Raw genomic sequence first — 55,527 nt, 5'->3', positions numbered from 1 at the left:
AGCGGCAGGGTCTCCCAAGTTCACACGGAGTAATGGTGTGTAGCATGCCAAGACCTTCGATCCCGGGGCGCCAGACTTAACTCGCCTTTATCGCTAAGCCCAGTATTGTCTTCTGCTCGTCCCATACATCGACCTTTCCCTTTAGGAATTTCGGGATTCTACATCTTCAGCTTTCGCTTTCGGCCTACTACCTTTCCTACCTACGCTTAGACCTGGCGTTACCGCTTCAGTCCCAAGGCTGGATACAGAGTGGCTGGCTAGACCTTCTCTGGCGGGATTTCCACCCGCTTTACTCCGTGCGCTTCTTGGCGCACGGGACGGTTCGTTTGAGCCTTCCTTTGTCGGGGGGTAATCCTCCTGATTCCACTAACTTCTTACTCCCGCCATCTTCACCTGACACATTGGCTACATTCATCGGCTTTTCCCAGAGATCGATCAGGAGAACGTCTGGCCTCTCTTTTCACAAAGGCGGGAAAAAACCAACAGTTAACAATATGATTGGCCCTTTAATAATATTCAATTATTCTAGTCTGCAGAGGTCCCTCTTTCTTTATATGACCATTGGGATATTCATATTTTAGCATACCGCGCCGCCAATTACCGTGTCGGTCAAAATCACCGTAAGTAATAATGGTACTTGTTTCACCCCAAGCGCCCCAATCAAAACTCCTTGTCTCGGTCTGGCGGTCCTCGCCGTCAAAGCTTACCTGCGTTTGGGACTTAAGAATGCACTCAGCGGGGCTAACAACCTCACTTTCATAACGTCTGGACTCAACACATCTTCCATGTTGATCATACTCACTTTCAGTCCTCCGGGAAACCGACCCGTTCTCTCGATAAGCAGTCTGTACAATACATAACCCACGCTCATCATATTCATAAAGAACCTTAAGAAAATGCCTATCTGTTTTATTGTAATAATTTGTTTCCGTAACTAACCCGGCGTCATCGTAGGTGCTGATTGTTTTCCCCTCGTAGGTCCCGTCTAATCCATATTTATAATAATCGATAATTTTTCCGTTCTTATCCAAACTTCCCCTCACTTCGCGGGGATAGCCTGCTTGTTGATAGTACGTAACATAGGTATGATTCACATCATCATAGACCGTGCTGTCTACTGTCTTCTTGCCATCCGCGCCAATTTTCTCAGTCTTAATCGACCGGCCGGAGGAATCATAATAAATAATAGATTTTGTTTCCCACTCAATCTCCATCGACGCTATTGTCTCGTCCCGTCTGTACAGTCTGGTCGTTACAACCGGAATACGATTGGGATCGGAAACGACAACAGTGCGTACCGATTGTACCGGTCCAAGTAAAAACTGCTTGTCTTTATCCAAATCATTCGCCGCCAAAACAGGAGCAGACGCAAAAAGCATTATCATATTAATATAAATTAACATTTGGACAAGGATCTTGTTTAGCACGCTAATTCCTCAATTCATCCGACTATAAGCTAACTGTCTATTTGTCTGCCCTATCAACTATACTCGTGTTGCTACCCCGTTCAGTTCGGCCAGGTAATTTCTTAGAACGCTAACCACCAGTTCATGGTCTTCCTTTTGCGGCAACCCGGATACGGCAATCGTTCCTACCGGGCCGACATCTTTAATAATCAAGGGAAACGCCCCGCCATGATCGGCATAGTCCCGCAAGGCAAATCCGTATTTATTTTCCAGTGTCTTCCCTTGTTGACGCAGCTTGGTTCCCACATGATAAGAGCTTTTGCCAAAGTGGTGAACCACGTTGCTTTTGCGCCGTACCCAGTCGGCATTATCAATCGCAGTACCTTCCATCGCCAGATGAAACAGACACTGCTGATTACGGGCAATGTGAATGACCACCGCTTTGCCCCGGCGTTTTACCTCTTCGTACAGCATCATTCCTACGGTCAATGCCATCTCGGAAGTAAAGGCGGAAAATTGAATCTCCCCTTCCTCCTGTTCCAATATGGCCAGTTCTTGTTCATACTCGTTTATAGCCATTTCATCCCCTCCTGCTATTTAATTGCGAACCATCGTCTTTTCCATTATATACCGGAGAACAGGTAAAAATAAAGCCGGCTCAGGTTTTCTCGTCTGGTTCCCGGAACATCTCGACAAAGCGGGCGGCCACCGGCGAGAGAACCCGTTTCTTATGCCAGATAACCGCCCGGGTCGTGGTAATCAGCGGGCTGGTAATCTGCCTGACACACAGCGCCGAACCGACAAAGATATGTACCGACGATTGAGGTACAATGGCAATGCCAAGCCCCAGCCTGGCCCAGATCAGGAGTGGCGTAATGTCGTCGCTGGTACAAAGGATATCCGGTTCAAACCCCATCTGATGGCAATACTCCAAAATAATATTCTCATGGCGGCGATGAATAAGCAGTGCCTCGCTCCGCAGTTCATCCAGTCGCACACTGCCACCACGGCTTTCACCAAAGACCGGCGGCTTGGCCACCGCCACCATCGGCTCCTCGGGCAGTGCGATAAAATCATAAAGGGTAAAATCAAAGGGAAACCGCACAATCCCCAACTCAATAATACCTGCCTGGAGCAACTCCAGAATGCTGTGTGTCTCTCCCTGCCGCAAGTCAAAGGACACTTTGGGATACAGCTTGTGAAACTCCTGAATATGCTCCGGCAAAATGGAACGGCCTGACGAGGTGATGGTTCCGATAGTCAGCTTGCCGTTCACCCCTTCGGCGACTTCCCTGATTTCGTCTGTCGTAACCCGCATGAGTTCCAGCATCTGTTCCGCCCGCTTATGCAAAACATGGCCGGCCTCGGTCAGCGTAACCTGTTTACGGTTGCGCTCCAGCAGCTTGACTCCCAGCTCCCGTTCCAGCAAAATTAATTGCTGACTAAGCGGTGGCTGGGTAATATGCAGCCGCTCGGCCGCCTTGGTGATCTGCCCTTCCTCGGCAACCGTCAGAAAGTATTTCAATTGGCGAAATTCCATCCCGCCGCCCCCCATCCATTCGAAATACGAATATATAACAGATAAAATAAGTATTTTTCATATATATCCAGCTTTGCTATAATTCTACTTGAAAACAAACCAATATGTCAAAGACGTTTCAGCCTCTCCGTGTATACTGAATGTTGTATACACTTTGGACTGCCACTGTCTGAAAGTGAGGAGATTCTTATGCAAATCAAACCAATCATCATTCATCATATGGTAAAAGGCGCCGATCTGAACCATCATGATACCTTATTTGCCGGCCGGGGCGCCGAATGGCTGGTAGAGGCAGGGTTTATCGCCGCCGCCAGCCTGACCCAGCCGGAACACACCGTCTGCCTGAATATCCACGGCATGATCTTTACCCGGCCGGTAAAAAAGGGCAGTCTGCTGAAATTCGAAACCCGCATCGTCTACGCCGGCCGGACCAGCCTGGTGGCTTATGTACGCGTCGTGTTCAGCCAGACCGATGAATTCGTCGTCGAAGGATTTCTCACCTTCATCCATGTCATCGACGGCAAACCCATTCCGCACGGCATCACCATCGAACCGGCAACTCCCGATGAATATACCCTCTATGAAAAAGGCAAACACCTGAAAGAACAGGGACACCAGAGCACTAAAAAAATCGGCTAAAGCCCCGGATTTGTTGCCAAGCAGGTTGCAGTGATTTTAACAATAGTAAAAAAACCGGTATAAATAAAGAAGCAAAGGACCCTGCGGTTTAAATTTCGCATTCCCTTGCCTCTTTTTATTTGCTCTACGCCCTGGCAATCACGCTTTGGCTGATGCCGGTAAGCCTGGCAATCTGCCGGGTGGATAGGCCTTCGATTTGCTTTATTTTTCTTAGCACTTCATCCCGGTCCGGCTTTTTCATCGTCTGGAGCTCCAGCGGCGTCCTGATATTTGTCAATTGCTGGATTAGGACCCGCGCCTCTTCGTCCCGCAGCAGGACCGGTTCTTTATACACCAGGTTAGGCACAGCGTCGTCAGCCACCTGCATAAACCGGTTGAACTGCCGGCGCGCATCCTCGTCGTCAGACGAAAACATTTTCAATATGTAAGAAGAATCAACCAGTGAATTGGCCTCAAAATAGGCACTATAGCTGCTGCTCCATCCCTCGGACAGGCTTTGGATCAAGCCGGCCCTGACCGGATTCTGATGGATATAGCGCAGCACCGTCAACAAATAACTGTCGGTCTCCACCGGCTCACTCTGAAACCGGTCCTGAAACAAATGGCCACACCGGTAATATTTGCGATTATACCAGGCCACATAACGGACCCCGATGCGCTTCATAATGGCCCCGATATCGGTCCCGTTCTCTTTGATCACCAGATGGATATGATTATCCATCAGACAATACCCATATACCTCATAATGACAGCCAGCTTTATAAAAACTTACGCATTCCAGAAACTTTTCCTTATCTTCGTCATCCTCAAAAATAATCTGTCGGTTAATACCGCGCAGCAGAATGTGGTATATCCCGCTGCTGCTCTTTTGCCGGGCTTGTCGCGCCATGCTCGTCACCTCAAAATCATTGTAGCACCAAAAGCAGTGAGAATCAAGAGAACCGTCCCCCAATAAAGGGGGCTTAACGATTGGCTGTCTACCGTACCGCAACCGATAGTTGCGGTAAATGAAAAGCAAAGTATATAGTGCAACCGGTCCTTTTCTTCTATAATGAAAGCAAAGCAGGTGCTAACAGCATCCCTGCTCAGCCTGTATAAAGGAGCCATGTACAATGAATATGGAGATTGCCAATCAATTGGTCAGTTTACGCAAAAAGAACGGTCTTTCCCAGGAAGCCCTGGCCGAAAAGCTGGGCATCAGCCGCCAGGCCGTCAGCAAATGGGAACGGGGTGAAGCCTCGCCTGATACCGATAATCTGATCCAACTGGCCAAATTATATCAAATATCACTGGATGAAATGCTGCTGTTAAAAACACCGGCAACAGCGGATGAGGAAGAAGCTTCACAGACTAAAACAGACGATCCCTCACCCGACGAAACGCCTCCCCCGCAAAGGGGCGCCGGAATTCACCTAAAAAGCAAGGACGGCGAAATATATATTGGCCGGGACGGCATTTATGCCACCGATTTCACCGACACCGTCCACAGCCAGGACACAGCCCGGCTTACCATCAACGGCCAGTCCTACACCTGGCGGGAGGCCCGGGCCAAATGGCGGCACAACTATCCCGCCCGGTTCCCCCTAACCCTGCTGGCCCTGCTCATCTATTTGGGCATCGGCATGCTCTACGACATTTGGCATCCTACCTGGCTGGTTTTTCTGCTTATTCCGCTAACCGGCAAAACGCTCGCTGCCATTCAGCATAAAAACTGGCGAAAGCTCCCTTATCCGCTGATCATTACCGTGATTTATCTTTGTCTGGGCTTTTTATATCATAGCTGGCATCCCGCCTGGGTTCTCTTTTTGACAATCCCCCTATACTATTCCGGAGTCAGCTACTTTACCGCCAAACGAAGTCCGCAAGAACCTTTATAAGACAAAAATAAGCATACGGTTCCCACCTGAAACGCATATATAGTGCCTCATCCGGCAGAAATCTGTAGCAGATCACCGGCCTTTTTGCCGTCAGTCTTCGTTGTCGTCGGCTTACATATATCCGATATGCGCGCCTCCTCCGCCTTGCCTGCCGCCAAAAATTCTCGATGTTACACTACATCTTCCTACCGGATGAGGCACTATTTAAGCCAACTTGCTGCCCTCCAGCGATCGCAGCCGGACGGCTTTGTCCGTCTGCTCCCAGGGTACGGTCACATCGGTCCGGCCAAAATGTCCATAAGCGGCAACCTGGCGGTACAGTGGCTGCCTTAGGGCAAGCTGTTCAATAATCGCCGCCGGCCGCAGGTCAAAGTGGCGTTCCACAATATCCACCAGTTCCCGGTTGCTGACCAGGCCGGTGCCGAAGGAGTCGACAAAGATGGAAACAGGCCGCGCTACACCAATAGCATAGGCAATCTGGATTTCCAGCCGCTTGGCCAGTCCGGCGGCCACCAGATTTTTCGCCACGTAACGGGCGGCATAGGCCCCCGACCGGTCCACCTTGGTTGGGTCTTTGCCCGAAAAAGCGCCGCCGCCGTGCCGGGCAAAACCGCCATAGGTATCGACAATGATTTTACGTCCGGTCAGTCCGGCATCGCCCTGCGGGCCGCCTACGACAAACCGGCCGGTGGGATTGACCAGTACCTTGGTCCTGTCATCCAGCCACTCTGCCGGCAGCGTTGGGTTGATGACCTGGCTCCGGATATCGGCGGCAAGCTGCGCCTGGGAAACTTCCGGGTCATGCTGAGCCGAAATAAGCACCGTATCCACCCGGACAGGCTTCAAACCGTCGTATTCCACGGTAACCTGGGTTTTGCCGTCGGGGCGAAGATAGGCCAGACTTCCCTCCTTGCGTACGGCAGTCAGCCGCCGCGCCAACCGGTGGGCCAGGGCAATGGGAGCCGGCAGATATTCCGGCGTCTCATCCGAGGCATAGCCAAACACAATGCCCTGGTCGCCGGCGCCGATGGCATCCCACTTTTCCTGACTGCTGCCTGACCGGCTTTCCAGCGCCTGATTGACGCCCTGGGCAATATCCGGCGATTGTTGATCCAGAGCGACCAACACCGCCGCTGTCGCCGCATCCAGCCCGTATTCCGCCCGGACATAGCCAACCTGAGCGATCGTCTCTCTGGCTATGGCAGCTATATTGACCTGGGCGCTGGTGGAAATCTCGCCGGTAATGAGTACCAACCCGGTGGTAACGCTTGTCTCGCAGGCCACGCGGCCCAACTGGTCCTGACTCAGCACCGCGTCCACCACGCTGTCGGAAATCTGATCGGCCAGCTTGTCAGGATGCCCCTCCGTCACCGATTCGGAAGTAAATAAATACCGTTGTTTCATGATACACACTCCTTATCCTTATGATCATCTTGCCGCCGGCTCTGCCGGATTTGTCCAACCAGATCCTCCAACAAGGTTACAGCGCCGTCAAGGCCCAAATAACTCCGGCTAAGCCAAAATTGGTCACCGGCCGGAAAGGAAACCGGCAAAAAGGGAAGCTGTTGCTGCCCGGCCCACGCCTGTTCCAGCGAGCTGCCCAGCACCAGTTCTACCTTGTGCCGGCTAAGGCTTGTCACGATGTCCTGCCGGTCTTCACTAAAGGCCAGTTCGGTTTCCCAAAGGGCCAGCTCCGGTTCCAGCCACTCTTGCAGACGCCGCTGCTCTTCCTTCGCCAGAGGATCGGTAACTATTAACAATTTGGGGATCAAACCCGCCGTCCCGGTCAGAAATTCCTGCAGGCCCAGGATAAAAGAGCTTTCCCCGACGACGGCGAATTCCCGCTGAACACCGGCAGCATAATATACAGCCGCCAGTTGGTTCAGATAGTAGTTCTGCCGTTGCTCCTCCCGGGCATACAGCCCGGTGAGCGTCTGCTCCGGAAGCCGCACTCTTTCGCCCAGTTGCTGTAAAAAGCGTTGGGTCGCCGTAAAGCCCACCGGTAAGCGGGATACCTCCAAATAGGGAACGCCCGCCTTTTCTTCCAGATACACTGCCGCCTTCCTGCCCCAGGGTGAAAGCACCAGCGTCAGTTCGGCCGAGGCCGCCGCCGTCCAGTTATCAATCGTCTGCCCCAGGCCAAACAGCCGGTTAGCCCGTAGTCCCGCTTGCTGCAGCAGGGCGTCCAGCGCCAGCAGGTTTCCCTGCCAGAATACATCCTGCCCCGGTATGATGCCCAACAGATTAATCAGTCCCCGTTGCGTATGCTTCTGCGCCGGAGCAAGACCGGCCGCATAAGCCAGGAGACCCTGCACCACCGCTTCATAGCCTTGGTGCACGTCGCCTTTAAAGCCCGGCGCCGCTACCTGTAGCACCGGATAGCCCTGCTCCCGCGCCTCTTTGGCCATGGCCGGAATATCGTCGCCGACCAGTTCGGTCGCGCAGCCGGACAACACGACATAAGCGTCGGCTTCTATCGTTTTTACCGTATTCTTTATTTGTTCCCGCAGCCGGGAAGCGCCGCCAAACACGATTTGCTTTTCCCGCACATTGGAGGACGGCAGCGCCGCCCGCTGTCCCTGATAACCACCCTGCTTTCCCAATCCCAGTTCTTCCTGACGGCCGCAGCCGGCCGTGGAATGAACAATGGGCAAAAGCCCCTCTACCGCCCGGACAGTCTGAATGGCGCCCAACAGCGCGCAGTGGTTGCGACAGCTTTCTATGATGCGGCTCATTTATTTCACCTCCAGCTTGATATGCCAGTTGGCTTTCTTTTGATACCAGCCATCCTTATACGCCGTCCCGCAGTAAGTTCCCAGCGTCCGGACAAAGGCGGGATTAGCCAGTGCCTTGCGGGCTTGCCGCTCCAGCGTTACCGCCCCTTGATACCCCAGCAGCGGCGTCCTTTCCAGTGCCACCGCGGCAACCCCCAGCCGGGCTGCCCACTGGGCGCCGTCGGCCCGGCCGATATAAAGCTCGGGAGCGTGCCGGCGCAGCAAATTCACCTCTTCAAAGACCTGCCCTGCCCCCACCTGCACCGGCAGGTCCGGCCGGCGTGCCGCCAACGCTGCCAATTCCTGGCGGTGCAGTTCATCGACATGGTCCACCGTCAGTCCGGCAAGCCGGCCGCCCAGTTCTTCCACCAGCTCGGCCGTACGCCAGGCGATAGCCGGCGGCAGGGAAAGATAGACCGTCTTATGCCGCAGACTGCTGTTATTCACCACCGGCTGCAGGGTTGCCGTTTCCACCCGGTGCAGGGCTTCTACCGCATCGCTTACGCCAAGAGCCTCACCCAGGGCAGCCAGCCACCGGTAGGTGCCGTTTATTCCAATCGGCGGCGCTGACGGCAGAAATTTTGTCTGCCAGACTTCCTGCAGCGCCTGCCCCAGAAAATCCGTCTCATCCCGGTTGAGCGCGATAGCCACCGCGCCGGCGGCCACTTCCAGTCCGGCCCAGCCCTTCTCCTGCGGTACAATCGCCGCCGGTATGCCCAGCAGAGCCAGCAGCCGCCTGGTTTCAGCCAGATCAGCCGGCTGCTCGTCAAGAGCCAATACCTGGACAGTGTTTGCCGCAGCCTGCTTATGAGCCGGCGGCAACTGCTTCAATAAGGCATATAAAACGGTATCACTGCCGCCGATGGCCGCCTGCGAACGGAAGCCGTCGGTATAGACCGGTACGATGTGAGCGGCTAGCTCCTCTGACAGCTCCAGCGTTACGGCCGCCACATCATCATTGTTAATGGCAACCACCGGCGTGGTAATCACCAGAATAAGCGAAGGGTGATGACGGGTGTGGAGCGCCACAATAGCGTCCCGCAGGCTTTCTTCGCCGCCCATGATGGTATCGCGCTCCGCCAGATTGCTGACCACCCAGGGATGATGGTTCGAACCGTTCAGCAAGGCGGCGGTGCAGCCACGGGGGCCGTGGATCACCAGTCCGGTGTCCGGCAGGGCACTAAAGCGTTGCAATACCTGCAGCACATCATCGTCATGGGTTTCCGAAAACGTCCGGATTCGCTGCTGCGCCCCCTCCGGTCCGTCAAATTCCCGCAGCAGGTCGGCGGCACTGCCATGATAGGCGCTGATGGTGTTAAGTCTTTTTTCTCTGATGGGAATGGATTTTTTCTGAAATACTGCCATAGTCAGTTTCCTCCCGCCTATATCGCTTCGCCCTGCCGCACTACGGCTGTCCGGGCGTCCAAAACCCGGTCACCCCAGTCCCTGGCCCAGCTCCGTAAATCGGCTGAAGCCAGCGGACTGGGTACGCTTAACTCGTCAGTGGTCGCAATGTAGTTCGCCAGATCCCGGTACAACTGGGCATGGTCCGACTGCGGCGCGGCTTCGATCACCGTCTGTCCGTACAGCTCGCTTTGCGATACCACCAGCGACCGGGGAATGTAGCCGACCACTTTGGTCGATGTCCGGGCGGCAAAATCATCGACAATAGCCTGGGAATAGGCGGCGGACAACCCATTGGCGATGACGCCGCCCAGCAGGGCGCCGCCGCTGGGCGCATACTTGTTAATGGCTTTAAACAGATTATTAGCGGCATAAATGGCCATAAAATCGGAAGAGCTTACCACAAAGACCCGATCGGTGATGCCTTCCCGGATGGGAACGGCAAAGCCGCCGCACACCACATCACCCAGCACGTCGTACAGAACATAGTCAGGTTTGTATTCTTCGAATAAATTGAATTCCTGCAGCAGGCTCACCGCCGCATTAATGCCCCGGCCGGCACAGCCCACCCCCGGCACCGGCCCGCCGGCTTCAATGCACAGCACACCGCCGAAGCCTGTGGCCGAAATATCCTCCAGGCGCGGTTGCGACTGGTCCCGCATACTGTCCAGTACTGTCGGCAGATACTTACCGCCGCGCAGCGTATTGGTGGAATCGCTCTTGGGATCACAGCCAATCTGAATAACCCGGTAACCGGCCTCAGCCAGGGCGGCGCTGATATTGGAGGTTGTGGTCGATTTGCCAATCCCGCCCTTGCCGTAAATCGCTATATGTTTCGCTTTCTTACCTGCCATTTTTCTCTTCCTTTCCTTTAGGGAACCGTTCTCCCGCCAATCAAATAGATCACGCAAAAAAGCCAAGCGAATTCTATTACAGAATGGCTTGGCCTGCAGTCTGTCTGCTCAGCTTCCGGATTATCCCGGAGTGGTTTCAGTATAGCAAATCGGTTCAGGCGCGTAAGTCGCCATTGCGACATAGTCTTTAAAGAAATCCTCTTAAAACAGGCTATTCGCCAAAATTGACCTCATTCCGGACACCGTATTTTTTCAAAGCCAGCGCCCCGCCCCAGCGGAGCAGCTTGTCGGAAAGAAAGCCCATAATCCCAAGCACCACCAGACCGGTAAAAATCCAGTCGGTGCGAAAATACAGCCGGGAGGTAAAAATCAGATAACCGATGCCGGCCTTGGCCGCCAGCATTTCCGCCGCGACAATGGACGTAAACGCCGCTCCCAGCCCAAGGCGGACGCCGGTGAATATGTGCGGTATGACCGAGGGAATCATGACATGAAAAAATATTTGCCCCTCCGAAGCGCCCAGCGAGCGGGCCGCCTGGATTTTATCCTTGCCCAGGCTCAGCACGCCGGCCGCCGTATTAATGACCACAATAAAAAAGGTGGAATACAGAATCAGGATAATCTTGGATTCTTCGCCGACACCAAACCACATAATAAACAGCGTCAGAAAGGCGATGGCCGGAATAGCCCGGAAAAAGTTAACAAAGGGCTCTGCCAATTCCCGGACAACCTCGCTGCGGCCAATCAAGAGCCCCACCGGCACAGCCAGCAGCGAACCAAGCAGCCAGCCGCTGTATACCCGGAGCAGACTGATCAGCATAAACCAGACCAAGGTGCCGTCCTGAATGATCTCCCATGACCCGACCACCGTTTGGCCGATGCCGGGAAAAAAAGACGGGGGATAAAACAGGGCCACCCCATTCCACAAAACCGCCAGCAGCAGCCAGGTCAAAACCCCTTTTTGCCGCAGCAACCGGACCAACTGCTGCGTTTTTTTCCAACCAGTACCGATCGGTGACGCTCCCTGTTCCTCCATGACAGCCAGTTCTACTGAATACCCCTTTGCTCTGCCCAACACTGCTAAATACCTCCTCCGAAATCAAAATACCCCAGCAGCTCCAGATATTGCTGAATAAACGCTTGATCCGTCTCCCGGCGGGGATAGGGAAACTCAACCCGGCAGGTTTTCACAATGCCGGTCTGGGGGAACGCTGCCAGAATGCTGATTTTTTCTCCCAGCAGCAGCGCTTCCTGAATATCGTGGGTGACAAACACAATGGTCTTGGCCGTCTTTTCCCAGATCCGGATCAGCTCCCGCTGCATAATTTTTCGCGTCTGGGCATCCAGAGCCCCGAACGGTTCATCCATAATCAGAATAGCCGAGTCGTTGGCCAACAGACGGGCCAGTTGGACCCGCTGCTTCATCCCGCCGGAAAGCTCGTGGGGATATTTGCTCCCATGACTGGACAAACCCACCAGTTGCAGATATTCCTGGGCGATGGCCCGCCGCTTTTCTTTTTCAACGCCCTGCATCCGCAGTCCGAACTCCACGTTTTCGGTTACCGTAAGCCAGGGAAACATGGCCGCATCGGCATTTTGAAAGACTACGCCGCGGTCCCGGCCCGGCCGGACCACTTCCCTGCCGTTCACATTGACCGTGCCGCTTGTTTTGGGCAAAAATCCGGCAATGATATTGAGCAGGGTAGACTTGCCGCAGCCGCTGGAGCCCAGCAGTACGTGAAACTCGCCCTGCATAATCTCCAGATTGATATTGTCCAGCACCGGCCGGCCAGCCTCCCGGCCGGACCCTTCATAGCTTTTTGACAAGTGCTCAATATGAATGGCTAAGTCCCGCATAACAATCCCTTCACTTTCCGCTGTAAGTAACTGTTTCCGGCAAAGCTTTGCGCAGGGGGTCCAGCGCCAGGTAATCCCGGACAGCGTATGAATTTTTTATCAAACCGTTTTGATAGGACCAGGCGGCGATGTCCTGAATATGGTCATAATCGTCCTGGGAAAAACGGATATGATAGGTATAGGTTTCCAGCGTCTTCAGCACATCCTCTTTGGGCAGCTTCAAATCCTGATAAGCAATGTCCGCCGTTTCTTTAGGATGCTGGGCAATGTATTCGGAAGCCTCGTTTAAGGCTTTCAGGAAATTCTCCACTTCCTGCGGGTGCGCTTTGACAAACTGGTCTTTAAAGGCCAGATAGCCCTTCATTTCAAAATCAATGAGATGATAATCACCAAGCTCTCTGATGCCTGCGATCTCCAGTATTTTGCTTTTGTTTGACTTATCACCCCAGACCGCATCGGCCTTGCCGGTCTGAACGGCGGCAAGCATCTCGGCATTGGAACCAAAATACTGCATGTGCACCGATTGGGGATCTACGCCGAACTTTTTGAAGGTTTGCGCCCAAACGTATTCATTGACCGTCCCTTTTTGGGCGGCGATGCGCTTGCCGGTCAAATCGGCCGGGCTTTTAATGTCCGGACCTACCACATATAGCGAGGACCCATCCAGTGACGGTGTGGCAATGTAGGAGACAATCCGCAGATCACTCTCTTTGCCCAGCCGGCTGGCCAGGGCATAGTCCATCGCCTGGCCGCTGTCCACCTGATCAAGAATTAAGGCGTTGATGGTATCAATGCCAAAGGAAAAGGTTTGTACATCGGCGTCAATATTGTATTTTTCAAAAAATCCTTTGGCCTTTGCCACGCGAAACTGAAAGGAAAAAGGCGATGAATCGGCGCCGATCCGGATGGCAAACCGGCTATTGCCCGCTTGTTTATCCAAGGCACCGCCTGTGCCGCCACAACCGGCCAGACCAATCACGCTCAGTATGGTTAACAATACCGCCACCAATATTCGTCCGCTCGTCTCTTTCACTCTCTTTGCCACTTCCTTCACTCTCCATTTATCATCTAAGTTGCTTTGGTTTCTCTGCCCGCTACTAGGTAAGCACTGATTAATTCACGGACAGGTTCATTGAATCAGTGCTTACCTAACTAACCAATTGCCGCAGCCGGTCGGCATCGACAATTTCCAAAGCGTGTTTTTTGATACGAATCAATCCGGCCCGTTTAAAATTCCCCAGCACCGTCGTTACCGTTTGCCGGCAGGAACCAATCATATCGGCCATCTCCTGATGGGTCAGATAAAAACCGACCCGCTGTCCGCCGTCCCGCTCCGGCCTGCGGCCCTCGGCCAGCCGCAGCAGCAGCCAGGCCAGACGGCTGTCGGCACTGGCAACAACCAAGGTCTGCAGCCCGTATTCATAGTTTCGCACCAGTTGACAGTGAATCGCCGCCAGCTTGACGGCTAACTGCGGATACTGATGCAAGAGGCGCAGAAAAACTTCCTGCTCAATCCGCCACAAGGTGCCCGGTTCCAAAGCTTCGGCAAAGACGCCCCGTCTTTGGCCCAGCAAAACCGCCGGTACGCCGATCATCTCGCTCGGCCCGCAAATAGAAACAATGACGACCTTGCCCAGCGAGGTGGTATGATAATGCTTCACATGGCCGCTTTCAATCAGATAGACATGGTCTGTCTCATCATTTTCTCTGAACAGAATATGACCGGCTTTCACTGTCAGTACCCGGCCGGATTGTTTGAGAAGATTGATTTCCTCTTCGGTAAAATGGGGCACAACACAATTCATTCTCCACCCTCCCGACAATCTTTTTGTCATATGTACTAGGGAACCACTGATTTATTCACACCGCACATCCTGGCGGATCTTTTTCCGTCTGGCTGCGTCAGCAAAACCTTGAAATAGGGGCCGCTATTCCTGCGGTTTTACTTCCTTGCCAGCCGAAAAAATCTCTCGCCAGGCCGGCAAGCTCATTAAATCAGCGGTTCCCTAAAAAAACTGCAGACTGAATCGCAAAAAATTCAGCCTGCAGTTTTTTCTGCTCAGCAACGACAGTTTTTTTGTTTTTTCCCGCCGTTAGATGGCGATCCGGTAATCGGCGATCCGGTTAAGATAGTCGCCGTCGGCGTCATAGAGATAATCAAAAAACCGTCCTTCATCATTGGTTGTATGATAAAATTGCTCGTGGGTAATGCCATAGCGCACTAAAATTTTATAGGCTTTTAGGAATAGATCAATAAACCACTCGGTCGTTGGCGCCCGGTGTCCCTCCAGCGCCGCCCCCGGCTTAGGCATCCAGATCTGGGGCACCGCCACCACGCCCAGCGAAGCCAGGTATTCGATACCCTCCAGCAGTGTTTCCTTGGTTTCGATGCCAGCGACAAAATAAGAACGCACATTGCCTTTGCCGAATACCTCTACTTCGTACTTTAACGTGTCCACCCAGTTTTGGTAGCCGCCGCATATTTTATGCTTGCCCGGACAGATTGCCTTAAAGATGTTTTCATCCCAGATCTCCATGTTGGTGGCAATCCGGCTGTAGCCGGCTTCCTTGTATTTATCAATGACCTCCAGATCCAACGGCGCTCCGATGCAGGCCGTGCCGCCGAAATCGTCCAAACCGGTGGTCTCCCGGATGGCTTCGGCCACATCAATATAATATTCCACCTCGCGCCGTTCCGGAATAAAACCGCCGGTAATCGTCAGATGATTACAGCCTTCGGCATAGGCCGCCTTGGTCACTTCGGCAATTTCGGCCGGCGTTTTCCAGGAAATCCCCTGCCGGTCGGCATAATTGGCCTTGGTGGCGTTAATATTGCAAAACCGGCAGTCCAGATTCTTTTCCTGCAGCGAGCATTCGTTGCTATAGGCCACCGTGATTTTGGATGACCCCACATACTGGGCGATGGTCGACATTTTCTTGCCGTTGCTGGTGTGTTGGTTGTAGTATTTCGGCCGTTTTTCAAACTTCACCTCGAACAGTCTTGTCTGGCGGTCATGCAGGTAAAACCGTCCGTTTTCCCCGGTAATCGAATAGCGCGACTGGGGATCATAGGAAAAGGCGTACCGGTAGCCGCTGGGCGAGCGGAAAGCCTGAGGCAGATTGGTGTCCTTATAGGCCTGATGATTATTGTAAAAGCACGCCTGCACCTGTTCCAAATATTCGTTTTCAAAATCCAGTTGCTGAAACAGGCTCACATCGGCATGAATGCCTTCGTTAAAAACGCCTACCCGGATTTCCATTTCTTTTAATAATTTTTCGCGATCCGTTTTGCTTACATGGTTGGCTTGGGCCGTCACCGTCATCACTCCCGTCTTTATTACCCCTGCTCGCTGTTGCCGACGGACAAGCCGGCCGCTGCAATAAAAAAGCCGGATGATTCCTCCTTAGCTTTACGGAGAAATATCCGGCCTGCAGTCGTCTGCTCAACCTTGTCTGGGCACCAGCGATGGTATTATTTGTAATGATAAACGAACACCTGCCAACAGTAAGTCGTCTGCACGACATGTTGTAAAATATTTTAGTATTGTTGTAGCTATATACTATACCAGATTAGCTCTGTAAGTAAATAGTATTTGGAAAACTTTCCACGCCCATCCTTTATGAGCTACCGGTCAGCCCCGTTTTTGCACCGCCTCGATGGCCACTTTTACGGCCGACGTACTGCCGAAAACGGCGATCATGGTAATATGCTGCGGACAGGAGCCGGCGATTTCGGTAACCATCACGTTGGCCACTTTTTCAGCGATGTCGGCGGCAACCAGAATTTTGGCCAATTGTCCCTGAATTAAGCCTACCGCTTCCACCCGGTGTGTCTCCAGATAGGCGGCAAGTTCCCGGTCATGGATTTTCCGTTTTAAAATTTGAAGGCTGCCCGGCGAAGGATTATGAATCAGTTCACAGTTCAGCACCTGCTGTCTCCCCTCTCTGCCCGAGTGATGGACCGCCCGTCAACCGCCAACCTGACAGGACAGCCCCGAAAGCCTGGCCACGTCCAGCAGCTTGAGCATAGCCTGGCTGGTCAGCGGTTCGATGCCGCTGAACTCATAGTCTTGCTCCAATTCCTTATATTTGCTTTCGCCCAGCCGGTGATAGGGCAACAGGTGCAACTCCCTGACACCGGGCAGTGACGCCGCATAGGCGGCAATGCTGGCGATCTCGCCGGGAGCATCATTAAAGGTGGGTACGACCGGCACCCGGATAATCAGCGGTGTACCGGCAAGCGCAATTTTTCGCAAATTATCCAGGATCATGTCGTTGGGCCGTCCGGTATAGCGCTGGTGCTTGGCCGGATCAACGTGCTTAAGATCGCACATGGCCAAATCCAGCCAGGGCAGCAGTTCCTGAATGGTAGGATAGCCGGCAAAGGCGCTCGTCTCAATCGCCGTGTGAATATTCTCTGCCTTGCAAGCCTGGAGAATGGCCAGAGCAAATTCGGGCTGAAATAAAACCTCGCCACCGGACAGTGTCACCCCGCCGCCCGATCGCCGGTAGTAAATGACGTCTTTGCGTATTTCAGCCATCAATTCCCCCACCGACATGCGCCGGCCAATGGTCACTTGCACGCCGCGCCGGGTAACAACCTGCGGCTCGGGCCGGATATTTTCCGGATTGCAGCACCACTTGCAGCGCAAGGGACAGCCTTTTAAAAAGACCAGCGTCCGGATGCCCGGTCCGTCATGCACGGAAAAGCGCTGAATTTCCGCTACAGTTCCCGTTATATTGTATAATTCCTGCATAATAGCCTCCATCCATGTATTGCTGATACAAGCGATGCTCAAGTATACAGCGGAAACCGTACTTGAGCATCGACTTGTTTACAGGATTAGTTAAACATTTGTTCCGTGCGGTTGATGATGTCGTCTTGCAGGCTCTTGTCCAGGGAAATGAAGTGGGCGCTGTAGCCGGCTACCCGGACTACCAGATTGCGGTATTGGTCGGGATTCTTTTGCGCGTCCAGCAAGGTTTCCCGGCTGACTACATTGTACTGTACATGCATGCCCTTCTGATCAAAATAGCCCCGTACGAGAGCAGCCAGTTTTTCCAGACCGGCCCGGCCGCTTAAAGCGGAAGGATGGAATTTCTGATTAAACAGCGTACCGTTGGAAGCAATGGCATGATCCAGAGCGGCAACCGAATTGGCAGCAGCCGTCGGTCCGTTCACATCGCGGCCGGAAACAGGCGACACGCCGTCGGCCAAAGGCTCGCCGTTCTTGCGGCCGTCAGGCGTTGCCCCGGTTTGGCCGCCCATCGGCACATTGGCGGATACGGGATACAAGCCGGGTTGGAATCTACCGCCGCGGGTATTTTTGTATTTTTCAACGGCTCGGCAATAGGTCAGGGCGGCATAACGGGCCAGTTCATCGGCTTCGGCCACATCATTGCCAAACTTAGGTACCGTATCAATATCCTGCAACAGCTTGTCGTACTTACCGCCTGTCGTCGCCGGAGCGGCTGCCGGCAGACCATTCTTCGCGATTTGCTGCAGTTTGTCGAGTTGTTCCGGCGTAATCTTTTTGCCGTCAGCCAGCATCCGGCGAATGACTTCCTCGATGATATCGGGGCTAACCTGGGCATGGCCGCTGCCGTTATGGGCACCGCCAAAGTTTTGCTCCACCGCTTCCTTGATCTGAGCCAGGGTATAAAGCTTACGGTTGAAGACCAGTTCTTTGATGCTCAGCAGCGAATCGCCCACATTGGCTACGCCAACGCCCTGCGGACCGGTAAAGTTGTACCAGGCGCCGCCTTCCTGAATGGACTGGCCCCGGCCGATACAATCATCGACCATGGAGGAAACAAACGGCAGCGGGCAGCGGGCGCCATGGGCTAAATCAACGGCATTATCCGCATTGGCCAGCAGGCCGACACAATATTCCATTTGCTCGTGATAGGCCTTTTCAATTTGTTCAAAAGACGTGAAAGAGGTGAATTCACCCGTTTGCGGTCCGACCTGAACACCGTCCAGCCTGCCGTTATACATAACCAGTTCCAGGACTTTTGCCATATTGAAGAATGCGGCGTCATGCCAGCCTTCGGTTTTGCCGCCCTTTTGCGGTTCTACGCAGCCGATAATGCCGTAATCCCGGGCATCCTCCAGGGTAAGTCCCCGGTTGACCAGGGCGGGGATGATGATTTCGTCATTGTAATAGGCCGGCATGCCTAAGCCAAGGCGGGAAACTTCCGCCGCTTTGATGAGGAATTCATTGGGCGATTTATTCCAGACCCGGATGGAAATGGATGGCTGCGGCAGTTTGGTGTGAGCGCTGGCTTCCAGGCAGGCAATGCTCAGTTCGTTGGTCGCATCAATCCCTTCCTGGTCCTGGCCGCCAACAATGAGATTCTGAAACATCGGATAGCCGCCGAAGCCTTTGGTGGAACCGGAATCGCGCACTTTATTGATATCGTTGAATTTGACCCACAGGCAGTCTAAAAGTTCCTGGGCGCTGTCTTTCGTCAGGCGGCCCACAGCCATGTCCATTTGGTAATAGGGATACATGTATTGATCAAATCGCATGGGGGAAATGGAATGTCCGTTGGATTCAATCTGAATGATGGCCTGCACAAACCAGAAGGACTGAAGCGCTTCATAAAAGCTGCCGGCAGGATTGGCCGGAACAGTGCGGCAGTTGCGGGCTATCGTCTGCAGTTCCTGGCTCCGTTTACCGCCGGCTTGGTAAGCCATCGACTCGGCCAGATCGGCAAAGCGGTTGGCAAACCGGATAGCCGCTTGCGAGGTAATAATCACGGCATCGAGGAAGTTGCGTTTTTTGATAAAGTCCGGGCAGGCGCGGTCAGCCTCAGCCAACGCCTGTTCCGCTTCGCGAATGATTCCGTTAAAGCCGACTTTCAGCACTTTTTCATAATCGACGCTGATATGGCCCACACCGTTAAAATAATAGTTGCCAACGGTGAATACGTTATGGCTCATCGCCAGTTTGGTTTCCGGATACATATATTCGGTAGCCAGTTCGTTAACCGTTTTGCCGCCCCAGTAAGCAAAGACCTGCGTCAGCTTTCGTTTGGTTTCTTCACTGATATTGAACACGTCGCCAGTCCGTTTGGCCAGCGTATCAAATTCTTCGGTAAGCCACTGGAAGGAGAATTCCGGGAAGATTTGCGTCGACCGGGGCGCTGCCGTGAGATTGCCCACAATCAATTCATCCTCGCGGATGACAAGAGTCATATGATCCAGGATGTGCTCCAGGGCTTTGGCCCGGCGTAAAGTGATCGGCAGCGCTTCCGTCTGCTGGTACGACTCGGTAATCAGGCAGGCGCGTTCCGCCTCTACTTCGGGATTTCTCGCATATAAGGCGTCGATCAGCTTCTGAATTCTCGGACTTTGATTCACGGGAGAAATATCAAGTACCTGTTTCACCTTTAGAACCTCCTAAATATAGTAAAATATGGTCATTGTTTACCTGTTAATCATTAAGACCGTAAAACTTTCCTCAGGCAACCTCGTCCGGCGCCAGGCCGGTATAAACTTGTGTTAGAAGAATCGCCAGTTCCTGCGAAGAAGGTACTACAGGATTGGTGGCCGTACATTTATCATCAAGCGCTGCCTGGCACATGGCCGGCAGTTCCCGGAAGAAAGCCTCCCGTTCAATATTCATTTGCGCCAGACTGCCGGGTATACCAATACTGCCGATCAGAATGCGCACAGCCGCCAGCAGGCGCCGCACCCCGTCCGCCTGGTCGGCGGGTGAAAGTCCCAGCAAGCCGGCCAACCGGAAGCATCGCCGGGCAACCACGGGGCTGGCGGCATTGTAGCCGATCACTCCCGGCAGCAGCAGGGCATTGGCCCGGCCGTGGGGAATATGGAAGCTGCCGCCCAAAGCATGGGCCAGAGAATGGTTAATGCCCAAGGAGGCGTTGGTAAAGGCCATCCCCGCCAGGCAGGAGGCATCGTGCATCTGCTCCCTGGCCTCTTTGTCCTTGCCGTTTTTTACCGTCCGCGGCAAATAAGTGAACACCAATTCAATGGCTTTTTCCGCCAGCGCATCGGTATAGTTGGATGCCTGGGTCGAAAAGTACGCTTCCAGCGCATGGGTTAAAACGTCAATTCCCGTATCGGCCGTCACGACCGGCGGTACCGATTCGGTAAAGGCGGCATCCAGAATGGCAATATCCGGCACCAATTGATCATCAACAATCGCCAGCTTTTTTCCGTCCACCGTTACGATGGAAAAATTGGTAACCTCCGAGCCGGTGCCGCTGGTAGTAGGAATAGCAATAAACTTAATAGCTTCCCGATCCGGCAGCGCCTGTTTCACGCAATACAGGATGCTTTTCGCCGTGTCAATGGTCGATCCGCCACCGACGGCAATCACCAGATCGGGCGAGTAGGCCAGCAGGGCCTCTGTCCCCCGGGCCACCAGCGACACGTCCGGGTCGGGACGTATATCGGCGAACAAGCGGTAATCCATTTTTGCCGATAGTCGCTGGAGAATGGACGTCAGCAAATCGCTGTCTTTCATAAACGGATCGGTAATAACCAGCGCTTTTTTCGCCCCGCACTGTTCGATCACTTCGGCGGTCGCAACGCCATAATACAGCACCGGCCGGACCTGAAACACATTGGCAGCCACTCACAGCCCCTCCTTTCTTTATTCAAATTCAATGGTGTCAATAATACCGACAATGGACATATCGCTGACCATACGGGGATCATTATCCACGCTGCCGCCCCAGTCCACCAGCACGCAGTCTCCTACGCCGGCTCCCACGCAGTCCAGCGCCACATACGGCGGCTCATGGTCCATCAAATTTCGGTATTCATCCACCGATTTAATCACGAGCAGTTTGCCGCCTACCAGTTTTTCCGCTTTTTGCGTGGCGACTACTTTAGCGATCACTTTGGCCAAGTGCATACTGACACATCCTTTATTTGGTCTGACTGATAATGCTGCGCACCAGCGCTTCGATATCCAGTACGTCCGCCTTGGGGCTCACGGCCGGGGCCGGCGACGCCGGAGTTGGGCGGACACCATAAGCGACACGCCTTATATTGATCAAGTTTAGCGGGCCCACATTATCGGAAGTGGAGCTTCGGCCTGCCGCCCCGCAGCCCAGAGTCAAAGCCGGCACCAGATTCGTGGTGGCTCCGATACCGCCCAGCGCCGCCGGGGTGTTAACCAGCAGCCGGGATACGTTTTTCTTGAGCGCGAATTCGCGAATCACCGCTTCATTTTTCGAGTGAATGGTCATGGTATGACCCTTGCCCTCATTGTGCAACAGCTCCAGGCAGCGGAGGCAAGCCCGTTCCCAGGTAGGCTCGGTATAAAAAGCCAGTACGGTGGTCAGCTTTTCCCGGCTGTACGGATTATCGTAGGAAACGGTGTCCTGGAACGAAACCAGCACCTTGGCATCGGCCGGTACCGACAAGCCGGCCAGCACAGCCACTTCCTGGGCATTGCGTCCGACGATGGCCGGATTCATCGTCTTATTGGGCCGTAACAGGAGACGGCCTAACGTCTCCGATTCAGCCTGGCTAAGGAAATAAAAGCCCCGTTGTTTCATTTCGGCAATGACTGCGTCCCGGATGATTTCCTCGACCACAATGGACTGCTCCGACGCACAAATTACACCATTATCAAAGGTTTTACTCTCCAGAATCTGCTGCACTGCCTGCGGAATATCGGCTGACCGCTCGATAAAGGCCGGGCCGTTGCCCGGACCTACCCCAATGGCCGGGGTGCCGGAACTGTAAGCCGCCCGGACCATCGCCTCGCCGCCTGTGGCGAGAATCAGGCTGACGTCTTTATGTTTCATTAACGCATTAGTACCCTCAAGCGTCGGAAGGGTCAGGCAGTTAAGGATGCCTTCCGGCGCTCCGCTGCGCGTCGCCGCTTCCTGCAAAATCCGCACCGTTTCCCGGATGCACCGTACCGCTGTCGGATGAGGTGAAAAAATAATAGCATTACCCGCTTTCAGGGCGATCAGTGCTTTAAAGATAACGGTCGAGGTGGGATTGGTCGACGGGATCAGCGCGGCAATGACTCCTACCGGCACACCGACTTCCACGATTTTTTTCTCCCGGTCGTCGTGGAGAATGCCTACCGTTTTCAAGCCTTGCATGGATTCATACACCGTCCGGGCAGCAAAGGTGTTTTTAACCACCTTGTCTTCCCACTTCCCGTAACCGGTTTCCTCCTTGGCCAGCTTAGCCAGTTGCTCGGCATTGTCTAAGGCGGCGGCACACAGGGCGGCGACAATTTGGTCGATTGTCTCCTGCGCATATTCGCTAAACCGGGCCGCGGCCTGTTTGGCCTGCTTTACTTTATCTCTGACTTCCTGGATGCTTTGTAAATCTTTATCGAAATCCATCGCTCATAACCTCTTTAGTTTGATTTTGGCTGCTGTCCGGCAGGCTGCAGCACAATGCCCTGCTTCTTGATGTATTCCTGGGCTAACGGCGTCACAATGGCGTTTTCCTTGATTACCACCGTTGCTCCCGGTGCCACACCGTTAAGCTCCTGCCAGGTAATGACCGGTTGATTGGCCAGATTTTTTACCGTCGGACTGCCTTGTGGTTTGGCTTCCCGGCTTTGCGCCGTTTTGCCGAACACACCGGGATACAGTGTCCGTTCCATAGCCGGGGTGAATTCGCCGGAATCAACCAGCGTCGCACCCAGCCGGCTAAGCTGTTGCTCATAACCCAGCAGTAAGGCATTATAGGCCGGATTGGCCTGATAGCCCATCGCACGGGTATGGTCATTGTCAGGATGGTAATTATCCTTGACGCCAATCAGCGGCAACCCCCTCATCAATACGGCGGCAATGCCGTTGGTGATCAGATTGTCCTGAATACCCAGCGACGCTTTGGCCAGCGTGTTTCGGGTAAACACCGGTACAACTCCTAGATGAGCTGTCTGGATAAATCGCCGCATGGCGGCTTCTTCAGTCAGGAGCCTTGACCCCAGCCGCTGAACAAACAGTTCGGGCGCCAGTTGGCAAAAGGCCGGAGACACTACGATTTTCGCTTCGGTAATCAGCAAACGGTCAACCAGTTTCAGCCACTCGTCAGCTCTAGCTGCCGCGGCGCCACCGGTAAAAAAGACAAGGGTGTTTTTGTTGAGTACCGGCAGTAAAGCCTGGACGATCCGCTGCAACAGGTCGGATTCAAGCGGTATGTTTGCCATACCTCACACCTCCACCGAGGGAATGGACAGCGCAATTCCAATGGGAGTCACCAGCAGGGGATTCTCCGGCTTATAGGTTTTGATGCCCGTATACGCCTCGAATACGTCCTGAATTCCCTTGAAACAACTGGCACCACCGGCCAAATAGAGCGCCCCGACCTTTTCCCGTAAATTGGATTTGGTAATCTGGGCCATCTTCTCAATAACCGGATGAACCATGGTAAACACCCGGGCATAGTTCTCCGGCAGCACCTTGTAGTCTTCCGCCCGGTCAAATTCCAGCCCGGTATTCCCGGCAACTACCAGCGTCATATGGGTGCCGCCGGTGGGCTCATCCACCGAGTAGACTACCTTACCGTCCCGGAGCAGTGAAATGCCTGTTGTACCGCCGCCAATATCGACCACGGCGCCATCGGCTACCCGCATCATCAGGGCTGCCGCTTCCGGCTCGTCAATCACCTTGACGACACGAAACCCGACGGCTGCCACCACATTGGCAATAACCTTCACATTACCGGGCAGAATGTTCGGCGGAATAGCGGTGGCCGCCTCTGTCAGGGTCAGCCCCAATCGCTTTTCCAGAGCTTCCTTCAGCTCGGCCAGAATGTTCACGGCTTCCATAAAGCCGACGACGATGCCGTCCCGGACCACATGGGCCGGCCGCGAGGCGAACGCCACGGGTTGATTCCGGTTATCCAGCACGGTAATCACGATATTAGAGGTGCCCAGATCGACACCTACCTTTAACGGTAATGCCAGGTCAATCGGTGAAAAGCTCGCGATTTGCTGCGTCGCTTCCATACGGGTCAGATATTCATCGACAGCCTCCATCGAGGCGGGCGGATAAGTTTTTTTTGCGACACGTTTCATAGCAGCCTTGCCGTCATGCCGTTTTTCAAGTCAGCCGCATTGGCCTCATCCACGTCCAGATGAAGTTCCAACGCAGCCTGATCGCTGACCCGGACGACCACCTGCCGGAACACGCACTGCTTTTCCCCGCCTGCTTCCAATGCAACCAGTTGTCCGTCGGACACCTGAAAACGCTTGGCATCAACCGGCGTCATATGCAGGTGGCGCTTGGCCACAATGACCTTGCCAGGCATGACCAGCATGCCCTTGGGGCCGCTGACACAAAGACTGGCGCCGCCTGTTAAGTCCCCCGATACCCGGACCGGCGGCTGAATACCGAGCGCCATGGCGTCATGGCGGCTGATTTCAATCTGGCTCTCTTGCCGGACCGGCCCCAATACCCGCACATTGCTAAAGCAGCCTTTCGGACCGGCAATGCAGACAGTCTCCCGTGCGGCGAACTGTCCTGGCTGGCTAAGCTCTTTAAGCACCGTCAACGGATGCTCCTTGCCGAATAACAGTTCCAGGTCGGCCTGATTCAAATGGATATGCCGGTTGGAAATCCCGATAGGTATGGTTCCGTTGGCTTCCGTTTCTTCCAACCGGGACAAAATCTCTACAACAGCTTCCTCCCGGGTCCATTCCACGTAAAATTCCTCACTTTCCTCGCCCATGTATGCAAAGCTTTACGGACTGCCCCTTTTCCCGCGGGCAAACCGGATCATGACAAATATTGCAGGTAGCCCTGCTGTCAGCCTCCGCTTCCGTCTCAGCCGACAGATAAGCCGCTTCCTGTTCTTCTTCCGCTACTTCCTCCGGCTGCCCGTCAGCTTCCGGTACCGGTACGACAGCCGGTTCCGTCACCTCTACCGGTGACAGTGCCTCCCCGGCGCACTCCTGGCTCACAGGCTCTTCTGCTGCCATGACCGGCGGTTGGTCATCGCCTGCCGGCGCTTCCGCCGTCAGCAGGGGATAGATTCCGTGGGCCGGCCGCGGCAGGACTTGCGTGGCAATCACCGTTCCCACCCGGCTGGCAGCCATCCCGGCAGCGTCTACGGCCGCCTTGACCGCACCGACGTCGCCGGTTAGCTTGACAGTGATCAGTGCGCCTGTGGCATTTTCCACTCCCAGCAGCGTTACATTGGCAGCTTTTAACGCCACATCCGCCGCCTCAAGGGCTGCCAGTTTTCCCACCACCTCGATCAGGCCCAGCGCGTTGTTAATCATAGCCATCTACCTTTCGCAGTGCGTCCGCATTATAAATTAGGCTTGGTCAGAGACTGGGGGTCCTGCCCCATGCCGCGCAATACGCCAAGACCTACATCACGGGCGGCCAGCACCGATTGCCGTACCGCGCCGGAATCACCGCTGAAGGTAATGATGATTTCATTGGAAAAACAGGTGCCGACGGCCGGGCTGGCATAAGTGACGATATCTACATTGGCTGTTTTCATCGCTACATCGGCCATCAACAGTCCCACTGCCGCCGGAGCGCCAACCGTAATGCCGAATGCTTTGCCGATGGGTGCGGAAAATGCCTTGTTTAAAGCGTAGCTGGCGCGAGCGGTATAATGAAGCTCGATATGACCGGCATCGCAGCCATACACATCGCCAAAATTTCTTTCCAGATTGGTCAGCAGAATTTCTACGGCACGCCGTGAGTCCGACACGTCTTCCGAAGCAAAGATAATCGTACTGCCATGACCGGCGCCACCTTTGGTGTCACGGCAAAATTCCACCGACACGATTTCGGTATTGGTTGCCTTGACCGCTTCGTCGGCCGACATGACATGCGGTGCGCCGCCAGTCCGGGAACTGACAATACCGATGGAACGGAACTTGGGGTCCAGTTTCATTTTTTCGTGCAGGTGATAATCCAGATTGGCAATAACCAGGCCAACCGTATCGCCCATGCCTGAACCGACAAATTCGGTAATATTGCAGCCTTGCTGCTTGATCTGGCCAGCCGGGGCCGCCTTGGTATCCTCAACGGAGTCGATAATTTTTTTCAAAAGTTCAGAATCCATCTTTCTCTATACCTCCGATTACTCTTTAGTAAATTTGGGGAGCATTTTTTCCACATCGGTATGAGGCCTTGGAATGACATGAACAGAAACGACTTCACCAACCCGCTTGGCAGCGGCGGCACCTGCGTCGGTAGCTGCCTTCACAGCACCTACATCGCCGCGGACCATAACCGTAACGAGGCCGGAGCCAATCTTTTCATACCCAATCAGCGATACATTGGCTGCCTTTACCATGGCATCTGCCGCTTCAATGGAGCCGACTAACCCTTTTGTCTCAACTAAACCTAATGCTTCCTGTCCCATTTCGTTACCTCCAAAATTTTTTATTATGCCATTATGCAGCTTGAAACGCTTGCATAAAAAACATCAGCGTTCTGCCTGGCGTGCCTGTTGTCAGACGGGCCGGAATTATGGCAAATTTGCTTTTCCTGCCCGCATTACATAAGGTGTTTAAATTTTCTTACTTTTCTGATTGTATTTTAATTATAAGAAAAACGCCGGACATCGCTTGTGACTTTTGCAACAAGAAGCGGTAAATTTTCTACTTTTTCTATGGTAAATTGGTACGTTTATTGCACATTTTAAAAGTAGACAGCCGTTAATAGTCTGAAATTTCCTACCATTAATCAAAAATCCGGGGTGGAAATTTTACTATTTCTTAATTTGTCAGGAAATTCACACAGCTTTAGTACCATCCCGAATATGTGGTATAATAAGCTTGAAATTTTACCGGAAATCCACAGGCTGATTTTTTAAAAGAAAGGCTGTTTAAACCATGGAAAATGCACTTCACGTGTCTATTGAAACCGTCATCAACGTGAAAGAATTTAATGCTCTGCAAAATGAGCTATCCAAAATGGTCGACTTTTCCGTAGTCACGGTGGACGCCAACGGTGTACCCATCGGCAGTCTTAGTAACTTTACAACCTTTTGCCAGTTAATCCGCTCCTCACCGCTGGGCCGCCAGGGCTGCATCGACTGCGACCGGATCGCCAGCCTGAAAGCGCTGCGCGTCGGCAAGCCGCTGCTCTACGAATGCCATTGCGGACTGAAAGACTGCACGGCACCGATTGTGGTGGACGACGTATACATTGGCAGCGTGCTGGGCGGTCAGGTCTTCGTCCGCGAAGAGGACCGTTCCAAGGTAAAGCTGGCCCAATTAGCCCAAAAATTCAACCTGCCCCTGGCAGACCTGAAACGGACAGTACAGGAAATCAAACTGGTGTCGGAAGACTATCTGCATCGCTGTCTGCGCTTTTACGCCTTTTTGTCCAATTATCTGGCCGAATCGGGAGTCAAAAAGCTGATTCAGGAAAAACTGACCCGCGAGACCCGGGAGCGGCTGCAGCTCCAGAAAATTGCCAAGGAACAGGAACTGCGCCGTATCCAGGCGCAGATGAATCCTCACTTTCTGTTTAACGCGCTAAACTCGATTGCCCGCCTGGCCATTCTGGAAACCGCCCCCCAGACCGAGGCGCTCATCTATGATTTGTCCAATTATCTCCGCTACAGCATAAAAAATAATGAAACGACACCGAAGCTGTCGGTCGAACTGGACAGCCTCCAACACTATTTATCCATTCAGCAAACCCGGTTCGGTGACCGGATGAGCTTTGTCGTCGACATCGACCCGGAACTGTTGGACTGGCGCATCCCCTCCATGACGCTGCAGCCAATTGTCGAAAACGCTATCATCCACGGCTTAGAGGACCTCAAGGACGGCGGCACCGTGAAAATTTACGGGACTAAAATAGCCGGCGGCAATGAAATGCTGCTCAGCGTCTATGACAACGGCGTCGGCTTCCCCCCCGACCTGATCGACCTGTTCAATCGCAAAAAAGAAATGATGCCGTCCCGGCTGGGTTTGGGCCTGCGGAATACGGATGATCGCATTCGCCGGCTTTACGGAGAGAACTATGGCCTGACCATCGAAAGCCAGCCGATGGGATTCACCTGCGTCAGCATCAGACTGCCGAAACAGTAAGGGAGGCCACCATGATGTACAGCCTGCTGATTTGTGAAGATGAAACGCTGGAGCGGGTTACGCTCCGCAAGATGATTGAGCAGCGGTATCCCCATATCATGCTGCTGGAAGATGCCCGGACCGGCAAGGAGGCTGTGCAAAAAGCCCAGCAATTTAAGCCGGATATCCTGCTCATGGACATCAAAATGCCGGAAATGAACGGTCTGGACGCGCAAAAGCAGATTATTGCCTTTCACCCTCAGATCAAAACGATTATTATCACCGCTCATGATGATTTTTCCTATGCTCATGAAGCCATCAAATACCGTATCTTCGACTTTCTCTTGAAGCCGTTTTCCTCCGCCATTTTATACGACTGCATTGACAAGATTCTCAGCACCCCCACCAGCCGGCCACCGGTTCAGCCGGCCGTCACCGAGGAAAAAACCACCATTCAGGAAGCGCTGGATTATATAAACTCCCATTACCTGGATAACCTCCAACTCACCGATGTGGCCAGCCGCGTCCACCTTAGCGAAAAATATTTCAGTCGCTATTTCAAAGAACAAATCGGCCAGTCCTTTACCGAATACGTCAATCAGCAGAAGGTCTACCGGGCCAAAAGCCTGCTGCTTCATACCTCGGTACCGATTTATAAAATAGCCATGGACCTCAACTTTTCCGATTCCGCCTATTTTACCAAGGTTTTTCGCAAATACGAACAGTTGTCACCGCTTCAATTCCGGCAAAAGCACCGGTTTTAACTTAAGACAAAAAGGACGGCTTCCGCCTGCTACGGAAGCCGTCCTTTTTGTCTTAGGTTTGATGCTCCATTTCACTTTTTCAATAAAAATATTACAATAGCTTCTCCGGCACATTGGTATTGACACAAGAAAATAATTGGTATATCATGCACTTGTAAGAAGAGTACCGGATTAGTTCTTGTCGGTACAAAACTAATGAGGTGATGATTTGCGCAATCGAATTATTCTGGCAACCGTAGAAGAAATCAATTTACGGGGTTTCAAATTTACAATGAGTGACCTTACTAAGCGGCTAAGTATCAGCAAGTCATCGCTGTATGAACATTTTTCCTCCAAGGATGAATTGATTGCCACCATCCTGGATATTGTGTTACAGGATCTGCGCGAGCAAGAGGAAAAAATATATAATTCCGATTTGCCGGTTGTTGAAAAGTTAAAAGCCGCACTATTGATTTCACCGAAGGCTTTTGAACCGTTTCATGACCGTGTATATGACGATCTGCGCCTAACCTATCCGGGGGAATGGAAAAAGGTGACCCAATTTCGCCAGGAACGGATGAACCGTCTGTCCGACCTCCTCTCGCAAGGAATGGAGGCTGCTATTATCCGTCCGGTGAATATAAAGATCGTTCAGCAAATGATCATTAGCACCATGAATGACTTGAACAGTTACCGTTTCCTCAGTGAAAACAACATGACCTACCCGGACGCCATGTCGGCGATGCTGGATGTAATCATCCAGGGAATTTCCGTAAAATAATAACTTAAGATCTTTTATCTATAGGTACATGCGCTATTGCGGCGCTTTACTTATACCCTGTCAGTACCAAAAATACCGTTTCGGTACATAAAAGTACAAAAGTTCCTTTCGGTCTCTGTTTTCCATCATCCGGACCCCTGGGGAATCCGATTTTATCTTAAGATATCAGGTATTTAACAAGGAGGAAAGAAAATGTCCTTAATCAGAATCAGGCACAACCGTTCCTGGAACTGGCCAATCTATATCCTATTATCAGTTGTATTGATCCCCATGCTGGCCGGCTGCGGAAGCAGCATGGCAACTGCCGAAATGTGGGGCAGGGCTGAAGCCAAGGAGGTCGATATCAACTCAAAAATACCGGGACGCGTCGTCAGCCTGCTCGTAAAAGAAGGCGACAAAGTAAGCCAAGGACAACTTTTGGCGCGTATTGACAACCGGGATATCGCCGCTCAAGTCAGTCAGGCAAAAGCCAATATCAATGCGTTACAGGCCCAAACAGCCCAGGCCGCCACCGTTACCGTACTGCAGGATCAAACGTCCAAAGCCGCCCTGCATACCGCCCAAGCCCAATTAGAAAAAGCCCAGTCCGATTTAGCGCTGGCTGAAAGTGATTATAGCCGGTACAGTGAACTGCTGGCGTCGGGTGCCATTTCCAAACAATTATTTGATACGTACCGGACCAAATATCAAGTGGCTCAGGCTGCGTACAGTCAGGCCCAGGCCGGTTTAAAGGCAGCTCAGGCCGGACTGCTGCAAACCGATGTAAATACCGCCAATGAGGCCACCATGCACAGCAAAGTGGCCCAGGCGCAAGCTACCTTGCAGCAGGTGGAAGTATCTCTGGACGAAACAGAAATACGCGCGCCCTTTGACGGCATCGTCACCGCCAAGTATGTAGAAGAAGGAGCCATGGTATCTCAGGGCATGCCTTTAGTAGCCATCCAGGACCCGTTGGACAACTGGGTCAATTTAAAAGTAAAGGAGACCGACCTTTCCCGCTACTCTGTTCAGCAGCAGGTTAAGGTTCAGGGCCGGGACAGCAATCTTATCTTAGACGGGACCGTTGTCGATATTAGCAAGAAGGCGGAATTTGCTACCTACCGGGCCACCAACGAACGCGGCGACAACGATATTATTACCTTTAATGTCAAAATCCAGGTCAATTCCGATAAAATCCGCCCCGGCATGCGCTTTAAATTGATGGACGGTGTCAACTGATGAAACTAAAGGAAGTGCTGCTGCTGGAACTGCGCAGGCTCTTTGCTCCCGCAGCCCCCACCGTTTTGCTGCTTGTTGGCCTGCCTATTCTGTATACCATCCTTTTTGGCTTCACTTACAGCAACAATGTCGTTAAATATATCCCCACTGTCATCTACGACCAGGATCAGACAACGGGCAGCCGGTCGTTAACTCAGGCGTATATGGACTCCGAACGCTATAAAGTTGTTGCTCAAGTTACCACGCAGGAAGAAATGGAACGCTGGCTCCGGGAAGATAAGGCATTGGTTGCCGTCTCTATTCCAGCCAAGTTCAGCCAGCAGATCAAACTGGGCATGTCCTCCGAAATTCTGATTGAAACAAATTCGACCAACGTGATGTTTGCCAATGCCGTAATTTCCTCCAGTCAGGAGATTGTACAGACCTTCTCGGCAGCCACCGGCCAGAAACTGCAGGAAGCGCTCAATCAACTGCCGGCGCCGGCCCTGCGGACTACCGCTCCGGTTAAATTGGGAATCAGAATTATTAGCAACCCGACTACCTCCTACACCAATTTTATGCTGCCCGGTTTAGCGGCTAACGGCTTGCAAATCGCCATCCTGTTGGTGGCAGGCCCGCTTATCGCCCGGGAATACCGCCGGCTTTCCCGCTGGCGGCAGACCTCCGCAACGACGCTTGTCCTCGGCAAGCTGTTACCCGTCTGGGGCTGCGCCACAGTAGCCTTTATCATCTGCCTGGCTATCATGAACGTGGGCTTCGGGGTACCGGTTCGTACAAATATGCTGAGCCTCCTGCTCCTGGTCAGTGCATTTACCTTTCTCGTCATTAATCTCAGCTTTTTCTTTTCGGCCATTACCAGCAGTGAAGTTGCCGCTCTGCAGGTACCGCTGCTCTATATCATGCCCGGCCTGTTATACAGCGGCCTCAGTTGGCCTTCTTTGGCCATGAACGAGGTGGCGCGATTTTTTTCCTCGCTTATGCCGCTCACTTATATGGCAGATACACTGCGCGATATATTGTTAGCAGGCTACTCACCATTCCTGCTGTCAAACAGTCTTAGCATGTTTGCCGGCGGCCTCGTCCTCCAGCTAACCACCCTGCTGGTGTTTACCCTTCGCCGGAAAAAGTTTGAGCTGCAAACCACAAAGGAGGTTTCCCCATGAATTGGCGGCAGATATGTAAACGGGAAATCGGTCAACTGTTTATTACAGACCGCCGGCGAGCCGTTTTCCTGTTCGGTGCATCCCTGGCCTATCTGATTTTATTCAGTCTATTATATAGTACCCATACGATAAAAGCAGTGCCTTTAATTATCTGCGATGAAGACCAAACGCAATTCAGCCGCACACTGATTCAGGCTTTTGACGACTCCGAACGCTTTCAAATCATCGACTATGTCTCAACGCAGACCGAGCTGGAACAGGCACTGCAGGAAAAAGAAGGGTACGCTGCCGTACATATTCCCAGGAAATTTACCCAGGATGCCAAAGCCGGGCGCTCTTCCACAGTTCTGCTTATGGCTGACGGCGCTAATATTCTCATCGCCAATACGGTAACTACAGCCGCCCAGGAGATTATTGCGGCCTTTTCTCAGGAAACAGGCACCAGGTTAACGGAAACAAACACCGGTCAAATGCCTGCTATGGCTGAGAACAAGACCGCTCCGGCTGAATTCCGGTTGCGGGTACTTAACAATCCGACGCAAAGTTATCTCTACTTCTTTGTTCTGGGCTTGTCTATGGCCGCTTTTCAACAGGGCATCTTCCTGGCAATCGGTGCCAGCGTCCAGCATGAATACCGGCATCCGGAGGAATTAAGCCAGTCCCACCCGCTAAGCATCATGGCAGGAAAATTATTGCCCTATTGGATTTCAGGCACACTGACCTTTTTCCTTACCATATCGGCCGCCATATACTTTTTTAACATTCCCGGCAGAGCTTCCTTACCCAGTTTATTATTGCTCTCCTCTACCTTTATTTTTGCCGCCGTTTCGCTGGGAGCATTCCTTGCTTCCCTCTGCCATTCCGAACTGACCTTTACCAGACTATCCATCGCTTATACCGTCCCGGCCTTTGTATTATCAGGCTATACCTGGCCGCTGGAAGCTATGGATAGAGCCGGAAGAATTATCTCTTATACCTTCCCCCTATCTTATTTTTCCAACACCCTTCGCGAGCTGATGCTTGCCGGCTATTCACCGGTTCTTTACCAAAACAGTATGATTTTATTCCTGCTAGGAACCAGCCTCTTCAGCATGACAATCATGTGCTACTCCCACAGAAAAAGCCATGTTGATACCAAGGGACGAGTACCTTATCAACTCTAATCCCGTGAATACTGACGGTCTATTTTCCGTAAGCGTCGTTGTCGTCAGTCAGCATACTTCCGGTATGTCTCCTTCTCCACCTTGTCTTGTGAAAAATAGCCATACCATTATTCTACAGTTTTAGGCTTTGACAAGGTATTCGATGGATCTATACCGCAAGTAATACTTTTCTTAAGGAGCGCAGTCGAATGGAAGATGTAAAGCTTTCAATTCTCTCAGCTGCCAAAATTCGCTTCTCCCGCTTCGGCTTTCAAAAAACCACGATAAATGAAATATGTCGTGACTGCCGGATTTCCAAGAGAACGCTATATCAACAGTTCCCTAACAAGGAAGAACTATTTATGTGTTTGATCACTCATGAATTAGAAAAGCTTAAGGCTATGGTCTTGACTCAAACACAAAATCTCGCTCTTCCTGTCTATCAGTTATCACAACTATTGCAAACTATCGGTGTTTATTTTTATGAAAACCGGTCTTTATTATATGCAACTATAAAACAAGATAATACCATTCATTCCCTCGGACAAACTAACCGGTTTCAAACTGCCGTGGAAAAAGAAATAAGCGCACTTATCGCCAAAGTAATCCTGGAAGGCAAACAGCAATGTCAGTTTCGTAATATAGACGAACATTTCGTTGCCTGTATCGGATTTAATTTATTGCAATCCTTATTTATCACTAATAAAGTTTTAACTTTCTCTGATAAAACCGCAGTTAACGAATACACCCGTGAGTTTATTGACTTATTTGTTAATGGCATTGCAAATGAAGCTCTATTTTCTAAAAACCAACACCCTAAAACCGACAGCACTCTATAAAACAAACACATCCCGCTTCCGGCAAAAAACCGGCATGCGGGATGTATTCGTAAAAAGGGCGGAGGAAGTATGCCGACTGACGACAACGAAGGCTTGCGGAAAATAGACCGTCAGTATTCACAGGATTAGGGTTGATAAGGTACTATTGCCGGTTGCCGTCTTTTTATGGTCAGGAGTGTTTGCTTGCTGACAGGGAACACAATGTATTGATAAATTCCTGTGGTCCGGCCGCTGCCAGCAGGCTTTGCACCCGTTCCTTGTCCTTCAATGTATAAAACAAATCGGTAATAATGCCAACATCATCGTTTTTGACAGCCGGCAGGCAAATGAGCTTTACCTTGTTTTTGTTCTGATCCCATTCGAGAGCTTGCTGCAGTTTGATGAACACCACCGCCGATTCATTGACCAAGGAAGGCAAGCCATGAGGAATGGCAATCCCATTTTTAAAACAAGTGCTGCTCATATCTTCCCGGGCCGTCATGGACTGGAGAAATTGCTTTTTCACATAGCCGTTATTAAATAACAAGCTGCCGAGCGCTTCCAGCACTTCCAATTTAGTCCGGTAATTGCCATTCAGCAGAATCAGGTCCTCCCGCAAAATGCTTTGCAAGGTATTCCCCTGGTGCTGTCTGATGAGATAGTCTAACAGCATTTTCTGGTTTTTATGAAACTCAAAGTCAAAAGGAATGAAATTAACGCCCTGTAGCTTGGGATTCATCGTCCCGACAACGGCAATCAGGCTGTACTGGCTGCGCAGTGCGGTCATTTTTTGTTTCAACTCTTCGTCCACGACACTGAGTGTCTCAGTTTTAACATGAGGGTAATATTCGGTGAGGACATCGCGAATAGTGGTTGCCACCCCGCGACCGGTCAGACACATGCAGACAATAACCGGCGGTTTTCCGGAATTTTCGATCGGCAGTACCGGGTAGGAGTGGCGGGAGTGAATGATTTCATAGTAAATATCATCCAGTGTTTCCTGCGAATCCTGATCGGAGATATACGCCTTACGGACAGCCTCCATGACCGATACCAAATCCACCCGGTCAATGGTGCGGGTCTTTATGCCTGTTCTTTTTTGTACGACTTCACCGATATTAACCAGCGAACCCATGTCGACAAAGAATAAAATGCCCATGTCGGGCTCAAAGGTTTGGGCAATTTCCACAACTTGCTCAAACACTTTGGTTGGATTGGTATTGAAGGGCATATCAATGGCAATCGGGAAATCCACGCCCATAAGCTGGCGGACAATGGCAATCATTTCCGACGCGATTTTACCATGACAGACGGTAATGATGGCCACCTTGTTCTTTTTATTGGTAACCTGCAGCAATTCCTTGATATACATGGCAATGAAGCCGATTTCGCCCTCGGGCAGCTCCATATTCTCCGCCTTTTCCACGTCCTTCGCCAGTTGCAGCGCCAAGTTATATTCATTGGCAAAGTTTTGTCTGATATACGATAAATTAGGATTGATAATGTCCTGATTGTATTTGATCCGTTTGATGGCTTCGCCCAAATGAATGGCCAGGTAAATCAGTACTTTGGTATTAAGCTTCAGGTCGGGATACAAGGAGCCGGTTCGCAGGTAAAAATCTTTTATGATGGTACTGATCGTTTCTCCGACCAAATATTTAAACTCATCAATGACTAATTGCTTGCCTTCCGACCGTTCCGTCCCGATGAGTTTAAATTTGTTTACCACAAAAGTCCAGATGATTTTCTCGATCTCCGGCGGTGAAATGTCCATTTCTTTTAACTCATAATATTTTTCTTCTATCTTTTGATAAATATCCTCAAACACCGGATACTCATGCTGTACCTTGGTGGCCGTAATATGGGGCACAAATAAGGTATCCTGAAAGATAACGGCGCTTTTGCGCGGCTGACCGGCCGTTTGTTTGTCATGGAATAAGGTATTATATAAAAGTTCATTAAACCCGATATTGATTTCATTTTTACCGCTGTTCATCTTTTCCACATACGCATTGGCACAGGTAACCTGGATTTCACTCTTTAGCTGTCCGATATTACCGTCATACTTTTTCAGGGCAAAGGCCGATAAAATCTTACTTTTCACCATAATCTTGCACTTAGTGCGGTTAGCCTCGTTCTGAAAAAAATCATAAATAAGCTGGGCCTTTTCCTGGAGAGTGCGATCCTCCAGCTTAGGCAGTTCAATAATCATGGGAATTCTTCTTCTAAAAGTCAACAGCAGCGAAGACTCGATGCTTTCTGTCGTGGCTCCGATAAAATATACCCGTGACTCCCGCTCGGTGTCCACTTCGCCCAACCGGCGAAACTTACCCTTATCAAGCAGGGAAAACAGCATTTCCTGTCCCTTCGGCGGCAGCCGGTGGATTTCATCCAGAAATAAAATGCCGCCGTCGGCCCGCTCTACCAGGCCCGCCGTATCCTGATCGGCACCGGTGAAGGCCCCCTTTTTATGTCCGTACAAAATAGACAGCAGCAGTTGGGGATTATCGCCATAGTCGGCACAGTTTAAAGCGACAAAGGGCGACGTATCGGCTAGGATGTGATTGTTCTTGGCATGCTGGTACATGCACTCGGCAAATTTTGATTTCCCGGTGCCGCTGTCACCGACAATCAAGGTCGGCAGACCATAGGGAGGATATAAAATAGCCGCTTTGGCCTGTTGAATATTTTTAACTAAACTGCCATTATGACCAACCAGCGTAGAAAAATCCTCCGGCCGCGACTCAGGCACCGCCGGTTCTTCGCTGCCCGGGTCAGCAACAGACGGCAGTTTTTCATTAATTACATCGGCCACATAGTTTCGCGTGACCTCAAACCCCTGATCGTTGAGCAAGTGGACAAGCTGGCTGATGGAAACAGCAGGCCGCTTTGTTCTTACGGCCTGAATGGCTTCTTTTATATTCCTTTTGCGCCGTTCCCTTGAACTCGGAATTTGCAGTTCTTTTCTGATGCCTGTTACCGTTTCCCGCAGCACCGCTACCGTCCGGGCAATTTCTTCATCGGTCAAAGGATGATACACACTTTCCGACATAATTAACTGCTTGATTGTATCTTTTACCTCTTCAGACAAGATAGTTCTTCCTCTCTTGCTCCTGCATATGCTGAATATCAACTTAAGAAAGGGGAATATGCCGTTGTGTCCTGCACGGTGAGCATATTCCCCTGAAGCTACCAACAAGCAAGCTCAACAATTATACGCGCTGTTGGGAACCGAACAATTCCATATAGTAGCCCAGCTTTGCTGCATAGCCGGCGGTCATGGCGGCTTCCGCCTGCAGCATATTGGCCGCTTTCCCCTGAATGAAAAACTGGTCCAATACTGCATAGCCTGCCTGATCCAGATCGGTGTACAGATTCAGCTTGGTGATACCATATTGGATGGCCTTTTGCAAATTATCATCGCCCGTTCCCGAGCAGCCGTGTAGTACCAGCGGCACCGGCACCACCTGATTGAGCCTGGCGAGCAGGTCGAAATGGATTTCCGGCGTCCCCGCATACATCCCGTGCGAAGTTCCCACGGCCACAGCCAGGCAATCAATTCCCGTTGCCGCTACAAACCGCTCCGCTTCACCAGGATCGGTCAGACCATCATTCTTGGTTCTGTGGTACTCGCTGCCCTTGCCTACATGGCCCAGTTCGGCTTCTACGCTCATGTCCAGCGTGTGGGCGATCTTAACGATTTCCCTTACCTCCGCCACATTCTGTTCAAAAGGGCAAGTCGACCGGTCTACCATAAGAGAGGTAAATCCGGCGCGCACCGCTTTTACGGCGTCGGCAAACTCCTGTCCATGGTCCAGATGAACGACCACAGGCACCTGCGCCCGGCTGGCATGAGGAATGGCGATAGCGCCAAATTCCAGAATATCCGCCATAGCCGGATAAAGCGCCAGAATGAGCGGTGAACGCTGGGCCTCCGCTGTGGCAATGGCAGCTTTCACCGTGCTTTCATTCCAGGCATTGGCAGCCGGTATCCCATATTGATTTTTTTTAGCGTCCTGTAACAGGGTCTTCATATTTACAAGCATGGCTTTACCCTCATCCTATCACGTTTTTTTCCACAACTCCAGTGGCCTGTTATTTTATCTTGTCTTTATTAAAACAAGTGTCGAGACAATTACTTTGGAAAAATGGCTGCATCATCTCCCGCAAAATGTCCGCCGAACCTTCCGATAGATCCTTGCGCTGCCCGGCCAGATGCGGTGTCAGAATCACATTATCCAGCGAAGTCAGCGGACTTTCCTGGGGCAGCGGCTCGGTATAGTAAACATCCAGGGCGGCACCGGCGATTTTCTTCTGCTGAAGCGTTTCAATCAGCGCGTTTTCATCAATAATTTCCCCGCGGGCAATATTGATAAAATAAGCGGTAGGTTTCATCAGGCTAAACAGCTTTCGGCTGATCAGCCCTTTATTGGACGGCAAAGGCGGCACATGAATAGAGATAAAATCGCAGACGGTAAACAGTTCTTCCAGAGATGTGATTCTGGTATACCCCGCGAAGGCCTCCTCTTTGGCAAAAGGATCGTACACCAGCACCTGAAGTCCGATGCCCTTGGCCTTTTCCGCCACCCGCTTACCGATTTTGCCCAAGCCAACCAAGCCGAATTTTTTATTTTTAAACGTAATACCCCGGAAGGTAACAAACTCATCCCAGACCGGCACGTCCCGGTTGATGTCGGCAGCCCAGCGGCCGGCCTTCACATACTGGTCCGCTTTGAGAATATTTCTGCCCAGAAGCAGCGCGAAGGCAATGGTCAGATCGGATACCGGTTCCACCGAACGGCCGGGAGCGTTAAAAAAGTAGATTCCCCTTGCCGATGCGGCCTCAATATTGATATTAACGGCATCCGACCGGCAGCAGCCGATAGCGAGCAGGTCTTTTCCGGCGGCAATCACCTGCTTGGTAACCGGCGCCGTATGAACGATCAGTACCTGGACGCCGGCAATCCGGTCAATGAGCTGCTGCGGATGGCCGCAATACTCGGTAACCGTATCGTCACCAATATCATCGCTTCTGTCCCGGCTCATCGGTTTATCCATGATCACATCAAACGAATCCAATTCATAGTCATAGCCCTGCAGCACGTCCTGGGCTATATGGATCAAGTCCTTAGTATGCACCCATTCATCACCAACTACCAGGACTTTTAGCTTTTTACTTTTATCCACGTTCTGATTCCTCCATTCCGTTTTGGCTATTCCCTGGTGCCAGGCAAAATTTCCTCCTGGAAAATCCGGTAGGCTTCTTCCCTAGCCGGCACCTGATACAGCCTGGTCACATTGCTTTCCTGTTTGCAAAAATTTATGATGTGTTTCAGGAAATTCAAATGTCTGTTTTCCCCTTGCAGCGCCAGCATAAACACAATTCCTACCTGCAGGCTTGCACCGGCATTGCCCATTTCTCCAAACTCCACCAGCTTTCTTGAGATGGCCATAACGATCGCCGGCCTGATCACATTTTCCGCTTTGGAATGAGGTACGGCAACGCCAATGGGCTTGGTCGGCAGCCCCGTAGGATATTCCAGTTCCCGTTCCAGCGTAGCCGCCTGGTACTGTTCATTGACATATCCCTTCTGCTGCAAATAGTTGGCCAGGCAACTGATAATTTCTTCTTTGCTGTTCATATCTTCTAAAATAACCGCATCGTAATAGATGCTTTCTGCTGTTGACTCCATGCGTCTACCCCTCTTAGCCGTGCAGTTGCCTCACGGCTGTATTTTAAAAACCGAAAACCAGCGAGAATAGTTTATATACCAGCACCAGACCCGGCGTACCGGCGGCATCCCAGTTGGACACCATGCCTTTAGCCACATCGTACCCCATCGTGCCTGCCAGTTGGGTCATCGGGCCAGCCATAAAGGTGGCTCCCCAGCAGAACAGGCAGACAATGATCGACAGAATGATCAGGTTGTGCAAGATGTTGCCTTCCGTAATCGCATTGACAGCCGCGCTCTCCCACAGGACGATGATCAGACTGACCGACGCAATCATTTGATTGCCGGGCAGCGCCAGGGAAATTAAGAGAGCGATAGGATACATGATCAACGTTGTCGGCACAACCGCCGAGTGTCCGATAACCGTGGAACAATCCAGAGCAATCCGGACATCATCGCGCTTCAGCTTGCTGACCAGAATGCTCCGCGCCGATTTGATAATCGGGAACCAGCCTTCCACCAAAATGGCGGCCATTCTGGGCAGCAGCAGGAAAGCGGCAGCCATTTTTACCCCTAACAGCAAGGACGGCATAATGCCGATTTGGCTGAACAGACCCAGGATAATCCCCAGGGTAGCGCCCATTACGGTAGTCTCACCAAAGACACCAAACTTTTCCTGAATGGTTTCCGCGCTGAACTCCACATCCTTAATCACCGGTGTCCGCCGCAAAATCCACTCCAGTGGAATGGCGATACAAGCCTGGAAGGAAAAATGCGTTCCGTGCGGCCAGGAACCGCCCGGCGGGAAATTGTTGATCTTTTCAATGTACGGCGCCGCGATATCGGCCGCCTTTACGTCGATAATCAGGAAAACCACGACCGCCAGCGTGGCCAGCCAGAAGTTCCCTGTCGTTACGCCGACCAAACCGGCCAGCAGCATGGCCCGCCAGGTATTGAACACATCTACATAGATGGTTTGTGTAAACCGGACGGTAACCAACAGGACATTAATAATGAGAAAAACCAATACGCCGAAATACCCGTAGGTATTGCCGAAAGCATAGCCGACTGAGCCCCAGCCGATATCAATAACGCCTTTATTGAAGCCGTAGATGCTTACGATATTGGTGATGGGCTTGACCATGGCTTCCTGAATCAGACTGACCACCATAAACAACCCGGTAAGGCCGATAGAGACCTTCAACGCTCCAAGAATCGCCTTTTTTAAACTTACTTTTACCAGCAGAGACACAATCAAAATGATCCCGACAATCGTAACGGTAGAATCAAATTTAAAAAACGCCGAAAGGATATTAGTAATTGAATCAATAAATTCCATACGCCTTCTCCTCTGCATATTTAATTTTTTACATTCAGGCATATCTTGGCGGTAGAAATGCCGCCTGGTTTTCACTCAACGTTTTTCTGCCACCAAGATTAAGAAGTCACTGCTGGATATTTCTGATTTCAGCTATAATTTCATCCAGGGCCTTCTTCGCCGCTTTGTCATCCAGCATAATGCCTAAGGCCCTGATCATGGGAACCGGGTAGTCGGCTTTCATTTCCACTGTGGTAACCAGCATATCGGCATTATTGATGGCTTCCTCCACATCATTGACCCGGCAAAGAATGACCTTTACGTTTTTCAAGCCTTCCTGCTTGATACGGTCCTCAATTTCTTCCCTTAAGTAGTTGGACGTGCATATGCCTGCACCACAGCAGCACAGCACCGTGACTTTTTCTTTCATCCTGCTTCACCTCCTGTTTTCGTTAACTTACTTACGCCTATTTTTATTGCAAGTCTCGTGCCAATTACAGAAGCAAGCAACCAAATACAGCATTGGCCTGCTTTTCCGTTCGACAAAAAACCAGCTACATCTTTGTGTAATTACAAAAAGATGTAGCTGGTTTTTTACATTAACGAACAATTAATAGAAAATACCCCCGGCAGTTAGACTAACAAATACACCGGAAAAAGTACTCTGCCCGTTCCAAGAGTTCCCCTACTGCTCAAACACCACTGCCGTGCGGGCAAAGAAATTGGTTTTAGCATTAGCCGCTAAAATGGCATCGGCATCGGCCCGGCTGATAACAACATTGGCATTAAAATCCCGTAAGCCAATAGCCTTCACAACCAGCGGACTGGTTCCGGCCCGTGAGGCGGCTTCTCCTGCCACATCCCCATTGACCGCATAATCGACCATACCATGACTCACCACAAAATCAGCATCCAAATACATATTGCCGTAAATAATCCGCCCGGTTTCGTCATAGATGCGCGGTGACATCACCCGCGCCAGGCCTAGGCCCCGGGCATCGACAATCACGCCCGAAACTACCGGAGCGCTTTCTCCCATTGCCGACGGCTGATAAGCGGCCGAAGGAGACGGCACAGGCAGCATGGCGGCAGGCTTCATTTGGTCGGCGATAGCGGCGGCAACGCTATGTTCGCCAAACAAAGCTACCTGCAGCGTTACCTGATACGATCCGTCCGGCAAGGCTTGTTCATTTACAATCCGGGCGCCCTGTACCAACCCGGAAATATTGGTTTTAACCATATCGCTTTCCAGCACGTAGTTTCTTACCGTCGTCGCCGCTTCCACCCGGACTTCACCGACTTTTTCCAATAAATTTCTATAGCCATCAACAATAGCAGCCCGCCGGGCCATCGCACTGGCCTGTGCTGCATTGCCTGCTGAACTTGGCGAAACTCCGGTGCCTGTTGCCTCAATAACGCCGTCTTTCCAGGCATCAACCTGCCCGCGGATTTCCGTCCCGCCCGCTCCCGTAAAATCATTGCCTGCCGCTGCTACCGGTGTAAGTCCCAAAACCAGCCAAACGGCCAATATAACATATCCTAACTTTCTCATATTTCGCTCCCCTTCCCGTTTTTCTAATCTTAAAATACCCAGCCTTATCCGTAGATCAATACCGTCCGCTTCGACGTTCACGGCCCCCCTCGTGCCATCTGTCCGACGGCCCTCCCGGCCGGTACGGCATATCAGGTCCGTAAACCCAGGCGGTAAAAAGATTGATCGCTTCGTCTGTTTCCTCCAAACGGCGCAAGTTTCGTTTGGCAATGACTATATATTCCTGCTGGTCCGGCGTTGCCCGGGCCAGAAAATCCCGATAGGCCTCTATGGCGCGCCGGCGATAGCCCATTCGCTCATAAACCTGACCTTTCTCAAAATAGGCCAGGGTCAAATGGCCGTCTATATTCAACGCCGCATCAAAGTCCTGCAACGCACTGCGATACTTGTCCCTATAGAAGAAGGCGATCTCCCGTCGCAAATAGGCCTGTCCAAACTGGGGATTCAGGGCAATCGCTTCCGTATAGGCGGCGATTGCTTCGTCATACTGGTGACCAGCCATTTTTTGATCACCCAGTTCGAAACGCAGATTGGCCTGGAATTCATTTTCATTTTGGGCAATCCTATTTTGCAGCTGCTGTTTCTCCGTTTCATTATTTGCCTGGCCAATCTGCCGCTTCAAGTCGGCCACTTCCTGCTGGCTTTGGGCATAATCCTGCTGCAATTTCTGATAGTCCTCCGCCATCGACATGCTTTTCAGCTTGCCGGCCATGCTCTCAATATTATCGGTCGTAATAACCGCCCTGATTTTTACCCAGAAATGGATAGCATTACCCTCTAGCGTGCGTTTTTTCTCCAATACGGAAACTTCCATAATTCCGGCGGCAACGACCTGCACCTCGTCTGCCGTCAACTGATAGTTTTGCGTGGCCGAATAGCTTTGCACATACGTCCCGGCCTCTTCCAAAGCCGTACGTTTGGCATCAAGGAGCGCCCGTTCCTCTGCCGTTGCCGGTGTTTCCCCGTCGCCCATGGAATAGTTCCCTTCAGCAATAATTTCCTTTACTGCCGCATGTCCGACAGCCGGAAACACACCTACCAGCCACAAGGCAAGGCAGCATAGCGGCACAATCCATTTTGTCGATTTCACGCATAGTCACCTCCCTGTGAAAAGCCTGAGAATAGCCACAACCGCCCGTGAACTACTGCTGTAACGAATGCCTGAGCACAGCGAGAAATTTTACGCCTCGCAAGGAAAGCACACAGCAGGAGGAAAAGACTCCGGCGTAACGCGTGCCGTAAAACAGCAGTCTGTCTCTGATCGAATGTGTATCCTTATTTCATTATCAAGGATTAGCTTTTAGTTTTCCTTTTCTTTTGCCCAAGAAGTGCTATTTTTCTTGTTTATTGCCGTGTCCCGCCCCCAGCAGCCCATACCCGGCAATGTCCAGCCAGGGACTTTCCCCGAAAGCCGTCTTATCTCCCTTGGCGATCCGGCACTGCTTGTCCATCGTGCGAACCAAAAGCAGCATGTCCCGGTATTGCTCCGGTTTTACCCCGTCAGGATAGAGCACCAGCATCATCTGTTCTACCGCCGTAATCGCATCACCATAGGCTGCCTGTTTCTCATCCACCAACCGCCCCAGCTCCTTCCCGGCCTTTTCATATTTCCCCGGTTCCATATCTAATCGCCTCCAAGCTATCTCTATTATTCACCCTTCCACCTTAGGGCGTGTCTTCAAATTATCCGAAACGTTCCCTGACGGTGCTTTTTGTGCCATACTTCCTTAAAATTTTTTGAAATAGGGGCCGCTATTCCTTCAAAATTTCACGTGCCCTTTAGGGTATAATTCGTCTGGCGCAAAAATCACTCGCCATGGATCATTCCGTTAGTTTGAAGACACGCCCTAGTTGTCACAAGAGATGATTGTTTCTCAAAAAACTACTCATTCTTTATATCGTAATTCTTCCCTGTCATCATAATGTCCCCCTTCGGCGTGGTTTTGATTGTCCAGCTCGTTCACCTGGAACAATTGCCCTTTTTTCCTTTGTCCCTTATAATTTAATAAACTAATTATCAAACAGCAGAGTAAATGTTTGTGCGTTAAGTGTCAGTTGAACGGGGAGTTGTCGCTGAACGAAAAACGTACAGGACTACTGATGAAATGAACCGGTTGGCCAGGCGAGAGATTTTTTTGCCTGGCAAGAAAGTAAAACCGTAGGAATAGCTCAGCTATTTCAAGTTTTTGCTGACGCAGCCAGACGGAAAAAGATCCGTCAGGACGCGCAGTGTGAATGAATCAGTGGTTCCCTAGTTTGCGGTACAAACATTGCATCCCGCTGCTACATATCTGAGGATTCCTCGCTATGTAGCATCATAACCGATAGGAGGTATTCTCAAATGAAAAGATTTTTTTCCGGTTTTTGGTCAGGCTATACCATAACAGAACTCATTATTTCGGCAGTCTTTATTGCTCTCATCATCATCCTTACCCATATCCTGGCAATCCAGACCCCCTTTGTCCGGATCAGTCTCAGTTTTTTACCGGTTGCCGTCTTTGCCATGCGTTTCGGCCCGTTAAAGGCGGCCATCACGGCAGCGGCGGCGGATATCCTCGGCTGCCTGATTTTCACGCCCGGCTTATATTTCCCCGGCTTCACGCTAAGCGCCTTTCTGTCCGGTTTGTTTTACGGACTTGCCTTATATCGGACGCGGCTGTCACTTTTAAGAATAATCGTCGCCGCAATGGCTGTTTTTTTCTTTATCGACCTGGGCCTTAATACTTTATGGCTGACAATCCTTTATCAAAAAGCGGCGTCAACTATTCTTGGCAGCAGATTGATTAAAGCCCTGCTCATGCTGCCGATTCAAGTGAGTCTCACTTATTTATTTACCACTCGTTTAACCAAACTCTATAGCAAGAAGAATTTTCGAAACCAAACTGCCGGAAAGTTATAAGTCAATAATTAGCTGTTTATCGCTTACCCGGTTTGTTTATGAATAAAATATATTATGATTCAGTGCAGGACTACGGTGGTTCCAAACAGAAAATAACCATAATTTATTCAACCCGGAGCTTATCGCTATTGAAAGATAAGCTCCCTAAAACTTAACAGAGCAACCTGGAGGTATTACTGTGTGGCATCAAATGTTAAAAAGATTATCCAGCATTTTTTTAGCAGCCTTTTTTATCTTTCAAGTAACCATACCGGCGGAAGCGGCTTCGTTCGGCCAGACGTTATTTTATGGCACTGTTGCCTTTGCCTACATGAACAACCAATTAAACAGTCTTAATGACCATCATCAGGAAGATTTGCTTAAACAAACCCAAAAACAGACCGGCGTATATGAAAATGACGAAATGGATACCTATGTAAGGAATATAGCTCGCCATTTAATGTCAAACGGGCTTATCAGAAACCACTATGCCGTATACATAACTCCTGATAAAAAATTCAATGCTTTTTGTACACTCGGCAGGGTTATTGCGGTGAACAGAGGCACCGTTGAAACGCTGAATGAAGATGAATTAGCGGCGGTATTGGGGCACGAAATGAGTCATGGCGAACATAAGGATCCTGTCGAGGGAACAAAGAAGGTAATGGGCCTCGGTTTAATGGTAGACTTGTACTTAAAGGACAATTCCAATCTGACCAGTGAAGTGCTTGGTATCGCGGCTGCTAATTATGTTACCAATGAAGTCATCACCATGCAGGAGGAATGGAACGCCGACAATTCAGGCTTTGACAATGCCGTCGCTGCAGGCTATAATCCCGGCGGCGGCGCAGCGGCCATGGTTAAGCTCCGCGCCCAGCTCGGTGAATTATGGCATGAAGGCTTGGGCCGGGTTGTCAGTCCCAACAATCATCCACGGACTTCTGACCGCATTAAAAACTTTGCCAAACGGCTTACCGATTACAGCGGCGGCCATATTTCCGTGAGAAATGACAAGACTGTGCAAATTAACGGTCAAGATGTCCTGACACCTGTAAAAACAGACCAGCTTACGGCAGAGGAACGGGCTTATCTAATCGCCGGCAATCTTGCCCGCGTATACCATAAAAACGATCTTGCAACTGCTTATGAGGGAGACGGTGGCGCCATCTATATCGGCGACCAATTAATCATGACTCCGACGGCTGATGATCTAGAAAAACAAGACCTAATTGACAAGATTAATCAGAAGATTGGTAAATAAAAAAGCATCCGGCTTATGGCCCAAAGACAGAGACTCTCTCCCTTGACAGATATTCCACCAAAAACCCTGGCTATAAAGGTCACTGCTGCAACTCTTCTTCATTTTCCTTAATGTTCTTTTTCACCATATTATTTCCATATCATCAGGTTTGGCATACTGAAGAAATTTTCTATAATTCTCCAGAGCTTCCTGCTTTCGTTTGATGCCATTTAACGTCAGGCCCTTAAAATAATAAGCCTTTGCATAATGAGCATCCAGTTCAATGACTTTATCGAAATCTGCCAAGGCCAAATCATACTCTCCCTTGTCGGAATACGCATTGCCCCGGACAGCCTAAGGATAAATAAAATCCGGCTTTAACTCAATTGCTTTACTTAAATCCGCTATGATCAAATTATCGACAACTCTGCGCCGTCGACTTTTGAAATACATTCCGAAAAACAGGACTAACCTAAAAAAACAACTAGCAATTGAGAATTCCAGAAACATAGGTATATACTATAAAAAACCTTCCGGCAATCGCCGGAAGGTTTTTTTGATGCGGGGGCCGTCCACCTACTCCACCCTATCAGTTATTTCATCTATTTAGCCAAACTACATTTCAATTCTAACAAACTACGGATCAAGATTCTAAAGAACTTCTGTCAGGAGGCATAGTGCTTTTAGTAGTAATCATCCCATTCGTGTTCACACTTAGGACACTTTTTATGATGGTCAAAATCATGACCACAATGCGGGCATTTATCCCATTCTACATGGCATTCATGATGACACTTAGGACAATGGTGTGAATACTTATGCTCACACTTTGGGCAACAGCATTGACAATGATCCCACTTTACTTCTACCTTATGGCCTCTTTCCACAGAATTACTCATTAGAACACTCCTTTACAAATTAATTAGGTTACATAATATACTATTCTTAATAAAGTAAAGGGTGCTAATTTCTTCTGTTTTGGAAAAACTGACATAATATCGCTAAATTCTTCCTTGTTAGCAGACTTCCCCAAAATACAGCACCGGGATATCCCTATATTGACCGGTACTTTTTTGCTGCATTAATTAACTCCACTTAGTTGCTAATTTGCTTACCACTGCTCAATAGAGGTGTCCCTTATAATTTGCTTAACCTCTTCTTCCGGGCTATTTTCATCCAGCCTTAACTCGACTTCTTCCTTTATTCTCGACCGAATATCTGCAATACACACAATAAAAACAGGAGCAGATAACATCCATTTTTGATTATGGGATATCTCTGCTATTTTTTGTTTAGTGACTTCTTCTTTTACAACGATAAAATGCCAAGGCTGAGTATTGCTCCCCGATGGAGCCAGTCTTGCATTCTCCATGATCTGGATAATACTTTCATTCGGGACAGCTTTATCCTTATATTTTCTAATACTTCTGCGCATTTCCACTGAGTTTATCATAACGCCTCTCCCCTCAAAACCTTTCTATCCCGCTAAATAAGCAAGCATATCCGGGGTGTTTTTTCAACAGGTAAAAAGTTTCCCGGAGAAAGCAAAAAGAGTGTCTTCTTGCGGCTCATGGCAATCCAGATCAAATCTGGTCTTGAAACAAACCGGTCAGTGCATCCAGAATGTCCGGATTAAAATTGGTGCCACGGCCACGCTCCACAATATCAAGGCCTTCGGCAATACTAAGCGTCTTATTTTTAAAACGCCTGGTTGTCAGAGCCTCAAACGAGTCTGCCAGCATAACGATTTGAGCATGTGGATGCGTTTCTTCATGGGCCAAACCTCTGGGATAACCCCTGCCGGAAAAACGTTCATGATGCTGAAGCGCGACTAGACATACCGATTCAGGTAATCCCGCCTTCCGCAACAAGTTGCTGCCGATAACCGGATGATGTTTGACCGAGGAGCCAACGAGATCATCATTATTCAAAACAAACGATGTTGTAGCGTTTTCCGTAATGGTACGGCCAATATCATGCAGTAAAGCTCCCAGTGAAACCATAAAAACTTCGTCCGCCGGCATGGTGAGCTTAAGCGCAACTTGCGTGGACAGCTGGGCAACATTCAGCGAATGATCATAGACCCAGGCCTGATTCAGGACAAATTCTCGCATTCTCGTTTGTAAGTGAGAATTACTTTTCATGGTGTCTACCGCCTGCTGAGTAATACGGGTCGCCAGCGAAACTACATCATCATCAGTAAAAATTTGGTCAATTTGATATTCTGATTTTTCCGGACCCGTTAGAATGGAGTCTGCCTGAATGTCAGCAGGCAAAACTTTGGATGGTCGTACGACATTTCTGGTTTGTAATTTTTCAAAGACCTTCCTGGTTACCGACATGCCTTTGGCAATCAGCAAAATTCCTTTTTCGTCGTAAAGATCAGTTTGTGCAGTCAGAATTTCGGATGATGAATCATAGAAATTATTCACAAGCTGTCCTCCTAAAATGAAATGAAGCGTAAAGCCTACTCACTGATTGCATATAGATTTCTGCTGATAGAAAATAATTCCTGCTTTATTTCATATATAACTACGGACGAAGCAGAACGTGTTCCTTCTGCCTCTTTGCTTATAACTCAAAAATAACTTGTTGGTTATGCAGCCGGGTATGGTATATTCACCAGACAATACCTGAGAGAAATAGAGATGTCAACGGATTTTGTCCGTTGACATCTCTTTAAGATATATAGGATTTTCACACTTTAATTATCTCATCTCTTTGCCAAGACATCCGCATATCCCTTTGTTCTTTCTGAAATTAGAAAGAGCACATTACTCTATCAAAAACATTGTTCTTGGAGACACCAAAGGTACATTTTGCGGCCCATATGGATCAAAAATCTCATACGGCGCATAAAAATTTGGTGTATAGGCTAATGGGGTTCTCTTTTTATACCAAAGATAATCTTCCTTTTTATTAATTGCCTCATAATCTACATTATCTACAAGCGGATTACTAATGTGTGCTTTGGCAGTAATTTCAAAAGTACCTTGCGTTTTATTCTGGACTGTAAGCCTTAAATCCGGATGGTCCTTACTATACCACATGAGATAATCCATTTCATAACGCAAAAAATCCTTCGTATCTTTGCCATTTACTGCAATAATTTGATCTCCTGGTTTTAACCCGTCAAGTTCCGGATGCAGCTTTAAATTTACTCTATCCACAATTAAAGGGGTCTTTAAAGGACTTCCTTGTAGGGAAATTCCATAATCTCCCCAAGGTTCAAGCGCTACATATGTCTGGTAAATTTTTCGGGTCGCATCATCAATAGCAGTCCGATCCTTCCACTCATAGTAGCTATCATAAAGGGGTGGTCCTGTCCAATGATCAAGGTTTAACCAGGTTCCTTCCGGCATTTCGATAAATTTTACATAATTTATATGCTGTGGCGAATAGTCATAGCTAAAACCAATAGCCCGTGAATTTTCATCTACTGCATAGCGCCAAAATCCATTAATAGCTACTGCCTTATTATTCTTGCCTCTTTCATTGATATGATAAGCAAAAGTATCCCTGACTTCTTTATATGCTTTTCCTGGGAAAAAAACGCTGTATTGAGGCCCATAGGAAACCGGCAAATCCTTGGCAGATTCACTAACGCTATTTACATAGGAAAGCAAATCATCTATCTTAACTTCATAGCTTTTCCCATCTTTTCTGTGCATTACGCAAACAACCTTTTTATCTGCCGAAATCCTTTCCCAATCTTTAAGATTAATATTATACCATTTATCTATGTAATCAGAAGGCAGATATACCGCTGGCTTTACATCGGCTGCTTGTAGAGAAATTTCCTGTCCGACCGCTGTTTTAATTTCTACGTTGTCGAAATCTTTTGTTCCATCCCATCCCTGAATATGAAGCACTGCATAATCTTCTGCCCCTCGCGTAACATGCTGTAATTCAATATACATGTGACCTTTGAAGGAACGAACAAAATTAATCTTAGCCTCTCCTTGTTGCGCAACTGCAGATACCAATTTTGAATCTCCGCTACGTGGATTAATATCCGTCGCCGCACTGCAAACACTAAATATCATCAGCAAGAATACTGTTATCAAACATAAAGCTCTACACTTCATTCCATCAACTCCACTCTATTGCTTTATCTCTTCCCCCACCGCTACCTAGTATCGTGTGTGGTAATATATTAGGAAATTTATTAAATGTGATTAGAGAAGGTCCGCGACCTTTTTACCTCTACAGATCTTTGATGTTTTCAGGAAGTTAAAGAAGCGCCCATTTGCTTCTAAGATAAAACAACTATAATAAAGCTTTTACTAAAAGATCGGGTATGAAATTGCTTACGACAACTCCATATGCCAGGTCAAGCCAGAAAAATGACCCCATAGCTCCAAGATAAATTAAGCCTACCAGAGGAAAACTCACCGTTTTGACCAAAAAAGGGGCTTGTTTCGTTGCATTCCATATACTCTTGGCATCTCCGCTACTCGGAAAAGAATGCATAGCAATAGAAATTCCCACCCACATTAATAGCCCATCCAAAATTCCCATAGAAGAAAAGTGGTATTTCATAGCGGCCGGAAAAGCAATAATCGCTCCTAGCACTGTATTTATAATAAAGGGACCAATAGCAATGAACAATTGATGCCATAAATTTTTAGGCGTTTCATGAATTACATAACCGGCCGGGTTTCCAACCCTAAAATAACAGACATCAACAACCGCAACTCTGAATACGCGACAAAAAAACTGATGGGCAATCTCATGTACAATAACTCCTGGGAACGTAACAATACTAATAAGAAATCCTGGAATAAACATAAAGCCCTCCTATTTACTATCTTTGAGTTTCGTCATTTTATCTATAATTCCATTAATCTCGTTGGCAGTTTCTTTATCCACCTTACGCCCTTGTATTTTTTTCACGGTTGCCGCAGCAGCCATAACATCATTATTCTTAAAATAGGCCACTGTTTGCCGAACCAATATTTTGGTAGAATCAGGATAGTACTGTAGTGCCTTTTGATATTGACTAATTGCGGTAGCATAATTCCCACTGGCTTCATATTTTAACCCTCTTTCAAAAGCAAGCCTCGAGGTAAACGCTTCCTGAATTCCAAAGCAAGCAAATAGTAAAATGACGGACACGACCCCAGTGGCCAGCTTAATCCACATTGGGAATGGTCGCGCAACTAATTTACTGCGACAACCGGGGCATAAAGATGCAGCATATCCTTCTTCAGGCGTATTTTGCTTACAACTTGAACAATTTTGATTATTTAGTGCTGCCTCCTGCTTTTCAATATATTCCTTATATACCTTTTCCCCTAAATCCTGAGCTTCTCCAGGCGATAGTCCTTTTGCCTCCAGTTTCATTACTACACTGTCTAAATCCCTACCACTTTCCAATTGTCTCAATGCTGCTTCAGCTATTAACGCTAACCGTTCCTGGGAAATTGAAGAATCACTCATATGTACCTTTTTTCTTCTCCTAATCAAATATAGCTAGTAAGACTTTTAATATGTAAAATATGTAATTTATTTCACATTTCTCCACTAAAATTCCATTTCCTCTCTATTCTCAAAGGAATTTCCAATTTTCCTTTTACATATGTTCTTACATCCCTAAAAAATCGACAAAAATGGGAGCTCTATCTCCATTTCAGATAGAGCTCCTATTTTTTCTCACGGACATAAGGACGGTGGGGTGCCTTATTTTATTCTTTCAACAATTGCTTTTATAACTCTATATACCATTTCTTCATGCCGGAACAATGGAGCCTGTCCCCATGTCCCCAATCCCTGTTGGATACTTTTCTTCCGGTAATATATTTTATTGTACCGATTAAGAAAAAATCCTCCGTTTTCATCATCACCGACAGGTGATATATTAAAATTATTATTTTTTGAGGGGTTTGATTGATATGTACGATACGTAAGGAAATGTCCGAATTGTGGCAGCGATTCACCTTGTGGAGGTTCTTGATGAAATGTAAGGATTGTGGCAATAATGAGTCGAAGTCCTTCTGATTAACGAAATTTGATTTTTAGAGATTATCAATAGGTAATATTATCCATTTTCATGTTTTAATCACTAGAAGGCATCTGATAGAAAATGAGATCAGTAGATTTTTACGTCCAATGACCTCGTTGTTTTAAATAACCCTATTGTTCCCTCAGCCTACCCCTTACATCATCTTTTTCTTATCGCCTGTTCATTTTTTTTACGAGTAATTTCATCTAACCTATTTTCAAGGTTAAGAATTTCTGCCCATATTTCATCGGATATGGATTGATTACTTAGTGTCTGACTTTCTTCATATAGCCTAATCAAAGCTTTTTTTATGTTTGTCTCTTCCGGCCAATCTCTTGGGACTAATCGTGTATCAGTTTCTGGTGAATACTTCACTAAATACTTTCTAAAATTAGCTCTTGCTTCTGTTAAAGAATATCTTCCGTTTGCACCACCATAAACTTTATCAGCGTCCAAATCAGTCTGTCCGTCATCTTGCCACCTACATAAAACACATATTTCAAAAGTAGGCATTCGGGGGTGATCACGTGGTTGTAATGTTGGATATCCACAACAAGGGCAACAATCTCTAATAATTTTCATTCTACCCTCCTGAATTTACCATTTATACTTTGCTACCTGTTCCAGCCAATAATTCATACCATCTGCAGGCCTCATAAGTGTTGAAATAGTCCCTTGTGGTGACCCTATTGCAAACTCATTTGTCGCAGTATTATATCTGAAAGTCCAACCTAGACTATTTGTAAAACCCTCAATTTCTCCTCCGACATTACTATTTAAAAGACTTCGAGCCTTTTGTATATATTGAGTTGCAGTTAAGGCTTCACCCCATTCGGTAGCAGCATGATCAGCAAGATGACGTTGTAATAGCTGATCAGATTGGAAAGTTGCCTGACTCCAAGCACCTCCCGCACCAGCCCCGGCTCTAACCAAGCTACCCCTATATTTGAACAATACGACTCCAGCAATTGTCACAGTAGCCACTGCACCAGCCGCAATTAATGTTGAAGAATCAACTGTTTGAACGTTAGCTATCAATGCATCTTTAAATGCTACGAAATTATCATGGAGATTACCATTTTCATTATAAGCAAAATAATCGGTAATACCTAATGCTCTCGCAGCCGCATTAAAGGCGTCAATAGTCTGTTGTTCTGCTCCAGTATCATTCCAAACTAAGTTTTGTGCAGAATCTAAGAGTGCATAATCTGCAATTACCAAGACAATCTCTATTGAAGAACCTGAGTTAATTGCCTGGTTCAATCTATCTGCAAATCGTTCCTGTTGTGTGGTATTAAGTGCATTATTTTTTGTTCCACTAACAGCAGTACTTGCTCCACTTTGAGCATCTCCACCGATAACTGCGGCGGCGGCAGAACCGATTATAGCACTCGCCCATTGGTGAAGATCAGGATTATCTTTAAATTTCTCTGCTAATTCTTTTTGTACTGCTTCATTCAATCCAGCACCAACAGCTCCTGATAAGGCATTTCCTCCGCCTATATCTGCCATTACTGCACCAACAAAGGCATGAAGTGCTATTTTATTAGCTCCACCTACATCCCAGGAATCTACTTTAGCTTGTAATGCCGCAAGTTGCTCAGGTGTAGAGTTCTTATCTTCTTTAGCTTTCTTCAACTCATTTTTAGCAGCATCTTTAGCTCTATCAGAAATTTTATGAACTTCCTCGTAAGCCAATTCTCCAAATAACTTAGCTAGTTCTTGTTTTTCCTGGACACTTTTCTTATCAAATATTTTTCCTAACGAATTTAATGTTTGATCAGTGCTACGACTTAATCCACTCAAATCTTGATCAGGATTACTCCTGACTTCAATTGTTCCCGGCGATATAGCAGATTTAGTCGTACTGCTTGCATCACCCTTAGCTGAGACTCCAATATCAGGAGTAATTCCATACTCATTATATTTGGCATTTTTTCTGGTATCCAGATTTACCCCAACGCTGCTGGCGCTGTAATCGGCATGGTTTTCAATGTCCGAGTACGTAAGAGTATCGGTAGAAAGCTTATTCTTACCTGCTGGTGCCTCAATGACCGCACCTTTCAGGTCGGTGTTTTTGCCTACCGTTATATCGAAACCACCTTCGCCGGCATAAATACCTGCCTGTTCAGTAACACTCGAGTATTCAGAGTTGATTTTACCTTTGCTGACCGAGCCGGTTACGCCGCCTGACGGACCGGTGCTAAAGCCAATGCCGCTGCTACTGCTCTTCTCCGTATAGTTGTCGATGTCCTGCTGGCTGGCTATATTCAAGTCTCGACCAACGTTGGCGATTACTTCTTTTCCTTTTACCTGGGAATCGATGATATTGGTATCTCTGTCAGAATGGAGGTCTACTGTGTCGGTTGCATTAATTTCCGTACCACTGTGGGTAACTACCGTACCGTTGCCATTACTGTTTCCTTTGCTGGCATTGCCAAAGACTCCACCATTCAGGCTGACTCCCAGCGACCAGGAGGAGCTGTCGGATTTGCTGTCGGTTTGCTCCACATTCTGAGCAGACGTGAGGTTAATATCACGTTCCGCATCGATTTTCACGTTTTTCGCATTGATCTTCGTATCCTGCAACGTGACATCGTCTGCTTTTGCCGTAATATTGACATTGTTACCTGCCGTGATATTCGAGGA

Annotated in this window: 52 protein-coding genes, 1 pseudogene and 1 riboswitch; of the genes and pseudogenes, 11 read left to right on the top strand and 42 right to left on the bottom strand. The window is 49.7% G+C overall.

The genetic code is table 11. The features are described from left to right. Positions 1–506: 506 nt before the first annotated feature. The 3 genes from BMW43_RS18060 to BMW43_RS18050 form a co-directional block, all read right to left on the bottom strand. Positions 507–1,340: a hypothetical protein gene (locus BMW43_RS18060; protein WP_143050657.1), complete on the bottom strand. Its 834-nt coding sequence runs from the start codon at positions 1,338–1,340 to the stop codon at positions 507–509. Positions 1,341–1,484: 144 nt separating this feature from the next. After that, positions 1,485–1,985, bottom strand: coding sequence for a heme-degrading domain-containing protein (locus tag BMW43_RS18055; RefSeq protein WP_091751038.1), 501 nt, complete (start codon positions 1,983–1,985; stop codon positions 1,485–1,487). Positions 1,986–2,064: 79 nt separating this feature from the next. Beyond that, on the bottom strand, positions 2,065–2,946 hold the full coding sequence (locus tag BMW43_RS18050; protein WP_177173667.1) for a LysR family transcriptional regulator: 882 nt from the start codon (positions 2,944–2,946) through the stop codon (positions 2,065–2,067). Between the two features lie 189 nt (positions 2,947–3,135). Here BMW43_RS18050 and BMW43_RS18045 point away from each other — a divergent pair, with 189 nt between their 5' ends. Next, on the top strand, positions 3,136–3,585 hold the full coding sequence (locus BMW43_RS18045) for an acyl-CoA thioesterase (protein ID WP_091751032.1): 450 nt from the start codon (positions 3,136–3,138) through the stop codon (positions 3,583–3,585). Between the two features lie 124 nt (positions 3,586–3,709). Here BMW43_RS18045 and BMW43_RS18040 read toward each other — a convergent pair whose 3' ends face one another. Further along, positions 3,710–4,474, bottom strand: a complete 765-nt coding sequence (locus tag BMW43_RS18040) for a transposase (protein WP_091751029.1) — start codon at positions 4,472–4,474, stop codon at positions 3,710–3,712. A 223-nt stretch (positions 4,475–4,697) separates the two neighbouring features. On the opposite strand from BMW43_RS18040, the gene BMW43_RS18035 reads away from it, so the two are divergent. Beyond that, positions 4,698–5,462 (top strand): helix-turn-helix transcriptional regulator, encoded by a 765-nt coding sequence (locus BMW43_RS18035; RefSeq protein ID WP_091751026.1) that lies wholly within the window; start codon positions 4,698–4,700, stop codon positions 5,460–5,462. A gap of 204 nt (positions 5,463–5,666) precedes the next feature. Here BMW43_RS18035 and metK read toward each other — a convergent pair whose 3' ends face one another. The 21 genes from metK to eutM form a co-directional block, all read right to left on the bottom strand. After that, complete coding sequence (gene metK, locus BMW43_RS18030; protein WP_091751023.1) at positions 5,667–6,866, bottom strand: methionine adenosyltransferase; 1,200 nt, start codon at positions 6,864–6,866, stop codon at positions 5,667–5,669. Further along, a complete protein-coding gene (locus BMW43_RS18025; protein WP_091751020.1) occupies positions 6,863–8,197 on the bottom strand; it encodes a nitrogenase component 1 in 1,335 nt (444 codons plus the stop codon). The genes metK and BMW43_RS18025 overlap by 4 nt, the downstream gene beginning before the upstream one ends. Then, entirely contained in the window at positions 8,198–9,601 is a 1,404-nt protein-coding gene (locus BMW43_RS18020; RefSeq protein ID WP_091751017.1) for a nitrogenase component 1, read from the bottom strand. Between the two features lie 17 nt (positions 9,602–9,618). Next, entirely contained in the window at positions 9,619–10,494 is an 876-nt protein-coding gene (locus BMW43_RS18015; protein WP_091751014.1) for a nucleotide-binding protein, read from the bottom strand. Positions 10,495–10,705: 211 nt separating this feature from the next. After that, entirely contained in the window at positions 10,706–11,572 is an 867-nt protein-coding gene (locus tag BMW43_RS18010) for an ABC transporter permease (RefSeq protein WP_218140727.1), read from the bottom strand. Between the two features lie 2 nt (positions 11,573–11,574). Then, positions 11,575–12,351: an ABC transporter ATP-binding protein gene (locus BMW43_RS18005; RefSeq protein ID WP_091751011.1), complete on the bottom strand. Its 777-nt coding sequence runs from the start codon at positions 12,349–12,351 to the stop codon at positions 11,575–11,577. A gap of 10 nt (positions 12,352–12,361) precedes the next feature. Then, entirely contained in the window at positions 12,362–13,396 is a 1,035-nt protein-coding gene (locus BMW43_RS18000) for an ABC transporter substrate-binding protein (RefSeq protein ID WP_177173666.1), read from the bottom strand. Between the two features lie 103 nt (positions 13,397–13,499). Further along, a complete protein-coding gene (locus BMW43_RS17995; protein WP_177173665.1) occupies positions 13,500–14,156 on the bottom strand; it encodes a Crp/Fnr family transcriptional regulator in 657 nt (218 codons plus the stop codon). 288 nt (positions 14,157–14,444) lie between these two features. After that, the gene (locus BMW43_RS17990; protein WP_218140726.1) at positions 14,445–15,668 is read right to left on the bottom strand and encodes a radical SAM protein; all 1,224 of its coding nucleotides are present in this window, start codon (positions 15,666–15,668) and stop codon (positions 14,445–14,447) included. A 315-nt stretch (positions 15,669–15,983) separates the two neighbouring features. Then, complete coding sequence (locus tag BMW43_RS17985) at positions 15,984–16,280, bottom strand: BMC domain-containing protein (protein WP_091750999.1); 297 nt, start codon at positions 16,278–16,280, stop codon at positions 15,984–15,986. 39 nt (positions 16,281–16,319) lie between these two features. Beyond that, positions 16,320–17,108 (bottom strand): glycyl-radical enzyme activating protein, encoded by a 789-nt coding sequence (locus tag BMW43_RS17980; RefSeq protein WP_091750996.1) that lies wholly within the window; start codon positions 17,106–17,108, stop codon positions 16,320–16,322. Positions 17,109–17,194: 86 nt separating this feature from the next. After that, positions 17,195–19,744 carry a glycyl radical protein gene (locus tag BMW43_RS17975; protein ID WP_091750993.1) on the bottom strand — a complete coding sequence of 850 codons (2,550 nt, stop codon included), beginning with the start codon at positions 19,742–19,744 and terminating at the stop codon, positions 17,195–17,197. Positions 19,745–19,817: 73 nt separating this feature from the next. Beyond that, positions 19,818–20,957: a 1-propanol dehydrogenase PduQ gene (locus BMW43_RS17970; protein WP_091750991.1), complete on the bottom strand. Its 1,140-nt coding sequence runs from the start codon at positions 20,955–20,957 to the stop codon at positions 19,818–19,820. Between the two features lie 18 nt (positions 20,958–20,975). Next, a complete protein-coding gene (locus BMW43_RS17965) occupies positions 20,976–21,239 on the bottom strand; it encodes a EutN/CcmL family microcompartment protein (RefSeq protein ID WP_091750988.1) in 264 nt (87 codons plus the stop codon). A 13-nt stretch (positions 21,240–21,252) separates the two neighbouring features. Then, complete coding sequence (locus tag BMW43_RS17960; protein WP_091750987.1) at positions 21,253–22,695, bottom strand: acetaldehyde dehydrogenase (acetylating); 1,443 nt, start codon at positions 22,693–22,695, stop codon at positions 21,253–21,255. A 14-nt stretch (positions 22,696–22,709) separates the two neighbouring features. Next, on the bottom strand, positions 22,710–23,510 hold the full coding sequence (locus BMW43_RS17955; RefSeq protein WP_091750984.1) for a flavoprotein: 801 nt from the start codon (positions 23,508–23,510) through the stop codon (positions 22,710–22,712). A gap of 3 nt (positions 23,511–23,513) precedes the next feature. Next, entirely contained in the window at positions 23,514–24,380 is an 867-nt protein-coding gene (gene eutJ, locus BMW43_RS17950) for an ethanolamine utilization protein EutJ (RefSeq protein WP_245732593.1), read from the bottom strand. Next, on the bottom strand, positions 24,377–25,006 hold the full coding sequence (locus BMW43_RS17945) for a phosphate propanoyltransferase (RefSeq protein ID WP_245732587.1): 630 nt from the start codon (positions 25,004–25,006) through the stop codon (positions 24,377–24,379). Before BMW43_RS17945 ends, eutJ begins: the two co-directional genes overlap by 4 nt. A 10-nt stretch (positions 25,007–25,016) precedes the next feature. Beyond that, on the bottom strand, positions 25,017–25,586 hold the full coding sequence (locus BMW43_RS21840) for a BMC domain-containing protein (RefSeq protein ID WP_177173664.1): 570 nt from the start codon (positions 25,584–25,586) through the stop codon (positions 25,017–25,019). Between the two features lie 29 nt (positions 25,587–25,615). Next, positions 25,616–26,386 carry a propanediol utilization microcompartment protein PduB gene (pduB, locus tag BMW43_RS17935; RefSeq protein WP_091750978.1) on the bottom strand — a complete coding sequence of 257 codons (771 nt, stop codon included), beginning with the start codon at positions 26,384–26,386 and terminating at the stop codon, positions 25,616–25,618. A gap of 18 nt (positions 26,387–26,404) precedes the next feature. Then, a complete protein-coding gene (eutM, locus tag BMW43_RS17930) occupies positions 26,405–26,689 on the bottom strand; it encodes an ethanolamine utilization microcompartment protein EutM (RefSeq protein WP_091750975.1) in 285 nt (94 codons plus the stop codon). A 472-nt stretch (positions 26,690–27,161) separates the two neighbouring features. On the opposite strand from eutM, the gene BMW43_RS17925 reads away from it, so the two are divergent. From BMW43_RS17925 to BMW43_RS17895, 7 genes are all read left to right on the top strand, one after another. Beyond that, positions 27,162–28,370 (top strand): sensor histidine kinase, encoded by a 1,209-nt coding sequence (locus BMW43_RS17925; RefSeq protein ID WP_091750972.1) that lies wholly within the window; start codon positions 27,162–27,164, stop codon positions 28,368–28,370. Positions 28,371–28,381: 11 nt separating this feature from the next. Continuing rightward, positions 28,382–29,113 (top strand): response regulator transcription factor, encoded by a 732-nt coding sequence (locus tag BMW43_RS17920; protein ID WP_091750969.1) that lies wholly within the window; start codon positions 28,382–28,384, stop codon positions 29,111–29,113. Positions 29,114–29,321: 208 nt separating this feature from the next. Continuing rightward, a complete protein-coding gene (locus tag BMW43_RS17915; protein WP_091750966.1) occupies positions 29,322–29,873 on the top strand; it encodes a TetR/AcrR family transcriptional regulator in 552 nt (183 codons plus the stop codon). Between the two features lie 192 nt (positions 29,874–30,065). Then, on the top strand, positions 30,066–31,091 hold the full coding sequence (locus BMW43_RS17910; protein WP_091750963.1) for an HlyD family secretion protein: 1,026 nt from the start codon (positions 30,066–30,068) through the stop codon (positions 31,089–31,091). Then, positions 31,091–32,254 carry an ABC transporter permease gene (locus BMW43_RS17905; protein WP_091750960.1) on the top strand — a complete coding sequence of 388 codons (1,164 nt, stop codon included), beginning with the start codon at positions 31,091–31,093 and terminating at the stop codon, positions 32,252–32,254. Before BMW43_RS17910 ends, BMW43_RS17905 begins: the two co-directional genes overlap by 1 nt. After that, a complete protein-coding gene (locus tag BMW43_RS17900) occupies positions 32,251–33,417 on the top strand; it encodes an ABC transporter permease (protein ID WP_091750957.1) in 1,167 nt (388 codons plus the stop codon). The genes BMW43_RS17905 and BMW43_RS17900 overlap by 4 nt, the downstream gene beginning before the upstream one ends. Positions 33,418–33,605: 188 nt before the next feature. After that, positions 33,606–34,235, top strand: a complete 630-nt coding sequence (locus BMW43_RS17895; RefSeq protein WP_091750953.1) for a TetR/AcrR family transcriptional regulator — start codon at positions 33,606–33,608, stop codon at positions 34,233–34,235. A 169-nt stretch (positions 34,236–34,404) separates the two neighbouring features. On the opposite strand, the gene BMW43_RS17890 is transcribed toward BMW43_RS17895, so the two are convergent. The 9 genes from BMW43_RS17890 to BMW43_RS17850 all read right to left on the bottom strand — a co-directional run bounded on the left by BMW43_RS17890 (position 34,405) and on the right by BMW43_RS17850 (position 44,378). Next, entirely contained in the window at positions 34,405–37,410 is a 3,006-nt protein-coding gene (locus tag BMW43_RS17890) for a sigma 54-interacting transcriptional regulator (RefSeq protein WP_281246134.1), read from the bottom strand. 16 nt (positions 37,411–37,426) lie between these two features. After that, complete coding sequence (locus BMW43_RS17885) at positions 37,427–38,260, bottom strand: class II fructose-bisphosphate aldolase (RefSeq protein WP_091750947.1); 834 nt, start codon at positions 38,258–38,260, stop codon at positions 37,427–37,429. 49 nt (positions 38,261–38,309) lie between these two features. Next, the gene (locus tag BMW43_RS17880) at positions 38,310–39,401 is read right to left on the bottom strand and encodes an NAD(P)-dependent oxidoreductase (RefSeq protein WP_091750944.1); all 1,092 of its coding nucleotides are present in this window, start codon (positions 39,399–39,401) and stop codon (positions 38,310–38,312) included. 26 nt (positions 39,402–39,427) lie between these two features. Further along, on the bottom strand, positions 39,428–39,907 hold the full coding sequence (locus BMW43_RS17875) for a PTS sugar transporter subunit IIA (protein ID WP_091750941.1): 480 nt from the start codon (positions 39,905–39,907) through the stop codon (positions 39,428–39,430). A gap of 43 nt (positions 39,908–39,950) precedes the next feature. After that, positions 39,951–41,225, bottom strand: coding sequence for a PTS transporter subunit IIC (locus BMW43_RS17870; protein ID WP_091750938.1), 1,275 nt, complete (start codon positions 41,223–41,225; stop codon positions 39,951–39,953). Positions 41,226–41,331: 106 nt separating this feature from the next. Beyond that, positions 41,332–41,634 carry a PTS sugar transporter subunit IIB gene (locus BMW43_RS17865; RefSeq protein ID WP_091750935.1) on the bottom strand — a complete coding sequence of 101 codons (303 nt, stop codon included), beginning with the start codon at positions 41,632–41,634 and terminating at the stop codon, positions 41,332–41,334. A gap of 255 nt (positions 41,635–41,889) precedes the next feature. Continuing rightward, positions 41,890–42,756, bottom strand: a complete 867-nt coding sequence (locus BMW43_RS17860; protein ID WP_091750934.1) for an LPP20 family lipoprotein — start codon at positions 42,754–42,756, stop codon at positions 41,890–41,892. A 55-nt stretch (positions 42,757–42,811) separates the two neighbouring features. Then, positions 42,812–43,846, bottom strand: coding sequence for a tetratricopeptide repeat protein (locus tag BMW43_RS17855; RefSeq protein ID WP_091750931.1), 1,035 nt, complete (start codon positions 43,844–43,846; stop codon positions 42,812–42,814). A gap of 241 nt (positions 43,847–44,087) precedes the next feature. Further along, positions 44,088–44,378 (bottom strand): hypothetical protein, encoded by a 291-nt coding sequence (locus BMW43_RS17850; protein WP_091750928.1) that lies wholly within the window; start codon positions 44,376–44,378, stop codon positions 44,088–44,090. A gap of 401 nt (positions 44,379–44,779) precedes the next feature. Then, positions 44,780–44,858: riboswitch (THF riboswitch) on the top strand. A 239-nt stretch (positions 44,859–45,097) separates the two neighbouring features. On the opposite strand from BMW43_RS17850, the gene BMW43_RS17845 reads away from it, so the two are divergent. Next, positions 45,098–45,655 carry a folate family ECF transporter S component gene (locus tag BMW43_RS17845; protein ID WP_091750924.1) on the top strand — a complete coding sequence of 186 codons (558 nt, stop codon included), beginning with the start codon at positions 45,098–45,100 and terminating at the stop codon, positions 45,653–45,655. Between the two features lie 178 nt (positions 45,656–45,833). Continuing rightward, complete coding sequence (locus tag BMW43_RS17840; protein WP_091750920.1) at positions 45,834–46,895, top strand: M48 family metallopeptidase; 1,062 nt, start codon at positions 45,834–45,836, stop codon at positions 46,893–46,895. Between the two features lie 120 nt (positions 46,896–47,015). Here BMW43_RS17840 and BMW43_RS17835 read toward each other — a convergent pair. The 8 genes and pseudogenes from BMW43_RS17835 to BMW43_RS17800 all read right to left on the bottom strand — a co-directional run. Further along, positions 47,016–47,210, bottom strand: a pseudogene (locus BMW43_RS17835) (hypothetical protein); the annotation flags it as partial. 775 nt (positions 47,211–47,985) lie between these two features. Continuing rightward, the gene (locus BMW43_RS17830) at positions 47,986–48,327 is read right to left on the bottom strand and encodes a nitroreductase family protein (RefSeq protein WP_091750917.1); all 342 of its coding nucleotides are present in this window, start codon (positions 48,325–48,327) and stop codon (positions 47,986–47,988) included. 130 nt (positions 48,328–48,457) lie between these two features. Beyond that, a complete protein-coding gene (locus BMW43_RS17825) occupies positions 48,458–49,306 on the bottom strand; it encodes an HD-GYP domain-containing protein (RefSeq protein ID WP_091750914.1) in 849 nt (282 codons plus the stop codon). 342 nt (positions 49,307–49,648) lie between these two features. Further along, a complete protein-coding gene (locus BMW43_RS17820; protein WP_091750911.1) occupies positions 49,649–50,962 on the bottom strand; it encodes a PDZ domain-containing protein in 1,314 nt (437 codons plus the stop codon). Positions 50,963–51,143: 181 nt separating this feature from the next. Next, the gene (locus BMW43_RS17815) at positions 51,144–51,665 is read right to left on the bottom strand and encodes a metalloprotease family protein (protein WP_091750908.1); all 522 of its coding nucleotides are present in this window, start codon (positions 51,663–51,665) and stop codon (positions 51,144–51,146) included. Positions 51,666–51,674: 9 nt separating this feature from the next. Further along, positions 51,675–52,316, bottom strand: coding sequence for a tetratricopeptide repeat protein (locus BMW43_RS17810; protein ID WP_091750905.1), 642 nt, complete (start codon positions 52,314–52,316; stop codon positions 51,675–51,677). 721 nt (positions 52,317–53,037) lie between these two features. After that, on the bottom strand, positions 53,038–53,460 hold the full coding sequence (locus BMW43_RS17805; protein ID WP_091750902.1) for a CPCC family cysteine-rich protein: 423 nt from the start codon (positions 53,458–53,460) through the stop codon (positions 53,038–53,040). Between the two features lie 15 nt (positions 53,461–53,475). Next, the coding region (locus BMW43_RS17800; RefSeq protein WP_177173663.1) for a hemagglutinin repeat-containing protein at positions 53,476–55,527 on the bottom strand (2,052 nt) is incomplete at its 5' end.

Origin of the sequence: Propionispora vibrioides (assembly GCF_900110485.1) — a bacterium.
Lineage (GTDB): Bacteria > Bacillota > Negativicutes > Propionisporales > Propionisporaceae > Propionispora > Propionispora vibrioides.
The sequence above is the reverse complement of the archived record's forward strand: the minus strand, read 5'-3'. Positions and strand labels throughout refer to the sequence as shown.

What these genes read in the sequence shown, in the direction of transcription:
- eutM (WP_091750975.1), bottom strand. Translation starts at nt 26,689, where the DNA reads ATGGGACAGGAAGCATTAGGTTTAGTTGAGACAAAAGGGTTAGTCGGC.
- BMW43_RS17995 (WP_177173665.1), bottom strand. Translation starts at nt 14,156, where the DNA reads ATGAATTGTGTTGTGCCCCATTTTACCGAAGAGGAAATCAATCTTCTC.
- BMW43_RS18015 (WP_091751014.1), bottom strand. Translation starts at nt 10,494, where the DNA reads ATGGCAGGTAAGAAAGCGAAACATATAGCGATTTACGGCAAGGGCGGG.
- metK (WP_091751023.1), bottom strand. Translation starts at nt 6,866, where the DNA reads ATGAAACAACGGTATTTATTTACTTCCGAATCGGTGACGGAGGGGCAT.
- BMW43_RS17860 (WP_091750934.1), bottom strand. Translation starts at nt 42,756, where the DNA reads ATGAGAAAGTTAGGATATGTTATATTGGCCGTTTGGCTGGTTTTGGGA.
- BMW43_RS17895 (WP_091750953.1), top strand. Translation starts at nt 33,606, where the DNA reads ATGGAAGATGTAAAGCTTTCAATTCTCTCAGCTGCCAAAATTCGCTTC.
- BMW43_RS17910 (WP_091750963.1), top strand. Translation starts at nt 30,066, where the DNA reads ATGTCCTTAATCAGAATCAGGCACAACCGTTCCTGGAACTGGCCAATC.
- BMW43_RS18045 (WP_091751032.1), top strand. Translation starts at nt 3,136, where the DNA reads ATGCAAATCAAACCAATCATCATTCATCATATGGTAAAAGGCGCCGAT.
- BMW43_RS17980 (WP_091750996.1), bottom strand. Translation starts at nt 17,108, where the DNA reads ATGCAGGAATTATACAATATAACGGGAACTGTAGCGGAAATTCAGCGC.
- BMW43_RS17845 (WP_091750924.1), top strand. Translation starts at nt 45,098, where the DNA reads ATGAAAAGATTTTTTTCCGGTTTTTGGTCAGGCTATACCATAACAGAA.
- BMW43_RS17815 (WP_091750908.1), bottom strand. Translation starts at nt 51,665, where the DNA reads ATGTTTATTCCAGGATTTCTTATTAGTATTGTTACGTTCCCAGGAGTT.
- BMW43_RS17905 (WP_091750960.1), top strand. Translation starts at nt 31,091, where the DNA reads ATGAAACTAAAGGAAGTGCTGCTGCTGGAACTGCGCAGGCTCTTTGCT.
- BMW43_RS17920 (WP_091750969.1), top strand. Translation starts at nt 28,382, where the DNA reads ATGATGTACAGCCTGCTGATTTGTGAAGATGAAACGCTGGAGCGGGTT.
- BMW43_RS18025 (WP_091751020.1), bottom strand. Translation starts at nt 8,197, where the DNA reads ATGAGCCGCATCATAGAAAGCTGTCGCAACCACTGCGCGCTGTTGGGC.
- BMW43_RS17900 (WP_091750957.1), top strand. Translation starts at nt 32,251, where the DNA reads ATGAATTGGCGGCAGATATGTAAACGGGAAATCGGTCAACTGTTTATT.
- BMW43_RS18035 (WP_091751026.1), top strand. Translation starts at nt 4,698, where the DNA reads ATGAATATGGAGATTGCCAATCAATTGGTCAGTTTACGCAAAAAGAAC.
- BMW43_RS18005 (WP_091751011.1), bottom strand. Translation starts at nt 12,351, where the DNA reads ATGCGGGACTTAGCCATTCATATTGAGCACTTGTCAAAAAGCTATGAA.
- BMW43_RS17925 (WP_091750972.1), top strand. Translation starts at nt 27,162, where the DNA reads ATGGAAAATGCACTTCACGTGTCTATTGAAACCGTCATCAACGTGAAA.
- BMW43_RS17810 (WP_091750905.1), bottom strand. Translation starts at nt 52,316, where the DNA reads ATGAGTGATTCTTCAATTTCCCAGGAACGGTTAGCGTTAATAGCTGAA.
- BMW43_RS21840 (WP_177173664.1), bottom strand. Translation starts at nt 25,586, where the DNA reads ATGATTAACAACGCGCTGGGCCTGATCGAGGTGGTGGGAAAACTGGCA.
- BMW43_RS17965 (WP_091750988.1), bottom strand. Translation starts at nt 21,239, where the DNA reads ATGCACTTGGCCAAAGTGATCGCTAAAGTAGTCGCCACGCAAAAAGCG.
- BMW43_RS17820 (WP_091750911.1), bottom strand. Translation starts at nt 50,962, where the DNA reads ATGAAGTGTAGAGCTTTATGTTTGATAACAGTATTCTTGCTGATGATA.
- BMW43_RS17850 (WP_091750928.1), bottom strand. Translation starts at nt 44,378, where the DNA reads ATGGAACCGGGGAAATATGAAAAGGCCGGGAAGGAGCTGGGGCGGTTG.
- BMW43_RS17830 (WP_091750917.1), bottom strand. Translation starts at nt 48,327, where the DNA reads ATGATAAACTCAGTGGAAATGCGCAGAAGTATTAGAAAATATAAGGAT.
- BMW43_RS17805 (WP_091750902.1), bottom strand. Translation starts at nt 53,460, where the DNA reads ATGAAAATTATTAGAGATTGTTGCCCTTGTTGTGGATATCCAACATTA.
- BMW43_RS17865 (WP_091750935.1), bottom strand. Translation starts at nt 41,634, where the DNA reads ATGAAAGAAAAAGTCACGGTGCTGTGCTGCTGTGGTGCAGGCATATGC.
- BMW43_RS17885 (WP_091750947.1), bottom strand. Translation starts at nt 38,260, where the DNA reads ATGCTTGTAAATATGAAGACCCTGTTACAGGACGCTAAAAAAAATCAA.
- BMW43_RS18055 (WP_091751038.1), bottom strand. Translation starts at nt 1,985, where the DNA reads ATGGCTATAAACGAGTATGAACAAGAACTGGCCATATTGGAACAGGAG.
- BMW43_RS18040 (WP_091751029.1), bottom strand. Translation starts at nt 4,474, where the DNA reads ATGGCGCGACAAGCCCGGCAAAAGAGCAGCAGCGGGATATACCACATT.
- BMW43_RS17960 (WP_091750987.1), bottom strand. Translation starts at nt 22,695, where the DNA reads ATGGATTTCGATAAAGATTTACAAAGCATCCAGGAAGTCAGAGATAAA.
- BMW43_RS18050 (WP_177173667.1), bottom strand. Translation starts at nt 2,946, where the DNA reads ATGGAATTTCGCCAATTGAAATACTTTCTGACGGTTGCCGAGGAAGGG.
- pduB (WP_091750978.1), bottom strand. Translation starts at nt 26,386, where the DNA reads ATGGATTCTGAACTTTTGAAAAAAATTATCGACTCCGTTGAGGATACC.
- eutJ (WP_245732593.1), bottom strand. Translation starts at nt 24,380, where the DNA reads ATGAAACGTGTCGCAAAAAAAACTTATCCGCCCGCCTCGATGGAGGCT.
- BMW43_RS17870 (WP_091750938.1), bottom strand. Translation starts at nt 41,225, where the DNA reads ATGGAATTTATTGATTCAATTACTAATATCCTTTCGGCGTTTTTTAAA.
- BMW43_RS17955 (WP_091750984.1), bottom strand. Translation starts at nt 23,510, where the DNA reads ATGGCAAACATACCGCTTGAATCCGACCTGTTGCAGCGGATCGTCCAG.
- BMW43_RS17875 (WP_091750941.1), bottom strand. Translation starts at nt 39,907, where the DNA reads ATGGAGTCAACAGCAGAAAGCATCTATTACGATGCGGTTATTTTAGAA.
- BMW43_RS18020 (WP_091751017.1), bottom strand. Translation starts at nt 9,601, where the DNA reads ATGGCAGTATTTCAGAAAAAATCCATTCCCATCAGAGAAAAAAGACTT.